This window comes from Klebsiella sp. 4_1_44FAA, from assembly GCF_000238715.1.
GTDB lineage: Bacteria > Pseudomonadota > Gammaproteobacteria > Enterobacterales > Enterobacteriaceae > Klebsiella > Klebsiella pneumoniae.
Window position 1 is genome coordinate 280875 of the sequence record NZ_JH414801.1, and the last position, 43086, is coordinate 323960.

General features: G+C 57.7%; 43 protein-coding genes and 3 pseudogenes. 27 read left to right on the forward strand and 19 right to left on the reverse strand.

Features of this window, described 5'->3' with window-relative positions; translation table 11 throughout:
• Positions 1-206 precede the first annotated feature (206 nt).
• The 3 genes from mtlA (at position 207) to mtlR (ending at position 3959) form a co-directional block, all read left to right on the forward strand.
• Complete coding sequence (gene mtlA, locus HMPREF1024_RS11465; RefSeq protein ID WP_002922397.1) at positions 207-2114, forward strand: PTS mannitol transporter subunit IICBA; 1908 nt, start codon at positions 207-209, stop codon at positions 2112-2114.
• Between the two features lie 100 nt (positions 2115-2214).
• Positions 2215-3363, forward strand: coding sequence for a mannitol-1-phosphate 5-dehydrogenase (gene mtlD, locus HMPREF1024_RS11460; RefSeq protein WP_004145239.1), 1149 nt, complete (start codon positions 2215-2217; stop codon positions 3361-3363).
• Positions 3363-3959 (forward strand): mannitol operon repressor MtlR, encoded by a 597-nt coding sequence (gene mtlR, locus HMPREF1024_RS11455; protein WP_002922401.1) that lies wholly within the window; start codon positions 3363-3365, stop codon positions 3957-3959. Before mtlD ends, mtlR begins: the two co-directional genes overlap by 1 nt.
• Here mtlR and HMPREF1024_RS11450 read toward each other — a convergent pair.
• Positions 3948-4172, reverse strand: coding sequence for a hypothetical protein (locus HMPREF1024_RS11450; protein ID WP_002922402.1), 225 nt, complete (start codon positions 4170-4172; stop codon positions 3948-3950). The genes mtlR and HMPREF1024_RS11450 overlap by 12 nt on opposite strands.
• A 272-nt stretch (positions 4173-4444) precedes the next feature.
• On the opposite strand from HMPREF1024_RS11450, the gene HMPREF1024_RS11445 reads away from it, so the two are divergent.
• The 5 genes from HMPREF1024_RS11445 (at position 4445) to trmL (ending at position 9268) form a co-directional block, all read left to right on the forward strand.
• Positions 4445-4807, forward strand: a complete 363-nt coding sequence (locus HMPREF1024_RS11445) for a YibL family ribosome-associated protein (protein WP_002922410.1) — start codon at positions 4445-4447, stop codon at positions 4805-4807.
• Between the two features lie 285 nt (positions 4808-5092).
• Complete coding sequence (gene lldP / locus HMPREF1024_RS11440) at positions 5093-6748, forward strand: L-lactate permease (protein WP_002922413.1); 1656 nt, start codon at positions 5093-5095, stop codon at positions 6746-6748.
• On the forward strand, positions 6745-7518 hold the full coding sequence (lldR, locus tag HMPREF1024_RS11435) for a transcriptional regulator LldR (RefSeq protein WP_002922415.1): 774 nt from the start codon (positions 6745-6747) through the stop codon (positions 7516-7518). Before lldP ends, lldR begins: the two co-directional genes overlap by 4 nt.
• The gene (lldD, locus tag HMPREF1024_RS11430; protein ID WP_009308776.1) at positions 7518-8702 is read left to right on the forward strand and encodes an FMN-dependent L-lactate dehydrogenase LldD; all 1185 of its coding nucleotides are present in this window, start codon (positions 7518-7520) and stop codon (positions 8700-8702) included. Before lldR ends, lldD begins: the two co-directional genes overlap by 1 nt.
• A gap of 92 nt (positions 8703-8794) precedes the next feature.
• Positions 8795-9268 carry a tRNA (uridine(34)/cytosine(34)/5-carboxymethylaminomethyluridine(34)-2'-O)-methyltransferase TrmL gene (gene trmL, locus HMPREF1024_RS11425; protein ID WP_004181521.1) on the forward strand — a complete coding sequence of 158 codons (474 nt, stop codon included), beginning with the start codon at positions 8795-8797 and terminating at the stop codon, positions 9266-9268.
• 102 nt (positions 9269-9370) lie between these two features.
• Here the strand turns inward: trmL and cysE are convergent, their stop codons facing one another.
• The 5 genes from cysE to HMPREF1024_RS11400 form a co-directional block, all read right to left on the reverse strand.
• Positions 9371-10192: a serine O-acetyltransferase gene (gene cysE / locus HMPREF1024_RS11420; RefSeq protein WP_002922426.1), complete on the reverse strand. Its 822-nt coding sequence runs from the start codon at positions 10190-10192 to the stop codon at positions 9371-9373.
• A 73-nt stretch (positions 10193-10265) separates the two neighbouring features.
• The gene (gpsA, locus tag HMPREF1024_RS11415; protein ID WP_002922427.1) at positions 10266-11285 is read right to left on the reverse strand and encodes an NAD(P)H-dependent glycerol-3-phosphate dehydrogenase; all 1020 of its coding nucleotides are present in this window, start codon (positions 11283-11285) and stop codon (positions 10266-10268) included.
• Entirely contained in the window at positions 11285-11752 is a 468-nt protein-coding gene (gene secB / locus HMPREF1024_RS11410; protein WP_002922428.1) for a protein-export chaperone SecB, read from the reverse strand. The genes gpsA and secB overlap by 1 nt, the downstream gene beginning before the upstream one ends.
• Before the next feature lie 60 nt (positions 11753-11812).
• Complete coding sequence (gene grxC, locus HMPREF1024_RS11405; RefSeq protein ID WP_002922429.1) at positions 11813-12064, reverse strand: glutaredoxin 3; 252 nt, start codon at positions 12062-12064, stop codon at positions 11813-11815.
• A gap of 104 nt (positions 12065-12168) precedes the next feature.
• Positions 12169-12600: a rhodanese-like domain-containing protein gene (locus HMPREF1024_RS11400; RefSeq protein ID WP_002922436.1), complete on the reverse strand. Its 432-nt coding sequence runs from the start codon at positions 12598-12600 to the stop codon at positions 12169-12171.
• Positions 12601-12845: 245 nt separating this feature from the next.
• Here HMPREF1024_RS11400 and gpmM point away from each other — a divergent pair, with 245 nt between their 5' ends.
• The 3 genes from gpmM to HMPREF1024_RS11385 are packed head-to-tail and all read left to right on the forward strand — an operon-like array spanning position 12846 to position 16622.
• Positions 12846-14390, forward strand: a complete 1545-nt coding sequence (gene gpmM / locus HMPREF1024_RS11395; RefSeq protein WP_009308777.1) for a 2,3-bisphosphoglycerate-independent phosphoglycerate mutase — start codon at positions 12846-12848, stop codon at positions 14388-14390.
• 9 nt (positions 14391-14399) lie between these two features.
• On the forward strand, positions 14400-15671 hold the full coding sequence (gene envC, locus HMPREF1024_RS11390; RefSeq protein WP_002922458.1) for a murein hydrolase activator EnvC: 1272 nt from the start codon (positions 14400-14402) through the stop codon (positions 15669-15671).
• A gap of 3 nt (positions 15672-15674) precedes the next feature.
• On the forward strand, positions 15675-16622 hold the full coding sequence (locus HMPREF1024_RS11385) for a divergent polysaccharide deacetylase family protein (protein ID WP_002922459.1): 948 nt from the start codon (positions 15675-15677) through the stop codon (positions 16620-16622).
• Between the two features lie 5 nt (positions 16623-16627).
• On the opposite strand, the gene HMPREF1024_RS11380 is transcribed toward HMPREF1024_RS11385, so the two are convergent.
• From HMPREF1024_RS11380 to kbl, 3 genes are all read right to left on the reverse strand, one after another.
• The gene (locus HMPREF1024_RS11380) at positions 16628-17416 is read right to left on the reverse strand and encodes a glycosyltransferase family 2 protein (RefSeq protein ID WP_002922460.1); all 789 of its coding nucleotides are present in this window, start codon (positions 17414-17416) and stop codon (positions 16628-16630) included.
• Between the two features lie 168 nt (positions 17417-17584).
• Positions 17585-18610, reverse strand: coding sequence for an L-threonine 3-dehydrogenase (gene tdh, locus HMPREF1024_RS11375; protein ID WP_002922461.1), 1026 nt, complete (start codon positions 18608-18610; stop codon positions 17585-17587).
• Positions 18611-18622: 12 nt separating this feature from the next.
• Positions 18623-19816, reverse strand: coding sequence for a glycine C-acetyltransferase (gene kbl, locus HMPREF1024_RS11370; protein WP_002922462.1), 1194 nt, complete (start codon positions 19814-19816; stop codon positions 18623-18625).
• 213 nt (positions 19817-20029) lie between these two features.
• Here kbl and rfaD point away from each other — a divergent pair, with 213 nt between their 5' ends.
• Genes rfaD through HMPREF1024_RS11345 form a run of 5 tightly spaced genes read left to right on the forward strand, consistent with a single transcriptional unit; the run spans position 20030 to position 25060 of the window.
• Positions 20030-20962, forward strand: a complete 933-nt coding sequence (gene rfaD / locus HMPREF1024_RS11365) for an ADP-glyceromanno-heptose 6-epimerase (protein WP_002922463.1) — start codon at positions 20030-20032, stop codon at positions 20960-20962.
• A 9-nt stretch (positions 20963-20971) separates the two neighbouring features.
• Positions 20972-22030 carry an ADP-heptose--LPS heptosyltransferase RfaF gene (rfaF, locus tag HMPREF1024_RS11360; RefSeq protein ID WP_029603043.1) on the forward strand — a complete coding sequence of 353 codons (1059 nt, stop codon included), beginning with the start codon at positions 20972-20974 and terminating at the stop codon, positions 22028-22030.
• A gap of 3 nt (positions 22031-22033) precedes the next feature.
• Positions 22034-23005 carry a lipopolysaccharide heptosyltransferase RfaC gene (gene rfaC, locus HMPREF1024_RS11355; RefSeq protein WP_009308779.1) on the forward strand — a complete coding sequence of 324 codons (972 nt, stop codon included), beginning with the start codon at positions 22034-22036 and terminating at the stop codon, positions 23003-23005.
• Positions 23005-23913: a sugar glycosyltransferase gene (locus HMPREF1024_RS11350; RefSeq protein WP_002922468.1), complete on the forward strand. Its 909-nt coding sequence runs from the start codon at positions 23005-23007 to the stop codon at positions 23911-23913. The genes rfaC and HMPREF1024_RS11350 overlap by 1 nt, the downstream gene beginning before the upstream one ends.
• A complete protein-coding gene (locus tag HMPREF1024_RS11345; protein ID WP_004164973.1) occupies positions 23891-25060 on the forward strand; it encodes an O-antigen ligase family protein in 1170 nt (389 codons plus the stop codon). Before HMPREF1024_RS11350 ends, HMPREF1024_RS11345 begins: the two co-directional genes overlap by 23 nt.
• Positions 25061-25103: 43 nt before the next feature.
• On the opposite strand, the gene HMPREF1024_RS11340 is transcribed toward HMPREF1024_RS11345, so the two are convergent.
• Both HMPREF1024_RS11340 and HMPREF1024_RS11335 read right to left on the reverse strand, forming a co-directional pair.
• Positions 25104-26183 (reverse strand): glycosyltransferase family 9 protein, encoded by a 1080-nt coding sequence (locus tag HMPREF1024_RS11340; RefSeq protein ID WP_009308780.1) that lies wholly within the window; start codon positions 26181-26183, stop codon positions 25104-25106.
• An 18-nt stretch (positions 26184-26201) separates the two neighbouring features.
• Positions 26202-27164: a polysaccharide deacetylase family protein gene (locus tag HMPREF1024_RS11335; protein WP_004186133.1), complete on the reverse strand. Its 963-nt coding sequence runs from the start codon at positions 27162-27164 to the stop codon at positions 26202-26204.
• Between the two features lie 111 nt (positions 27165-27275).
• Here HMPREF1024_RS11335 and rfaQ point away from each other — a divergent pair, with 111 nt between their 5' ends.
• The 7 genes from rfaQ to coaD all read left to right on the forward strand — a co-directional run bounded on the left by rfaQ (position 27276) and on the right by coaD (position 34210).
• Positions 27276-28352: a putative lipopolysaccharide heptosyltransferase III gene (rfaQ, locus tag HMPREF1024_RS11330; protein ID WP_004181527.1), complete on the forward strand. Its 1077-nt coding sequence runs from the start codon at positions 27276-27278 to the stop codon at positions 28350-28352.
• The gene (locus HMPREF1024_RS11325) at positions 28349-29476 is read left to right on the forward strand and encodes a glycosyltransferase family 4 protein (RefSeq protein ID WP_009308781.1); all 1128 of its coding nucleotides are present in this window, start codon (positions 28349-28351) and stop codon (positions 29474-29476) included. Before rfaQ ends, HMPREF1024_RS11325 begins: the two co-directional genes overlap by 4 nt.
• A gap of 2 nt (positions 29477-29478) precedes the next feature.
• Positions 29479-30573, forward strand: coding sequence for a glycosyltransferase (locus HMPREF1024_RS11320; protein WP_004150194.1), 1095 nt, complete (start codon positions 29479-29481; stop codon positions 30571-30573).
• A gap of 29 nt (positions 30574-30602) precedes the next feature.
• Positions 30603-31592: a glycosyltransferase gene (locus HMPREF1024_RS11315; RefSeq protein WP_004173909.1), complete on the forward strand. Its 990-nt coding sequence runs from the start codon at positions 30603-30605 to the stop codon at positions 31590-31592.
• Positions 31593-31683: 91 nt separating this feature from the next.
• Entirely contained in the window at positions 31684-32958 is a 1275-nt protein-coding gene (gene waaA, locus HMPREF1024_RS11310; protein ID WP_004145263.1) for a lipid IV(A) 3-deoxy-D-manno-octulosonic acid transferase, read from the forward strand.
• Positions 32958-33734: a glycosyltransferase family 2 protein gene (locus HMPREF1024_RS11305; protein WP_004145264.1), complete on the forward strand. Its 777-nt coding sequence runs from the start codon at positions 32958-32960 to the stop codon at positions 33732-33734. The genes waaA and HMPREF1024_RS11305 overlap by 1 nt, the downstream gene beginning before the upstream one ends.
• A complete protein-coding gene (gene coaD / locus HMPREF1024_RS11300) occupies positions 33731-34210 on the forward strand; it encodes a pantetheine-phosphate adenylyltransferase (protein ID WP_002922501.1) in 480 nt (159 codons plus the stop codon). The genes HMPREF1024_RS11305 and coaD overlap by 4 nt, the downstream gene beginning before the upstream one ends.
• 188 nt (positions 34211-34398) lie before the next feature.
• Here coaD and mutM read toward each other — a convergent pair whose 3' ends face one another.
• The 4 genes from mutM to radC all read right to left on the reverse strand — a co-directional run bounded on the left by mutM (position 34399) and on the right by radC (position 36650).
• Positions 34399-35208 (reverse strand): bifunctional DNA-formamidopyrimidine glycosylase/DNA-(apurinic or apyrimidinic site) lyase, encoded by an 810-nt coding sequence (gene mutM, locus HMPREF1024_RS11295; RefSeq protein WP_004173907.1) that lies wholly within the window; start codon positions 35206-35208, stop codon positions 34399-34401.
• Between the two features lie 135 nt (positions 35209-35343).
• Positions 35344-35511 (reverse strand): 50S ribosomal protein L33, encoded by a 168-nt coding sequence (gene rpmG, locus HMPREF1024_RS11290; RefSeq protein ID WP_002922510.1) that lies wholly within the window; start codon positions 35509-35511, stop codon positions 35344-35346.
• A 20-nt stretch (positions 35512-35531) separates the two neighbouring features.
• Positions 35532-35768 (reverse strand): 50S ribosomal protein L28, encoded by a 237-nt coding sequence (rpmB, locus tag HMPREF1024_RS11285; RefSeq protein WP_000091955.1) that lies wholly within the window; start codon positions 35766-35768, stop codon positions 35532-35534.
• 216 nt (positions 35769-35984) lie between these two features.
• Complete coding sequence (gene radC, locus HMPREF1024_RS11280; protein WP_002922589.1) at positions 35985-36650, reverse strand: DNA repair protein RadC; 666 nt, start codon at positions 36648-36650, stop codon at positions 35985-35987.
• A 172-nt stretch (positions 36651-36822) separates the two neighbouring features.
• Between radC and coaBC the strand changes: the two are divergent.
• From coaBC to HMPREF1024_RS11265, 4 genes and pseudogenes are all read left to right on the forward strand, one after another.
• Positions 36823-38036: pseudogene (gene coaBC, locus HMPREF1024_RS0126655) on the forward strand (bifunctional phosphopantothenoylcysteine decarboxylase/phosphopantothenate--cysteine ligase CoaBC).
• Positions 38014-38472 (forward strand): dUTP diphosphatase, encoded by a 459-nt coding sequence (gene dut / locus HMPREF1024_RS11275; RefSeq protein WP_009308784.1) that lies wholly within the window; start codon positions 38014-38016, stop codon positions 38470-38472. The pseudogene coaBC and the gene dut overlap by 23 nt, the downstream one beginning before the upstream one ends.
• 124 nt (positions 38473-38596) lie before the next feature.
• Entirely contained in the window at positions 38597-39193 is a 597-nt protein-coding gene (gene slmA, locus HMPREF1024_RS11270) for a nucleoid occlusion factor SlmA (protein ID WP_002922598.1), read from the forward strand.
• Positions 39194-39368: 175 nt separating this feature from the next.
• Positions 39369-40385 carry an SMP-30/gluconolactonase/LRE family protein gene (locus HMPREF1024_RS11265; protein ID WP_009308785.1) on the forward strand — a complete coding sequence of 339 codons (1017 nt, stop codon included), beginning with the start codon at positions 39369-39371 and terminating at the stop codon, positions 40383-40385.
• Between the two features lie 35 nt (positions 40386-40420).
• On the opposite strand, the gene pyrE is transcribed toward HMPREF1024_RS11265, so the two are convergent.
• From pyrE to HMPREF1024_RS28900, 4 genes and pseudogenes are all read right to left on the reverse strand, one after another.
• A complete protein-coding gene (gene pyrE / locus HMPREF1024_RS11260; RefSeq protein ID WP_004173904.1) occupies positions 40421-41062 on the reverse strand; it encodes an orotate phosphoribosyltransferase in 642 nt (213 codons plus the stop codon).
• Positions 41063-41172: 110 nt separating this feature from the next.
• Positions 41173-41889 carry a ribonuclease PH gene (gene rph, locus HMPREF1024_RS11255; protein WP_002922602.1) on the reverse strand — a complete coding sequence of 239 codons (717 nt, stop codon included), beginning with the start codon at positions 41887-41889 and terminating at the stop codon, positions 41173-41175.
• 96 nt (positions 41890-41985) lie between these two features.
• Positions 41986-42693, reverse strand: a pseudogene (locus HMPREF1024_RS11250) (ABC transporter permease); the annotation flags it as partial.
• Between the two features lie 92 nt (positions 42694-42785).
• Positions 42786-43086, reverse strand: a pseudogene (locus HMPREF1024_RS28900) (transposase); the annotation flags it as partial.

Here is a 43086-nt window from a genome sequence, read left to right on the forward strand (position 1 = left end):
ATGTGATCAGCATCACTACAAAAAGCGCTTTGCCCCCTATATTCATGTGATCCGTATCACACAAAAGGGCGCTAGCTGGACAGCTAAACGATTCAGTGCCAGATTTCGCACTATCAATCAGGGCCCGGCTACCTCTGCCGCCACATTAACAACAAACCTCGGGCTTTAAGCCTGCGCGCTACGCAAAACAGAAGAAGGGGTGTTTTATGTCATCCGATATCAAGATCAAAGTGCAAAGCTTTGGTCGTTTCCTCAGCAATATGGTGATGCCGAATATCGGCGCGTTTATCGCGTGGGGTATCATCACCGCGCTTTTCATTCCGACAGGGTGGTTGCCAAACGAAACGCTGGCGAAGCTGGTCGGTCCGATGATCACCTACCTGCTGCCGCTGCTGATCGGTTACACCGGCGGTAAATTAGTCGGCGGCGAACGTGGCGGCGTGGTCGGGGCGATCACCACCATGGGCGTTATCGTCGGCGCGGATATGCCGATGTTCCTCGGCTCCATGATTGCCGGCCCGCTGGGCGGCTACTGCATCAAGAAATTCGATAACTGGGTAGACGGTAAGATCAAATCCGGTTTTGAAATGCTGGTGAATAACTTCTCCGCCGGCATCATCGGGATGATCCTCGCCATTCTGGCCTTCCTCGGCATTGGCCCGGCGGTCGAAGTTCTGTCGAAAATTCTGGCGGCTGGCGTTAACTTTATGGTGGCGCACGACATGCTGCCGCTGGCGTCTATCTTCGTCGAACCGGCAAAAATCCTGTTCCTTAACAACGCCATCAACCACGGTATCTTCTCGCCGCTGGGTATTCAGCAGTCCCACGAGCTGGGTAAATCCATCTTCTTCCTGATTGAAGCTAACCCGGGTCCAGGGATGGGCGTTCTGCTGGCGTACATGTTCTTTGGCCGCGGCAGCGCAAAACAGTCTGCAGGCGGGGCGGCTATCATCCACTTCCTGGGTGGTATCCATGAAATCTACTTCCCGTACGTGCTGATGAACCCGCGCCTGATCCTGGCCGTTATCCTCGGCGGGATGACCGGTGTCTTCACCCTGACTATCCTCAATGGCGGTCTGGTTTCCCCGGCTTCCCCGGGTTCCATTCTGGCGGTACTGGCGATGACGCCGAAAGGCGCCTACTTCGCTAACATCGCCGCGATTATCGCAGCGATGGCGGTCTCCTTCGTGGTCTCTGCGGTTCTGCTCAAGACCAGCAAAGTCAAAGAAGAAGACGATATCGAAGCCGCAACGCGTCGTATGCATGACATGAAAGCGGAATCCAAAGGCGCCAGCCCGCTGGCGGCCGGTAATGTCACCAACGACCTGAGCCATGTGCGTAAAATCATCGTCGCCTGCGACGCCGGGATGGGTTCCAGCGCTATGGGCGCCGGGGTACTGCGCAAGAAAGTGCAGGATGCCGGGTTGAGCAACATCTCGGTCACCAACAGCGCAATCAATAACCTGCCGCCGGATGTTGACCTGGTCATCACCCACCGCGACCTTACCGAGCGGGCGATGCGCCAGGTGCCGCAGGCGCAGCATATTTCGCTGACCAACTTCCTCGACAGCGGTCTGTACACCAGCCTGACCGAGCGCCTGGTCGCGGCCCAGCGCCACATCGACAACGAAGTCAAAGTCACCGATAGCCTGAAAGACAGCTTTGACGATACTAACAACAACCTGTTCCAGCTGGGCGCGGATAACATCTTCCTCGGTCGCAAAGCAGCCACCAAAGAAGAAGCCATTCGCTTCGCCGGTGAGCAGCTGGTGAAAGGCGGCTACGTCGAGCCGGAATATGTGCAGGCGATGCTGGACCGCGAAAAACTGACCTCGACCTATCTCGGCGAGTCCATTGCGGTACCGCACGGCACCATCGAAGCGAAGGACCGCGTGCTGAAAACCGGCGTCGTCTTCTGCCAGTACCCGGAAGGCGTGCGCTTCGGTGAAGAAGAAGATGAAGTCGCGCGTCTGGTCATCGGCATCGCCGCTCGTAATAACGAGCACATTCAGGTTATCACCAGTCTGACTAACGCGCTGGATGACGAAACCGTGATTGAGCGCCTGGCGAAAACCACCAGCGTCGACGAAGTTCTGGCACTGTTAAATAAATAATCAGCGCTATCCAACCCTCTCCTTTGGGAGAGGGTTGGGGTGAGGGGAAAGGCCTCACCCCAGCCCTCTCAGGTGAAAACATTAATTGAAGGTTAATACTATGAAAGCATTACATTTTGGCGCAGGTAATATCGGACGTGGCTTTATCGGTAAATTGCTGGCCGACGCGGGCATCGAACTGACGTTTGCCGATGTCAATCAGACCGTACTTGATGCCCTGAATGCCCGTCATAGCTATCAGGTTCACGTCGTCGGTGAGAATGAGCAGGTGGACACCGTCTCCGGCGTCAATGCCGTCAGCAGCATCGGCGATGAGGTTGTGGACCTGATCGCTGAGGTGGATCTGGTCACCACCGCCGTCGGTCCCGTCGTGCTCGAGCGCATCGCGCCAGCGATCGCCAAAGGGCTGGCGCAGCGCAAAGCGCAGGGCACCGAACGCCCGCTGAACATCATCGCCTGCGAAAATATGGTGCGCGGCACCACGCAGTTAAAAGGCCACGTGTTTAACGCGCTGGCGGAAGAAGATAAAGCGTGGGTGGAAGCGCATATCGGCTTTGTCGACTCTGCCGTTGACCGTATTGTGCCGCCATCGGCTTCCGCCACTCATGACCCGCTGGAAGTCACCGTGGAAACCTTTAGCGAATGGATTGTCGATAAGACTCAGTTCAAGGGCGCGCTGCCGACTATCCCGGGAATGGAATTAACTGATAACCTGATGGCATTTGTCGAACGCAAGCTCTTCACCTTGAACACCGGGCATGCTATAACCGCCTACCTCGGAAAACTGGCGGGCCATCAGACGATTCGCGACGCGATCCTCGACGAGAAAATTCGTGCCGTCGTGCAGGGCGCGATGGAAGAGAGCGGCGCGGTGCTGATCAAACGTTACGCCTTTGACCCGCAGAAGCACGCGGCTTATATCCAGAAAATACTTGGCCGGTTCGAGAACCCGTACCTGAAAGACGATGTTGAGCGCGTTGGCCGTCAGCCGCTGCGCAAACTGAGCGCTGGCGACCGTTTAATTAAGCCGCTGCTGGGTACACTGGAATACGGTCTGCCGCACCGCAACCTGGTGAAAGGGATTGCGGCGGCGATGCATTTCCGTAGCGAAGACGATCCGCAGGCGCAGGAGCTGGCGGCACTGATCGCCGACAAGGGGCCGCAGGCCGCGCTGGCGCAGATTTCCGGCCTGGATGCCGCAAGTGATGTCGTCGCGGAGGCCGTTAACGACTACAACGCGGAAAAATGATGCACAACCTGGCGCGACCAACGTCGCGCCCATTACGACTCCTGTCAGATATGCAGGCAATGATGGAAGAAACACAAGCATTTGAAAACCGTGTGCTTGAGCGTCTGAATGCTGGCAAAACCGTACGAAGCTTCCTGATCGCCACCGTCGAGCTGTTAACGGAAGCGGTCAATATTCTGGTGCTTCAGGTGTTCCGTAAAGACGACTACGCGGTGAAATACGCCGTCGAGCCCTTGCTGGAGGGCAGCGGGCCGCTCGGCGATCTCTCTGTACGCCTGAAGCTGATTTATGGCCTTGGGGTGATAAGTCGTGCCGAATATGAAGACGCCGAGCTGCTGATGGCCCTGCGCGAAGAGCTTAACCACGACGGCAATGAGTACAGCTTTACCGACGACGAAATTATCGGTCCGTTCGGCGAGCTGCACTGCGTCGCCGCCCTGCCGCCAACGCCGCAATTTGATGACAGCGATGCCGAACTGCTGGCAATGCAGAAACTGCGTTACCAGCAGATGGTGCGCTCAACGATGGTGCTGTCCCTGACTGAGCTGATTTCACGAATCAGCTTAAAAAAAGCCTTTCAGAAATCAACGCTCTGATTCCGGTTCCGTCTGGTCGCAGGTCGGCCGGTAAAGCTGACGATAATATTCCAGACGCTGCAGGAACAACGCTTCCTTATCCTGAGGAATGTCTCGCGGTACATGCTGCAGACGCGGAGACTTTTTCAAATACTCCATAAACGCCTGACTGGAAGCCATAAAATCAACCGCTTTGTCGATTAAACGTGGTACGCCGTCGCCGATCTTTGCCATCACGTCCTCCTTTTGGGAATAATCTGATTAAGCATTAGCCAATTCACCGGCGTTGGTTAAGGAAAACGTGCTTATCTGCCGACAGGCTTCACAGAAATGAAATTAGAACGGGTATTAGGCGGAATATTAATAAAATTCAAATTATTAGCGATAAATGATATTGCATTCCGCGGGCGACAAACGGCGAATTTTTGATAAATAGCTATCAACAATAGCGGTCACGGCACATACTATAGGCGAATGAAGCCCCTTTATTAACAGATCAAATCACCATGAAAGAAGTCGAAAAGAATGAAATCAAGCGTCTGAGCGATCGTCTCGACGCCATCCGCCACCAGCAGGCCGAGCTGTCGCTGGTGGAAGCCGCCGATAAATACGCTGAACTGGAAAAAGAAAAAGCCACTCTGGAAACGGAGATTGAACGTCTGCGTTCCGTCCAGAGCCAGAAGCTGAGCAAAGAGGCGCAGAAGCTGATGAGCCTGCCGTTTCGCCGCGCGATTACCAAAAAAGAGCAGGCCGATATGGGCAAGCTGAAGAAAAGCGTTCGCGGCCTGGTGGTTGTCCATCCGATGACCGCCCTGGGCCGGGAAATGGGTCTGAAAGAGATGACCGGTTTCGCCCGCAGCGAATTTTGATCCCCAGCCCTCTCCGTACGGAGAGGGCTATTCTGTCTTCACTCCCCCACATTTTTACCTTCAGCCGGGTCGATTGGTCCAACCAATAATTTCATCCACCCCCTGGCAGTTCACAAATCCGTCAAAACCCATCACAAACACGTTGCTTAATAGCAACATCTGATTAACCATTCGTTGTCATCAACCCTGATACCCTTAATTGGCCGGGCCAATTTTACCTTCGGTGGGATCGGCAATGAGCGCAGACTCAGCCCTCCTCTCCTGGCGGCCCGATGGAGACCCTGCATGAATCTCTGGCAACAAAACTACGATCCCGCCGGTAATATCTGGCTATCCAGTCTTATCGCATCGCTACCGATTCTGTTTTTCTTTTTTGCGCTGATTAAGCTCAAACTGAAAGGCTACATCGCTGCCACCTGGACCGTCGCAATCGCGCTGGTCGTTGCCTTGCTGTTCTATAAAATGCCGGTGGACCGCGCCTTAGCCTCGGTGGTCTACGGCTTCTTCTACGGCCTGTGGCCTATAGCGTGGATTATTATCGCCGCGGTCTTCGTCTATAAAATCTCGGTGAAGACCGGACAGTTCGACATCATCCGCTCATCGATTCTGTCGATTACGCCGGACCAGCGCCTGCAGATGCTGATCGTCGGCTTCTCGTTCGGCGCCTTTCTCGAAGGGGCGGCGGGTTTCGGCGCACCGGTCGCGATTACCGCCGCGCTGCTGGTTGGTCTCGGGTTTAACCCGCTGTATGCGGCTGGCCTGTGCCTGATCGTCAACACCGCGCCGGTGGCCTTCGGCGCGATGGGCATCCCGATTCTGGTCGCCGGCCAGGTGACCGGTATCGATAGCTTCGCCATCGGCCAGATGGTGGGCCGCCAGCTGCCGTTCCTGACCATTATCGTGCTGTTCTGGATCATGGCGATTATGGACGGCTGGCGCGGCATTAAAGAGACCTGGCCGGCGGTGATAGTCGCAGGCGGTTCGTTCGCTATTGCCCAGTACCTCAGCTCGAACTTCCTTGGCCCGGAGCTGCCGGATATCATCTCGTCGCTGGTCTCCCTGGTCTGTCTGACCCTGTTCCTCAAACGCTGGCAGCCGGTACGCATCTTCCGCTTCGGCGATCTCGGCGCCTCGCAGGTGGATATGACGCTGGCCCGCACACGCTACACGGCGGGACAAGTGATCCGCGCCTGGTCGCCGTTCCTGTTCCTGACCGCCACCGTGACCCTGTGGAGCGTGCCGCCATTCAAAGCGCTGTTCGCTCCTGGCGGCGCGATGTATGACTTCGTTATCAATATTTCGGTACCATTCCTCGACAAAATGGTTGCCCGTATGCCGCCGGTGGTTAGCGCCGCAACGCCCTACGCCGCGGTATATAAATTCGACTGGCTGTCGGCAACCGGCACCGCCATTCTGTTCGCCGCCCTGCTGTCCATCGTCTGGCTGCGCATGAAGCCGAAAGATGCGCTGACCACCTTCGCCGGGACGCTGAAGGATCTGGCGCTGCCGATCTACTCTATCGGCATGGTGCTGGCGTTCGCCTTTATCTCTAACTATTCCGGGCTGTCGTCGACGCTGGCCCTGGCGCTGGCCCATACCGGCCACGCGTTTACCTTCTTCTCGCCGTTCCTTGGCTGGCTGGGGGTATTCCTGACCGGTTCGGACACCTCGTCTAACGCCCTGTTCGCCGCGCTGCAGGCAACGGCGGCGCAGCAGATTGGCGTCTCCGATATTCTGCTGGTCGCGGCTAATACCACCGGCGGCGTTACCGGCAAGATGATTTCCCCGCAGTCGATCGCCATCGCCTGCGCCGCGGTAGGCCTGGTGGGCAAAGAGTCGGATCTGTTCCGCTTTACCGTCAAACATAGCCTGATCTTCACCTGCATGGTGGGGCTGATCACCACGCTGCAGGCCTACGTTTTAACCTGGATGATCCCGTGATAGTGATGCCTAAACGCCTGGCCGACGACGTGGCGCGTCGCGTCCGGGCGCTGATTGAAGAACAACAGCTGGAGGCGGGCATGCGACTGCCCGCCGAGCGCCAGCTCGCCGCCCAGCTCGGCGTCTCACGCAATTCCCTGCGCGAAGCGCTGGCGATGCTGGTCAATGAAGGGGTGCTGTTGAGCCGTCGCGGCGGCGGCACCTTCGTCCGCTTTCAGCATGAGCCGTGGTCAGAGCAAAACATCGTCCAGCCGCTGAAGACGCTGCTGGCCGATGACCCGGACTACAGCTTCGATATCCTCGAAGCCCGCCACGCCATCGAAGCCAGCACCGCGTGGCACGCGGCGATGCGCGCCACCGACGCCGATAAAGAAAAAATTCGTCTGTGCTTTGAAGCGACCCAGAGTGAAGACCCGGATATCGCCTCGCAGGCGGATGTCCGCTTTCACCTGGCGATCGCCGAAGCCTCGCATAACGTGGTGCTCCTGCAAACCATGCGCGGCTTTTTCGACCTGCTGCACTCCTCCGTTAAGCAGAGCCGCCAGCGCATGTATCAGGTGCCGCCGGTGTTTGCCCGCCTGACCGAACAGCACCAGGCCGTCATGGAGGCGATTGTCGCCGGCGACGCCGAGGCGGCGCGCCAGGCGATGATGGGCCACTTAGGCTTTGTCCACGCCACCATCAAACGTTTTGATGAAGACCAGGCCCGCCAGGCGCGAATTACCCGCCTGCCCGGTGACCACAATGAAAATTCCAGGGAGAACTCGTGATGATTATTTCCGCCGCCAGCGACTATCGCGCCGCCGCACAGCGTATCCTGCCGCCGTTTCTGTTCCACTATATTGACGGCGGCGCCTACGCCGAACATACCCTGCGCCGCAACGTCGAGGACCTTTCCGATGTAGCCTTGCGCCAGCGTATTTTGCGCAATATGTCGGACCTGAGTCTGGAAACGACGTTATTCAACGAGAAGCTGGCGATGCCGACGGCGTTGGCGCCGGTCGGGCTGTGCGGGATGTACGCCCGCCGCGGCGAAGTGCAGGCCGCCGGCGCGGCGGACGACAAAGGCATTCCGTTCACCCTCTCTACCGTTTCCGTCTGCCCGATCGAAGAGGTCGCCCCGACCATCAAGCGCCCGATGTGGTTCCAGCTGTATGTCCTGCGCGACCGCGGCTTTATGCGCAATGCGCTGGAGCGCGCCAAAGCCGCCGGCTGCTCGACGCTGGTCTTTACCGTCGATATGCCGACTCCCGGCGCCCGCTACCGCGACGCCCATTCCGGCATGAGCGGCCCGAACGCCGCCCTGCGCCGCTACTGGCAGGCCGTCACCCATCCGCAGTGGGCGTGGGACGTCGGCCTTAACGGTCGCCCGCACGATCTGGGCAATATCTCCGCCTATCTCGGCAAACCGACCGGGCTTGAGGATTACATTGGCTGGCTGGCGAATAACTTCGATCCGTCGATTTCATGGAAAGACCTGGAGTGGATCCGCGATTTCTGGGACGGTCCGATGGTGATCAAAGGGATCCTCGATCCGGAGGACGCCCGCGACGCGGTGCGCTTCGGCGCTGACGGCATTGTCGTCTCCAACCACGGCGGCCGCCAGCTCGATGGCGTGCTCTCCTCGGCCCGCGCCCTGCCGGCAATTGCCGACGCGGTGAAAGGCGACATCACTATTCTCGCCGACAGCGGCATCCGCAACGGGCTCGACGTGGTGCGGATGATCGCTCTGGGCGCCGACAGCGTGCTACTGGGCCGCGCTTACCTGTACGCCCTGGCGACCCACGGAAAGCAGGGCGTGGCGAATCTGCTGAACCTCATCGAGAAAGAGATGAAAGTGGCGATGACCCTCACCGGGGCGAAAAGTATCCGTGAAATCAGCCATGATTCGCTGGTGCAGAACGCCGAAGCGCTGCAGACCTTCGATGCGCTGAAGCAGAATAACGCCGCGTAATTCTCCACGTTTTCCCTTACGCCGCCCCTCTCCCTCAGGGTGAGGGTTCGCCAAATATCTGCTATTCTGCCCCCCGCAATTAAGGGGGCAGTATGCTGAACATCGTGTTATTCGAACCAGAGATCCCGCCGAACACCGGGAATATTATCCGCCTGTGCGCCAACACGGGCTTCAGTCTGCATATCATTGAGCCGATGGGCTTCACCTGGGACGATAAACGCCTGAGACGCGCCGGACTGGACTATCACGAGTTCACTGCCGTGCAGCGCTATGCGGATTACGCGGCGTTTGTCGCCAGCGCGCAGCCGCAGCGTCTGTTCGCCCTCACCACCAAAGGCACGCCTGCGCACAGCGCAGTGAGCTATCAGGACGGCGATTTCTTGATGTTTGGCCCGGAAACCCGCGGTCTGCCGGCCAGCATCCTCGATGCCCTGCCGCCGGAGCAGAAAATCCGTATTCCGATGATGCCGGACAGCCGCAGTATGAACCTGTCAAACGCGGTGTCGGTGGTGGTGTATGAAGCCTGGCGCCAGCTGGGGTATCCTGGCGCGGTCTTGCGCAGCTAACCTGAGCGGTTCCCGGATTGCAGCGCAAGGAGCCTTATCCGGGCGACAGGCTGGCGGGATGAGATCGTAGGCCCGGTAAGCGCAGCGCCACCGGGCAAGACGTTAAATCCCGTCGCCGTACTCGAAAGTGTGGTGAATACCGTTGAAATGCTGATCCATATCCATCGCCGGCTTATCGCTCTCCGGCTTGCCGACGATACGCGCAGGAACACCTGCGGCGGTGGTATGCGGCGGCACCGGCTGCAGCACCACTGAGCCTGCGCCGATTTTTGCCCCACGCCCGACTTCAATATTGCCGAGGATCTTCGCCCCGGCGCCAATCATTACGCCTTCGCGAATTTTCGGATGACGGTCGCCGCTGGTTTTACCGGTCCCGCCGAGGGTGACCGACTGCAGAATAGAGACGTCATCTTCAATCACCGCCGTTTCGCCGACCACAATGCCGGTGGCATGGTCGAGCATGATCCCGCGGCCGATTTTCGCCGCCGGGTGGATATCCACCTGGAAAGAGACGGAGACTTGATTTTGCAGGAAAATCGCCAGCGCGCGTCGCCCCTGAGTCCACAGCCAGTGGCCGATACGATAGGCCTGCAGGGCATGGAAACCCTTCAGATAGAGCAACGGCGTGGAGTATTTATCCACCGCCGGGTCGCGCGTGCGCACCGCCTGAATATCGCAGGCGGCGGAGGCGATCATTTCCGGATCGGCGGCGTAGGCCTCTTCCACCACTTCGCGAATGGCGATCGCCGGCATAATCGGGGAAGCCAGCTTGTTGGCCAGCATATAGCTCAGCGCGCTGCCGAGATTTTCATGCTTGAGTAGCGTTGCGTGGTAAAAACTGGCGAGCATCGGCTCACAGTCAGCCAAAGCCCGGGCTTCGGCTTTAATATTATTCCAGACGATATCCAGTTCTTCACACGGCATTGCATACTCCAGGCGATATAGTAATGACCTGCCAGTTCTGCGCTGGCAGGGTCATTCAGGTGACAAAGGAAAGCTAATTGCTGCTGCGCTCGTCCTTGCGGGCGCGACCCAATAAGGTCAATGCTGCCTCGCGCGCAATTTTTCCGCAATACAATACCTGATAAATTTCCTCGGTTATTGGCATTTCGACACCTAAACGCTGTGCCAGAACGCGAACTTCCTTGGTATTGCGGTAGCCTTCAACCACCTGGCCAATCTTGTCCTGGGCGCTCTGCACGTCCATACCCTGGCCGAGCATCATGCCGAAGCGACGGTTACGGGACTGGTTGTCGGTGCAGGTGAGCACCAGGTCACCGAGGCCGGCCATGCCCATAAAGGTTTCCGGATCGGCGCCCAGCGCCGCGCCGAGGCGGGACATTTCCACCAGCCCACGGGTAATCAGCGCCGTACGCGCATTGGCGCCGAAGCCGATGCCGTCCGACATACCTGCCCCGATGGCAATGACGTTTTTCACCGCGCCGCCGAGCTGCACGCCGATAAAGTCCGGGTTGATGTAGACGCGGAAGCTTTTGCCGCAGTGCAGTAGGCGCTGAAGGTCCTCCGCAAACTGCGGATCCGTGGCCGCCAGCGAAATCGCCGTCGGCAGGCCGGCGGCCAGCTCTTTGGCGAAGGTTGGCCCCGAGATCACCGCCAGCGGAATATCATCGCCCAGCGCTTCACGCGCCACGTCCTGCAGCAGACGGCCGGTTTCGGCCTCAAGGCCTTTGGTGGCCCACACCAGCCGCGCGTCGGAACGCATCAGCGGTTTAATCTGGCGTAACACCTGACCGAATACATGGCTCGGCACCACGACAAGGATGTCGCGGCTGGCGGCCAGCGCGGTGGCCAGGTCGCTCTCAAGATGCAGCGTATCCGGGAAAGGCACATCGGGAAGGAACGCGGCGTTGCAGCGATCGTGTTGCAGCGTCGCGATATGTTTCGGGTCATGGCCCCACAGCACAACGTGGTGGCCATTTCTTGCCAGGGTGATGGCAAGAGCGGTGCCGTAAGAGCCGGCACCGATCACAGTCATTGCAGCATTAAGTGCGTTCATCAGGCATCCTGATGTTGTTCAGCACCTTCGCCAGCCTGCTGCTGCAGATAGTTCATGAACAGCGCGTCGAAGTTCACTGGCGCAAGGTTAAGTTGCGGGAAGGTACCGCGGGAAACCAGGCTGGTGATGCACTCGCGCGCGTACGGGAACAGAATGTTCGGGCAGTATGCGCCGAGGCAGTGCGCCATCTGGGTGCCTTCGATGCCGTCGATGGAGAAAATACCGCCTTGCTGTACTTCACAGAGGAACGCGGTTTCTTCGCCCAGCGCAGCGGTCACGGTCACACGCAGCACCACTTCATAAACGCCTTCAGCCAGCTGGGTGGAGGCGGTATCCAGATCAAGTTTAACTTCCGGCTGCCAGTCTTTCTGGAAAACTTGCGGCGCGTTCGGCGCTTCAAAAGAGATATCTTTGGTATAGATACGCTGGATCTGGAAGGTCATTTCGGTGCTGTTTTGTTCTGACATAGTAAAACCCTTTCGTGTTGTCCTTAAATACGCGCTTCCGCCAGGGAAAGCGCGCAAAAATTAGCGCAAGAGGGGATCAAGTCCACCACGTGAATCAAGCGCATACAAGTCGTCACAGCCGCCAATGTGCTGCGCATCAATAAAAATCTGCGGAACCGTCGTCCGTCCGCTGCGCTGGATCATCTCCTCACGCTTCGCGGCATCGCCATCGATCGGCAACTCATGGAACGTTACGCCTTTGCTGTTCAGCAGCGCTTTCGCGCGGATGCAGAACGGGCAGGTCGCTTTGGTGTAGATCTCAATATTGGCCATGACTTCACTCCTGTTGTTACCCTGAGGGTTTTACGCCGCAGCCTGTGTTCCCTTCACGTCAGGCGTGAAGGAGAAAACGCGGCGGCATCACCACGCGAGGTAAGTTATTTGCCGCGTACCAGAGGGAGGTTTTCGCCGCTCCAGCCAGCAATGCCCTCTTTCAGTACAAAGACTTTTTCAAACCCGGCTTTGTTCAGCGCGCTGGCGGGCTCTTGCGCCTGCATGCCGGAACCGTCTACCACAATAATGGGTTGCGATTTGTGTTTTTCCAACTCGCCGACGTTATTGGCTTTGATATCGCTGGGCAGCAGGTTAATAGCGCCGGCAATATGGCCTTTACGGAAATCGTCACGCTGACGCAGGTCGACCACCACCGCATCTTCTTTATTGATAAGACGCGTCGCTTCACCACGGGTGATGACTTTAACTTTCGACATCAGCCCCTTGAAGGTGGTGAACACTACCGCACCCAGCAGCGCGATCCACGCGATGCTTAGGACCGGGTGACGGCCGATGAATTGCATAATTTCTTGCATGGGGGGTTACAACTCCCGACTAAGTGAGAAAAAAACCAGGAAAGGAGTATACCTGTGCCTTGCGGCAATTACAGCCAGTGAGCGCGATGTAATGTATTTTCTGCGGGCGGTGGCGAAAAAAAGCCGCTCTCGCTGACCCGGCGCGGCCCGGCCGCTCCCTTTCTTTGATCTTTCACGGGGATTTAAACGATTCAGCTGTAGTAAAATTACGCAAAATTTCTGTCTTTGAGCATGAGGTTGTCGCAATGTCGGTTTCTAAAAAACCTATGGTACTGGTGATTCTGGATGGCTACGGCTATCGCGAAGACCAACAGGATAACGCCATTTATAGCGCTAAAACGCCGGTAATGGACGCGCTGTGGGCCAAACGTCCACATACCCTGATCGATGCATCCGGTCTCGAAGTCGGCCTGCCGGACCGTCAGATGGGGAACTCCGAAGTAGGCCACGTCAACCTGGGCGCCGGTCGTATCGTCTATCAGGACCTGACCCGTCTCGATGTGGAAATTAAAGAACGCACCTTCTACGCCAACCCGGTACTGACCGCCGCGGTCGATAAAGCGGTTGCCGCCGGCAAAGCAGTACATATCATGGGCCTGATGTCGCCAGGCGGCGTCCACAGCCACGAAGATCACATCATGGCGATGGTGGAGCTGGCGGCAGAGCGCGGCGCTGAGAAGATCTACCTGCACGCCTTCCTCGATGGCCGTGATACGCCGCCGCGCAGTGCGGAAAAAACGCTGGCGACATTCGAAGCCAAATTTGCCGCGCTGGGCAAAGGTCGCATCGCATCGCTCATCGGCCGCTATTACGCCATGGACCGCGACAACCGCTGGGATCGCGTAGAACAAGCTTATGATCTGCTGACCCTGGCCAAAGGCGAATTCCAGGCCGATACCGCCGTCGCGGGTCTGCAGGCCGCCTACGCCCGTGACGAAAACGACGAATTCGTGAAAGCCACCGTTATCCGCGCCGCCGGCCAGGTCGATGCCGCGATGGAAGACGGCGACGCGCTGATCTTCATGAACTTCCGTGCCGACCGCGCGCGTGAAATCACCCGCGCCTTCGTCAACGCCGACTTCGACGGCTTTGCGCGTAAGAAAGTGGTTAATCTCGATTTCGTGATGCTCACCGAATACGCCGCCGACATCAAAGTCGCCTGCGCCTATCCGCCCGCCTCGCTGGCCAATACCTTCGGCGAGTGGATGGCGAAGCACGATAAAACCCAGCTGCGCATCTCCGAAACTGAAAAATACGCTCACGTCACCTTCTTCTTCAACGGCGGCGTAGAAGAGCCGTTTAAAGGCGAAGAGCGGATCCTGATTAACTCGCCGAAAGTGGCGACCTACGATCTGCAGCCGGAAATGAGCTCCGCCGAGCTGACCGAGAAACTGGTCGCCGCCATCAAAGGCGGAAAATACGACACCATCATCTGTAACTACCCGAACGGCGATATGGTTGGCCATACCGGGGTGATGGAAGCAGCCGTAAAAGCGGTTGAAGCGCTGGATCGCTGCATCGACCAGGTGGCTCAGGCGGTGGAATCCGTTGGCGGCCAGCTGCTGATCACCGCCGACCACGGCAACGCCGAGCAGATGCGCGACCCGGCCACCGGCCAGGCGCACACCGCCCATACCAATCTGCCGGTTCCGCTGATCTACGTCGGTAATAAAGCGGTCAAAGCGGTCAACGGCGGCAAACTTTCCGACATCGCCCCGACCATGCTGTCGCTGATGGGAATGGAAATCCCGCAAGAGATGACTGGCAAGCCGCTGTTCATCGTGGAATAATCCTTCCCCATGAGGGGAAAGGCGATGTATTCAACTACATGGATCGCAGCGGCAGTTCGATCCGTCCTTTACGCCAGCGCGCTCAGCGCTGGCGTATTGCTGTGCGCGTCATCTGCGCATGCCGACGATCGCGATCAGCTAAAGTCCATCCAGGCCGACATCGCCGCCAGGCAGCGGGCGATTAAGCAACAGCAGCAGCAGCGCGCAAGCCTGCTCGCCCAGCTCAAAGCGCAGGAAGAGGCGATCGCCGCCGCGGCCCGCAAACTGCGCGAAACCCAGGATAGCCTGAACCAGCTCAATAAGCAGATTGACGAGATGAACGCCGCTCTCGCGAAGCTGGAGCGCCAGCGCGCGTCTCAGGAGCGGAACCTCGCCGCGCAGCTCGATGCCGCTTTCCGCCAGGGGCCGCATACCGGCATCCAGATGGTGCTCAGCGGTGAAGAGGGCCAGCGCAATCAGCGGATGCAGGTCTATTTCAGCTATTTCAACCAGGCCCGCCAGGAGACTATCGCGGAGTTGAAGAAAACGCGCGAAGAGATGGCGGTGCAAAAGTCGATGCTCGAAGAAAAACAGAGCCAGCAGCAAACGCTGGTCTACGAGCAAAAGGCCCAGCAGGCGAAGCTGGAGCAGGCGCGTAACGAACGGAAAAAGACCCTTTCCGGCCTGGAGTCTTCCATTCAGCAGGGTCAGCAACAATTAAGTGAATTACGGGCTAACGAATCGCGCCTACGCGGTCGTATCGCCCAGGCGGAAGCTGCCGCCAAAGCCCGCGCCGATCGGGAAGCACGCGACGCACAGGCGGTGCGCGACCGCCAGCAGGAAGCATCGCGCAAAGGCACCACCTATAAACCAACGGAAAGTGAGCGTTCGCTGATGTCACGCACCGGCGGGCTGGGCTCGCCGCGCGGTCAGGCGTTCTGGCCGGTTCGCGGTCCGCTCCTTCATCGATATGGCGAACAGCTGCAAGGTGAACTACGTTGGAAAGGGATGGTTATCGCCGCGTCTGAAGGCACCGAAGTCAGAGCCATTGCCGATGGTCGGGTCATTCTGGCCGACTGGCTGCAGGGCTATGGTCTGGTGGTGGTGGTCGAACATGGCAAAGGCGACATGAGCCTGTATGGCTATAACCAAAGCGCGCTGGTCAGCGTTGGTACTCAGGTGCGTGCCGGCCAGCCTATCGCGCTCGTAGGCAGCAGCGGCGGTCAGGGCCGTCCGTCGCTCTATTTCGAAATTCGCCGCCAGGGTCAGGCGGTCAATCCACAGCCGTGGTTGGGAAGATAAGTTTTGCTTCAATTTCGCGCAATTGCTCTTGCCGTAGCCGGTTCGCTGGCTCTGGCGGCGCCAGCGTTCGCTGGCAAACTCTCCATCGTTATTGACGATTTTGGCTACCGCCCGCAGACCGAGAATCAGGTGCTGGCGCTGCCGGCAACTATCTCCGTCGCCGTGCTGCCGAACGCGCCGCACGCCCGGGAAATGGCCACTAAAGCGCATAATCAGGGCCATGAAGTGCTCATCCACCTGCCAATGGCGCCGCTCAGCAAACAGCCGCTGGAAAAAGACACCCTGCGTCCCGAAATGAGCAGCGAGGAGATCGAGCGCATTATTCGCGAGGCTTACGGCAAAGTCCCTTACGCCGTCGGGCTGAATAACCATATGGGCAGCGCGATGACCTCCAACCTGTTTGGCATGCAGAAGGTGATGCAGGCCCTGGAGCGCTACAATCTCTATTTTCTCGACAGCGTCACCATCGGCAACACCCAGGCCATGCGCGCCGCGCAGGGTACCGGCGTGAAGGTGATTAAGCGCAAGGTGTTTCTCGACGATACGCAGAATGAAGCCGATATCCGCAACCAGTTCAATCGCGCCATCGCCCTGGCGCGGCGCAACGGTTCGGCGATAGCCATTGGACATCCGCATCCGACGACGGTGCGGGTGCTGCAGCAGATGGTCTATAACCTGCCGCCGGATATCACGCTGGTGCGCCCGAGCAGCCTGCTGAACGAGCCGCAGGTCGACAACTCGACGCCAAACTACGCCCAGCCGCCTGCGCAACAAACGCAGCAGAAGCCGCGTAATCCGTTCCATGGCGTGAAGTCTTGCAAACCGAAGCGCCCGCTGGAGCCTGTGAACGCCAGCCGCTTCTTCACTATCCTCAGCGATAGCATCAGCCAGAGCGCGCTGATCCAGTACTATCGCCTCAAATGGCAGGGCTGGGACAATCCCGGCAACTAGACCACTCAGGGGTCCGTTCGCTTTTGCGCGACGGGCGCCTGGTTATCTTCGTGGGCGTACCACGCCTTAAAATATTTCAGAAAGCTGTAAAACGTCGCGTACAGGCCGGTCACCACGCCGACCTTGCCATAGCGCCACGCCCCGCTAAACAGATACCACTTAAAGAAAGCGCCAATGGCGCTGACGATCCCCCGCGTCAGCGAAGGTTTGATCTGCTGGTACTTCACCAGCCGGGTGGTATAGCTGTTCAGCTTATTAAACACTTCATGCAGCGAATAAAAGGTATCGTGGCGAACGAAGCCCGGCAGCCTGACGGAGCTCGCGTGTCCGACCACCTGGTCATCCACCGGCCGATCGTTAAACCGCGCCTGCTGGCGGTTAAAGAGGCGCACCGGATAATCCGGTGAGGAAATGGGGTAGATAGTCCGTACCTGTTTGCCTAGCACAAACCAGTAGCGCGGCAGACGCCAGGCGCAGGTCGGGTCAGGCTCCTCCCCCGCTTTTAGCGCCTGAATGGCCGTCACCACGTCATTATCAAGAATTTCGTCGCTGTCCATGCACAGCACCCAGTCATGGCTGGCCAGCCCGATGGCATAGTTCATCTGCGCGCCGTGGGCTTTATAGGCATGGTGATGGACGGTGAGACCAAACTGCTGACAAATAGCGACGGTTTCGTCGGTACTGCCGGAGTCGACGACGATACATTCATCGGCCACCTTCAGCAGAGGCGGCAGCACCTCCATCAGCAGGCGCGCAGAGTTACAGGTCAGTAAGCATACGGAGAGTTTAAGCATGATAGTTACAAAGTTAAACTGCGACTAAACACACTGTATAAGCGAATAACCGTAAAATCGATGTAGAAATTGTGCGCTTAATATTAAGCAGGCTAAAAATGTTATCCAAATCTAAATTAAGGCGCCCGCAGGCGCCTTTTTTGCTGATTTTTACGCCAGCATGGGGGATTAGTCCCAGCTCAAAACCACTTTACCGGACTGGCCGGAGCGCATCGCGTCAAAACCTTTCTGGAAGTCATCAATGCCGAAGCGGTGGGTGATGATCGGTGAGAGATCCAGACCAGACTGGATCAGCGCCGCCATCTTGTACCAGGTTTCGAACATTTCGCGACCATAGATACCTTTGATAAACAGCCCTTTGAAGATGACCTTGGTCCAGTCGATGGACATATCCGACGGCGGGATACCCAGCATCGCGATACGGCCGCCGTGGTTCATGGTATCCAGCATGCTGCGAAACGCCGGCGGCGCGCCGGACATCTCCAGACCCACATCGAAACCTTCGGTCATCCCCAGCTCGGCCATCACGTCATTAAGGTTCTCTTTGGCCACGTTCACCGCGCGGGTAACGCCCATTTTGCGCGCCAGCTCAAGACGGTACTCGTTGACGTCGGTGATCACCACGTTACGCGCGCCGACGTGTTTCGCTACCGCCGCCGCCATCACGCCAATCGGACCGGCGCCGGAAACCAGCACGTCTTCCCCGACCAGATCGAAGGAGAGCGCGGTGTGCACCGCGTTGCCGAACGGGTCGAAGATAGACGCCAGGTCATCAGAGATATTGTCGGGGATTTTAAAGGCGTTAAAGGCCGGGATCACCAGATACTCAGCAAAGCAGCCCGGGCGGTTGACGCCCACGCCGATGGTGTTGCGGCACAGATGGGTGCGGCCCGCGCGGCAGTTACGGCAGTGGCCGCAGGTGATATGCCCCTCGCCGGAGACGCGGTCGCCAATCTTAAAGCCGCGCACTTCCTGACCAATCCCCACCACTTCGCCGACATATTCGTGACCGACCACCATCGGCACCGGAATGGTCTTCTGCGACCACTCATCCCAGTTGTAGATGTGCACGTCGGTCCCGCAAATGGCGGTCTTGCGGATTTTAATCAGCAGATCGTTATGGCCGACTTCCGGTTCCGGTACGTCGGTCATCCAGATGCCTTCTTCCGCTTTCAGTTTGGATAACGCTTTCATCTCATACCCTTATTAGGCGATGACGCCCAGTTGTTTGCCGATGCGGGTAAAGGCTTCCACCGCACGCTCAATTTGTTCAGGGGTATGCGCCGCCGACATCTGGGTGCGAATACGCGCCTGGCCTTTCGGTACCACCGGATAGAAGAAGCCGGTGACATAGATCCCTTCTTTCTGCAGCTCGCGGGCAAAGTTCTGCGCCACCACCGCCTCGCCCAGCATCACCGGAATGATGGCGTGGTCGGCGCCGGCCAGCGTGAAGCCTGCCGCGGTCATTTTTTCGCGGAACAGACGCGCGTTAGCCCACAGGCGATCGCGCAGGTCTGCCCCCTCTTCAACCATCTCCAGCACTTTGATGGAGGCGGCCACGATGGCCGGCGCCAGAGAGTTGGAGAACAGATACGGACGGGAGCGCTGGCGCAGCCACTCAACCACCTCTTTGCGCGCGGCGGTGTAGCCGCCGGAGGCGCCGCCCAGCGCTTTACCCAGCGTGCCGGTGATGATATCGACGCGCCCCATCACATCGCAGTATTCGTGGGAGCCGCGGCCGTTTTCGCCGACGAAGCCGACGGCGTGGGAGTCATCGACCATCACCAGCGCATCGTATTTATCCGCCAGGTCGCAAACGCCTTGCAGGTTGGCGATCACGCCATCCATCGAGAACACGCCGTCGGTGGCGATCAGCACGTGACGCGCGCCGGCCTCGCGAGCTTCTTTCAGACGCGCCTCCAGCTCTTGCATATCGTTGTTGGCATAGCGGAAGCGCTTCGCTTTACACAGACGCACGCCGTCGATGATCGAGGCATGGTTCAGGGCGTCGGAGATAATGGCGTCTTCCGGGCCGAGCAGCGTTTCAAACAGGCCGCCGTTGGCGTCGAAGCAGGAAGAGTAGAGGATCGCGTCTTCCATACCGAGGAAATCGGCCAGCTTCTTCTCCAGCTGCTTATGCGTATCCTGGGTGCCGCAGATGAAGCGTACCGAGGCCATCCCGAAACCGTGGCTGTCCATGCCGGATTTCGCCGCGGCAATCAGTTCCGGGTGGTTCGCCAGACCCAGATAGTTATTGGCGCAGAAGTTAATCACGTGGCTGTCGCCGACGGTAATGTCCGCCTGCTGCGCCGAGGTGATGATGCGCTCTTCTTTGAACAACCCTTCGGCCCGAGCGGTCTCCAGATTGCTAGTTAACTGTTTGTAGAAATCACCACGCATTGCAACTCTCCAGATTCGGCAAAATTTGGCACATATTACCCAAAGCTATACGCTGATACGAGATGATGCAGGCCTGAATGAATTATTTGCAGCATAAATCACGTCAGCCCAGCACCTTATTCTGCGAATGGCTGTAGGCTTGCTCATGTGGTGATATGATAAGAGCATTCATGTCCGGATTGTCTCCGGGCTCTCAACTTCAAAGGTACAGTTATGATCATCGTTACCGGCGGCGCAGGCTTTATCGGCAGCAACATCGTTAAAGCGCTGAATGACAAAGGCATCACCGACATTCTGGTTGTCGACAATCTGAAAGACGGCACCAAGTTTGTAAACCTGGTTGACCTGAACATCGCTGACTACATGGATAAAGAAGACTTTCTGATCCAGATTATGGCGGGTGAAGAGTTCGGTGAAATCGAAGCAATCTTCCACGAAGGCGCGTGCTCTTCCACTACCGAGTGGGATGGTAAGTACATGATGGACAACAACTATCAGTACTCCAAAGAGCTGCTGCACTACTGCCTGGAGCGCGAAATCCCGTTCCTGTACGCCTCCTCCGCGGCCACCTATGGCGGACGCACCAGCGACTTCATCGAGTCCCGCGAGTACGAACAGCCGCTGAACGTTTACGGCTACTCCAAATTCCTGTTCGACGAATACGTCCGCCAGATCCTGCCGGAAGCCAATTCGCAGATCGTCGGCTTCCGCTACTTCAACGTCTACGGGCCGCGCGAAGGCCACAAAGGCAGCATGGCGAGCGTCGCTTTCCACCTCAATACCCAGCTGAATAATGGCGAAAGCCCGAAACTGTTCGAAGGCAGCGACGGCTTCAAGCGCGACTTCGTCTACGTGGGCGACGTGGCTGACGTCAACCTGTGGTTCTGGGAAAACGGCGTTTCCGGCATCTTTAACCTCGGCACCGGCCGTGCGGAATCCTTCCAGGCGGTTGCCGATGCGACCCTGGCGTACCACAAAAAAGGCAGCATCGAGTACATCCCGTTCCCGGACAAACTGAAAGGCCGCTACCAGGCGTTCACTCAGGCGGATCTGACTAACCTGCGCAAAGCGGGCTATGACAAACCGTTCAAAACCGTTGCCGAAGGCGTAACGGAATATATGGCCTGGCTAAACCGCGACGCGTAAGAAACAAGCATGAAAATATTGGTGGTAGGCCCGTCTTGGGTGGGCGACATGATGATGTCGCAAAGTCTTTATCGTACGCTCAGGGCGCGCTATCCCCAGGCGATTATCGACGTGATGGCGCCAGCCTGGTGCCGTCCGTTGCTTTCGCGCATGCCGGAAGTGAACGAAGCGATCCCGATGCCGCTGGGTCACGGCGCGCTGGCTATCGGCGAACGCCGCAAGCTCGGCCACAGCCTGCGCGAACGTCGCTACGATCGCGCTTACGTGCTGCCGAACTCGTTTAAATCGGCATTAGTCCCTTTCTTTGCCAATATCCCGCTGCGCACCGGCTGGCGCGGCGAGATGCGCTACGGCCTGCTCAACGACGCCCGGGTGCTGGACAAAGACGCCTGGCCGCTGATGGTGGAACGCTACGTGGCGCTGGCCTACGACAACGGCGTGATGCGCTGCGCCAAAGATCTGCCGCAGCCGCTGCTGTGGCCGCAGCTGCAGGTCAACGAAGGGGAAAAGTCGCAGGCCTGCAGCGCCTTTAACCTGTCCAACGATCGGCCGATCGTCGGCTTCTGCCCCGGCGCGGAGTTCGGCCCGGCCAAACGCTGGCCGCACTATCATTATGCTGCGCTGGCGAAAAAGCTTATCGACGATGGCTATCAGATTGCGTTATTCGGCTCGGCGAAAGATAACGAGGCCGGCAAAGAGATCATCGCCTCCCTCAGCAGCGAGCAGCAGGCCTGGTGCCGTAATCTGGCGGGTGAAACCCAGCTGGAGCAGGCGGTCATTCTGATCGCCGCCTGTAAAGCTGTAGTGACTAACGATTCGGGGCTGATGCACGTCGCCGCGGCGCTGGACCGCCCGCTGGTGGCGCTGTATGGCCCGAGCAGTCCGGACTTTACCCCGCCGCTGTCGCATAAAGCGCGGGTTATCCGTCTGATTACCGGCTACCACAAGGTGCGCAAAGGCGATGCCGCCGAAGGCTATCATCAGAGCCTGATCGACATCACCCCAGAACGCGTCCTGCAAGAGCTAAACGAACTGTTAGCGGAAAAAACCGAGCACGAGGAAGCGTAACGGATGCGGGTATTGATCGTTAAAACCTCCTCCATGGGCGACGTGCTGCACACGCTGCCCGCGCTAACCGACGCCGCGCAGGCTATCCCCGGCATCCGCTTCGACTGGGTGGTTGAAGAGGGTTTCGCGCAGATCCCCTCCTGGCATGAAAGCGTCGAGCGGGTGATCCCGGTGGCGATCCGCCGCTGGCGCAAAGCCTGGTTCTCCGCGCCGATCAAAGCCGAGCGTCAAGCCTTTCGCGAGGCCGTTCAGGCGGTAAAGTATGACGCCATCATCGATGCCCAGGGGCTGGTAAAAAGCGCCGCGCTGGTTACTCGCCTGGCGCACGGCGTCAAGCACGGTATGGACTGGCAAACGGCCCGCGAGCCGCTGGCGAGCCTGTTTTACAACCGCCGCCACCATATCGCGAAACAGCAGCACGCGGTGGAGCGTACCCGTGAGCTGTTCGCCAAAAGCCTTGGCTACGCGAAACCCCAGGCCCAGGGGGATTACGCCATTGCGCGCCATTTCCTGCAGCACGAGGCTAGCGCTGCCGCGCCCTATCTGGTGTTTCTGCACGCTACCACCCGCGACGATAAGCACTGGCCGGAAACCCGCTGGCAGGAGCTTCTCGACCTGCTGGCCGACAGCGGCGTCCACATTAAGCTGCCGTGGGGCGCCCCGCACGAAGAGGCGCGGGCGAAGCGGCTGGCGGAAGGCCGGGAGTATGTTGAAGTGCTGCCGCGCATGAGCCTTGAGCAGGTGGCGCAGGTTCTGGCCGGCGCCCGGGCCGTCGTCTCGGTCGATACCGGGCTGAGCCATCTGACCGCCGCGCTGGATAAACCGAACTTTACGCTCTACGGCCCGACCGACCCGGGGCTGATTGGCGGATACGGTAAAAACCAGCATATCGTGCGGCCGGAAAACAGCGCCAGCACCGGCGATATTGCGGCCAGCCGGATTCATCTTCTCCTGCAAAATCAGGGGCTGCTCTGATGGGATCCCTGTTTAAGCAGATCTACCGCTATACGCGCCCTCGCGCGTATCGCCACAATGAAAATCTGTGGCCTTTTACCCGTATTACGCGCGCGCCAAGCGGCGAAATCAGCGCGTTACGCTATAAAGGGAAAACGGTGCCGCTGGTCAGCCTGAGCGCGCTGAAAAACAGTATGCAGGGCGAAGTCCTGCTGACCGCCACCGGCCCCTCAACCCGCAATATCGATTTTTCCCTGTTGTCGAAAACGATCCCGGTGATGGGCGTCAATGGCGCCTGGCATCTTGCCGACCGGCTGCACTTTTCGCTCTATACCATCGTCGACATGGAATTTTTCGATAAGAAGCCGGACATTATCCGCGCCATTGTCAGCCAGCCGGATATTTTGCTGTTCACCACCATGCACGGGATCGCCAAAATCGTCGATCGCTATGGGGACGCGCTGCGCTGCCGTTTGGCGTTGATTGAGGACGGTTGCTATAAGATTTACCAGCCGAAAGTCGCCAGCGAAGCGATAAAGCGCACTTACCAGCAGAATGCGGCGATGTGCTTTCATCCTCAGCGCCCGGATATCTGTTTTAGCACCGATATTCGCCAGGGCATCTTTGATGCCGGCACGGTGGTCTACTGGGCGCTGCAAATTCTCGCCTGGCTGGGCTTCAATACTATCCTGGTGAGCGGCCTGGATATGACCAACTTTAACCAGCCGCGATTCTACGAAACACAACAAGAAAAATTGCCTTCTTACCTGGCAACAAAAGTGGATACCCTCGTCATGCCCTCCTTTGCGCATGCCGCGCAGGTACTGCAGCAACGCCAGATTCGGGTGATTAATTTTTCCCCAGAAAGCGCTGTGCCGGATACTATCTTCGAAAAGGTTGCGTTTAATGAGTACTTTAAAAGTGAGTAACTTCGCCAGACAGGGTTACTCGATTGTCTTTCCTTTGTTTTTATTTTTCAGCGCGATTTTTTGCATGTCCACCCGGACCAATAATCTGCTGCATTTATCGATCCTGCTGCTATTGCTGTCGCTGGTACGCCAGGAAAACCGCCAGGCGCTGGCCGGGGTGTTACGCGAGCAGTGGCAGACCTGGACGCTGCTGGCGGCTTTCTTTATCTATTACGCCCTCAGTAATGTGTGGGGCCATACGCCGCAGCATATTGACTCGCCGATCACCCACGGCGTGTATCTGACCGGGTATCTGTTGCTGATGACGATGCTGCTCAGGGACGGACGAACCCGCCGACTGGCGATGCTGGCGGTGGTCGGTGGGATCACCGTGCTCTCCCTGTGGACGCTGATTATCGACCATACGCTGGTTCTCACCGAACGAGCGGTCTCCCCCGAGAACCCCGGACCAACGAACGTTATCGACCTTGCCGGTTACTGCGGCATCGGCATTTTAATTTGCGGCATGCTACTGAAAGAAAAAGCCAGCCACTGGCTCTATCTGCCGGTGGTCATCATGCTGGTGATGCTGCTGCTCACCCAAAGCCGCGGGCCGATCATCGCCCTGGTGCTGGCGGTCGGCTGTACGCTGCACCTGCACGTCTTCACCCGCCGCAACCTGCTGATCGCCGCGGCGCTGGCCGTGCTGGTAGCGCTGCTTTTGGTCATGACGCCGGTGGGCGACATGCTGCTCGCCCGTTTCGAGGAGCTGGGCACCCAAAGCGGGCTGCGCCTGAGCATCTGGCACCATACGCTGTCGGAGATGGCCAGCCAGCCGTGGCTGGGGCGCGGTTTCAGCTATGAACTGGATTTCATCAACTACAGCGGCGAGCACATCACCACCACCCACAGTGTGTATATGGGCGCCCTGCTGAAAGGCGGCATCGTGGGGTTACTGCTGCTGTTGGCGATCATTGCCTGCGGGCTATGGCAGGCGTGGCGCAAGCGCCATACCGACAGCCGCTACAGTCTGGCGATCCTGTTTTACGCGCTGGTGTTTATGGCCTCGCAGGGGATGTTTATCATCAGCAATCCCCGGGAAACCTGGGTGCTGTTCTGGCTGCCGCTGGGCATTGCGCTCAGCAAAGGGTTGGCGGAAAAACGCTAACAAAAAGGGCCGTCAGCGGCCCTTTTTATATTAACTTTTTAAATCAACTGCGGGCGGCGACCAGCCGGTCGGCCTGCTCTTTAATCACGGGCCACACCGACTCAATCGCCACATCGGCGACATTCGCTTCTTCACAGACTATCTGCTTCGCCTTGTCATAGCCCGGCGCCCAGATGTGATAGCCGGGCAGCCCGGTATTCTTGAGTTTGCGTTTGTTATAGACCGCCACCATCGGCTTATCGAAAGCCCGGGCAATATGCACGATCGAGGTGTCCGGCGTAATGACTAAATCACAGCTGCGGATCACTTCTACGGCGGAGTTGATGGTGCTGTCGGCGATGTACAGCGCCATATCCAGCCCCAGCTGGCGGATTTTTTCACTGCGCCCCACCATCACGATACAGACCCGGTAAGGCAGAGCATGTAGCCGCTCGACCAGGGTCGCCACCTGGTGACGACAGAAGTCTTTATCCTCGGAGGCGGTAAAAGGGTTAATGGCGATACGCAGTTCGACCTCTCCGGCCTGAGAAAGCAAGCGGGCCACTTTCTCCCGCTCATGGCGGCAGCCGGGGAGATGATAGTGATACGGGCGGTCGTCAACGATGCCAAACAGCTTCACCACCTGCTTATAGCGCAGGGAAATATGGCTGTTGCCGTCAAAAAAAGCGATTGAGTGATCGTAAATTTTATAGGGCTCTTTATTAAAACCAATCACGCTGGTCGCCCGTAAATCGGCGAGTAATTTAAAGCGTTCATAGCTGGTCACGTCATCAAAATCGATAACCGCATCAAAACCCGCCGCCCGCAACGTATTTAAGGACATGCGGGGCCGATATAAATATACTTGCTGAATGAATTCTGAGCCTGCTAATATTTCGCTGCATATTGGTCCGGTTAACACCGAAACCTGATATCCCCGTTCGGCCAGTATTCTGGCGCAGCCGGTCGTGACCACCATATCACCGACTTTATCATCCAGACGCAATAGCAGCACGCGGCGCACAGCCGCTGGGTCGAAGGCTTTACGCGCCGGCTTATTTCTGTATCGATAGTTAATTAAATTAAATTTAATGCCGCGGAAAAAGGCATTCTTTTTCCGCGTTAATTGTTTAAGGATACGCATACGGTACCTTGAGCTGTGTTAGCGCTGTGTAATTTTCCGCTGGTAATATTCTGCCAACGTCATGCCCTTCACCTGCGGCGCCAGCCAGCTAAAAAAGGCTTCGAGGTCAGCGTATAAACGCTCAATATCCCGTTCATTCTTGAACGTGGGGCTGCCGCCGGGCATATACTCTGAAGAGTGGAGCATATATTCCACGTAGTCATTGCCCTGCGTCAACGTTTGTTCGACGACTTTTTTCATCGTCTCCACATTGCCGCCCATCGGTCGCAGCCAGTGTACGGAGGGGGATCGCACTTTGCCGCGCAGGCGGTCGTAGCCCTGCTTCACGCTGTTCATCCACGCTGAGTGCTTGTACTGGATGCTCATCGGCACTTCCAGCAGCGGCGAGTGACCCTCGCGGCTGATGTCATTTTCATCGAGGAAATAGGCATGCTGCGGAAAGCGGCGATAATCGGTCCCGCCATCGCCCTGCGGCGCCCCCTTGGCGGTCTTCCAGTTCACCCGCGGGGTCACCGAGCAATCCACCTGATACCCGTACTCCACCAGCAGACGCGCATAGCGCTCGTCAAAGGCCCAGCGCCCGGCGCGATGGCTAACCATTTTGGTCTGGAAGGTATCCTCCAGCAGACGCGTCATATAGTCGACCTTCTCACGCATCATAGCGTCGCTGTATTCAATAAGATAAGGCTTATGGCGCCAGTCATCTGCGGTCAGCGGCTCGGTCGGCGGGCTGTTCCACGCATGCAGATGCATGCCGACTTCCGCGGTGCCGCGGGCAATCACGTCTCTGGCGAATTCGATATAAAAGGGGTCGATGGCCATTTCATAGTTGGTCAAATAGACCGGTTTAAAGCCATACTTTTCGCAAAGCTGCTGAAAACGCGGAAGATAACGCGCATTCTCGGTGGTGATGCTGTCATGTTTTTGCCAGAGGTTATCGCCCTCTGTATCAATCGTGATGAGAAATGCGGGATTGTGCACGAAAACGTCCTCAGGCCATACGTATCGGGTCATGGTAGAGCAATACAACGCTTCTCTCAATCTGTCTGATCCCCTAGAATCGGAACCCTTATCCTGGATGAAGAACAGAGTATGACGCCTGAAACCCTCTCCCGCGGCCCGTTGAACCCGGCGCGGATCCTGGTCATTAAGCTGCGCCATCATGGCGACATGCTGCTGATCACGCCGCTTATTCACGCGCTGAAACAGCAGTACCCCGCCGCCAGCGTGGATGTCCTGTTGTATGAAGAGACCCGGGATATGCTCGCAGCCAACCCCGATATCCACCATATTTATGGTCTCGATCGCCGCTGGAAAAAGCAGGGAAAAAGGTATCAGCTGAAGATGCAATGGCAGCTCATTCAGACGCTGCGCCAGCAGCGGTACGATATGGTGCTTAACCTGGCCGACCAGTGGCCGAGCGCGGTTATCAGCAAACTGACCGGCGCCGCGACGCGGATTGGTTTTGATTTTCCGAAGCGCCGCCACCCGGTCTGGCGCTATTGCCACACCGCGCTGGCCTCCACCCAACAGCACAACCAGCTGCATACGGTACAGCAGAATCTCTCTATTCTCGCTCCGCTCGGTCTCCAGTTGAACGATGCGCCGGCGCGGATGGGCTACAGCGAAGCAGACTGGGCCGCCAGCCGCGCCCTGCTGCCGGAGGACTTCCGGGAACACTACATCGTCATCCAGCCGACGTCGCGCTGGTTCTTTAAATGCTGGCGTGAAGATCGGATGAGCGCCCTGATCAACGCGCTGTCCGCCGAAGGATACGCGGTGGTGCTCACCTCCGGCCCCGATGCTAGAGAGAAGAAGATGGTGGATACCATCATCGCCGGCTGCCCGCAGGCGCGACTACACTCTTTAGCCGGCCAGTTAACGCTGCGCCAGCTGGCGGCGGTGATCGATCATGCCCGGTTGTTTATCGGCGTCGACTCGGTGCCGATGCATATGGCTGCAGCCCTTGGCACTCCGCTGGTCGCCCTGTTCGGTCCCTCGAAGCTGACCTTCTGGCGTCCGTGGCAGGCGAAAGGCGAGGTGATCTGGGCCGGCGACTTCGGTCCGCTGCCCGATCCGGACGCTATCAACACCAACACCGACGAACGTTATCTTGATTTAATTCCTACCGACGCCGTGATCGCGGCGGCGAAAAAGGTACTGGCATGAGTAAATTCAGGCTGGCTCTGGTGCGGCAGAAGTACCGCCCGGACGGCGGCGCAGAACGGTTTGTCTCCCGCGCGCTGGAAGCCCTCGACAGCAGTCATCTGCAACTGAACGTCATCACCCGCGAATGGCAGGGGCCGGTGAAACCGGACTGGCAGATCCATATCTGTAACCCACGTAAATGGGGGCGCATCAGCCGCGAGCGCGGCTTTGCCAACGCCGCGCGCGCGCTCTGGCAGCGCGAGTCCTTCGACCTGGTGCAGAGCCATGAACGTATTCCCGGCTGCGATCTCTACCGCGCTGGCGATGGCGTTCATCGCCGCTGGCTGCAGCAGCGCTCGCGCATTTTACCGGCCTGGAAAAGCCGCCTGCTGTTCGCCGACCGTTACCACCGCTACGTCATGCAGGCGGAGCGCGAGATGTATGAAGACTCACACCTGCGCGGGGTGATCTGCAACGCCGAGATGATCAAGCGCGAGATTATCGAAGACTTTGGCCTGCCGGCGGAGAAGATCCACGTTATTTACAACGCCATTGACAACCAGCGCTTCCTGCCGCCAGACGAAGAGACCTTTGCCGCCTTACGCGCCAAATGGCAGCTGCCGCTGCAGGCGACCTGCCTGATCTACGTCGGCTCCGGCTTTGAACGTAAAGGGCTGGCGGCGGCGATCCGCGCCATCGCCCCCACCGATCGCTACCTGCTGGTGGTCGGCAAAGATAAGGATCAGCCTCGCTATCAGGCGCTGGCGAAGAGCCTGAACTGTGAAGCGCGGGTGCGCTTCTTCGGCATGCAGTCGGAGACATTGCCCTTCTATCAAATGGCCGATGGTCTGCTGCTGCCGACCCTCTACGATCCGTTCCCCAACGTCATCCTCGAGGCAATGGCCTGCGGTCTGCCGGTGATCACCACTACCGGCTGCGGCGGGGCGGAGTTTATCGTCGACGGCCACAATGGTTACGTCTGCGACGCTCTGGATATCCCGGCGCTACAGCAGGCGGTAATGGCCCTGCCCGCGCGCGCGCTGGGCTCCGCGGAAGGCGGTCACGCCCGCGAGCGCATTATGGCCTGCACCAGCGAGCGACTCTCAACCCAGCTGCTTTCTCTTTATCAGGATCTGGTGAAATAACGATGCGCATCTTATTTGTGATTGACGGTTTACCCGGCGGCGGCGCGGAAAAAGTGGTCCTGACCCTGGCGGCACAGTTCCTGCGCGACGGCGATCGGGTGTCGCTCATTTCGCTGCGCGATGTCTGCGAGTACCCATTGCCCGAGGGGCTCGACTACCAGGTAGTTGCCGATCGCTGCCGTAAACCGTGGCGCAAGCTGACCGAGCTGTCCCGCCGCGCCCGCCAGCTGGATGCCGCAGTCGTGCGGGCCGAACAGCAGGGGCAATTTGACCTTGTGCTCTCCAACCTGCACAAAACCGACCGCATCGTCGCCCGCAGCCGGGCGCTGCGCGAGCGTAACGTCTGGTTCTGTCTGCACGGCGTATTCTCTGCCTCCTATCTCGGGCACCGCACCGGCTTTGACCGCTGGATGAAGCAGCAGAAAATTAAGCGAATTTATCAGGGTCGCAACGTGGTGACGGTTTCCGACGCGGTGGGGCGAGATCTGGTGGAAGAGTTTGCCTTGCGTCCGGCACAGCTGAAAACCATCTACAATCCCTTCGATATCACTGCCCTGCGCGCCGAGGCGGAAGCCGATAGCGAGCGCCCGGACGGTGACTACCTGATTCACGTCGGTCGCTTCCATCCGGGCAAACGCCATGACCGCCTGCTTGAAGCCTATGCGCAGAGCGGCATCGACGCACCGCTGGTGCTGCTAGGCCAGGGAAAACCGGAGCAAGAGCAGCGCCTGCGCCAGCTGGCAAAAACGCTGCACATTGACGATCGGGTGTGGTTCAAAGGTTTTCAGAAAAACCCCTTACCGTGGATCAAAGGCGCACGGATGCTGGTTTTGAGCTCCGATAGCGAAGGATTCGGCAATGTGGTGGTGGAGGCGCTGCTGTTACATACCCCTGTCGCCAGCACCCGCTGCCCCGGCGGCGTCACCGAGATCCTCACCGGCGAACTTGCCCGCGGTCTGGCGGATCTGACCAGTCCGGCGCTGGCTCAGACGATGCAAAGCATTTACCATAACCCGCCGGCCATCGACGATGCCGCGCTGGAAAAATTCAGCGTCATATCCATTTGTCAGCAGTACCGTCAGCTGCAGCGCACCTGACGCCGTTAGTTAACCAGGATCGAAGATTTATGAGTCAAACGCCTTTATTGAGCATCGTGGCTGCCGTCTACAACGGTGAGAAATTTCTAGCGCAATTCTTTGAGTGCATTGAACAGCAGCAGCTGGACAGCTATGAACTGATCCTGGTGAACGATGGTTCGACAGACAACAGCCTGGCGGTGATCGCCGAATGGCAGGAGCGGCTGCAGAACGTCCAGGTGCTGGAGCAGGAAAACCAGGGCGTCTCGGTCGCGCGCAATACCGGCCTCGCCGCCGCCAGCGGCAAATATCTCGCGTTTCCGGATATCGACGACAAACTCTATCCGGGCATGTATCGCACGCTGCTGGAGATGGCCGAGAAAGAACATCTCGATATCGCTACCTGCAACGGCACCTATGTGTACGAAAAGCGCCGCGAGAGCCACCCGATCTTCCCACTGGATCGCCTGCCCTCGACGGATGTGCTGCCGGGCCATGTCTGGCTTAAGCAGGCCCTGGACTCGCGGAAGTTTCTGCACGTCACCTGGCTTAATATTTATCGTCACGACTTTATCCGCCAGCATCACTTCCATTTCGAGCCTGGCCTGCGCCATCAGGATATCCCATGGACCACAGAAGCCCTGCTGGCCGCGGAGCGCGTGCAGTACACCAGTCAGCAGTTCTATGATTACTACATTCACTCTGAGTCGGTGTCGCATAAGCCGGACAACGACGATACGCTGATGCGTTCGGCGCGCCACTATATGAAGATTCTGGAGATGCTGGAGGCGATTAACCAGCGCTACCCGGATAAAGTACGCCATATCGCCGCCTGTCGCTGGCAGATCGCCAAAGAAGGCCTGGGAATCATCCATACCTTCGATAGCATGAAAGATGAGTCCAAAAAGCATGTTATTATTAACGAATTCTTCGACCGCGGTATCTGGCGGTTAATCTGGAAAAACGCCTGTACTTTCCGTTTACGCTGGCGCCTGGGACGCCGTTATCTGCGTATTAAGCGTTATCGCCACGCGGGATAGACCAAAAACCCGCTGTTTCCGCCAAAGAGATAGCTTTACGCGGGCTAAATGCTTAGAATTTGCCCGCCAAAACAGAGAACGGATAAATAGTTTGGAATTGCTTTATACCACCCTACTTTACCTTATTCAGCCGCTGGTGTGGCTGCGGCTGCTGCTGCGCAGTCGTAAGGCTCCTGCCTATCGCAAACGCTGGGCGGAACGCTATGGCTTCTGTCAGAACAAGGTAGAGCCGGATGGCATTCTGCTGCACTCCGTTTCCGTCGGCGAGACCTTAGCCGCCATTCCGCTGGTCCGCGCCCTGCGCCACCGCTACCCTTCTCTGCCGATCACTGTCACCACCATGACGCCGACCGGCTCCGAGCGCGCCATGTCGGCGTTTGGCAAAGATGTTCATCACGTCTATCTGCCCTACGATCTGCCCGGTGCCATGAACCGCTTCCTGAACACCGTTCAGCCGAAGCTGGTGATCGTTATGGAGACCGAGCTGTGGCCGAATATGGTGGCCGCGCTGCATAAGCGTAAGATCCCGCTGGTGATCGCCAACGCGCGCCTGTCCGAACGTTCCGCCAAAGGCTATGCCAAACTGGGCGGCTTTATGCGCCGCCTGTTGAGCCGCATTACGCTTATCGCCGCGCAGAATGAAGAAGATGGTAACCGCTTCCTCTCCCTGGGGCTGAAGCGCAACCAGCTGGCGGTCACCGGCAGCCTGAAATTCGATATCTCCGTCACGCCAGAGCTGGCGGCCCGGGCGGTGACGCTGCGTCGGCAATGGGCACCACACCGCAAGGTCTGGATTGCCACCAGCACCCACGACGGTGAAGAACAAATCATCCTCCAGGCGCATAAAAAACTGCTGGAGACTTTCCCGAACCTGCTGCTGATCCTTGTTCCCCGCCATCCGGAGCGCTTCCCTGACGCCCGTGAGATGGTACAAAAGGCTGGGATGAGCTTTACTCTGCGCAGCACCGGCGAGATCCCCTCCTCCAGTACCCAGGTAGTCATTGGCGATACCATGGGCGAGCTGATGCTGCTCTACGGCATTGCCGACCTCGCCTTCGTCGGCGGCAGCCTGGTGGAGCGCGGCGGCCATAACCCGCTAGAGCCGGCGGCGCACGCCATTCCGGTGCTGATGGGTCCGCATACCTTCAACTTCAAAGATATCTGCGCCAAGCTGCAGCAGGACGATGGCCTGATCACCGTTACCGATGCCGATTCGCTGGTCAGGGAGGTGTCCACGCTCCTGACCGATGAAGATTACCGTCTGTGGTATGGCCGTCACGCGGTGGAAGTGCTGCACCAGAACCAGGGCGCGCTGTCGCGTCTGCTACAGTTACTGCAACCTTACCTGCCGCAGCGGAGTCATTAATGTCGAACCGGCTTTCCGTGGTGATGATCGCTAAAAACGCTGCCGACCTGCTGCCGGATTGTCTGGGCTCCGTTAGCTGGGCGGATGAAATTATCGTCCTCGACTCCGGTAGCACCGACAACACCGTTGAGCTGGCCCGCCGCCTCGGCGCCCAGGTCTATACCCATACCGACTGGCGAGGCTATGGCATTCAGCGCCAGCGCGCGCAGGATTACGCCACCGGCGACTGGGTGTTGATGATCGATACCGATGAGCGCGTCACGCCAGAACTCAGGCAGGCTATTCTTAAGGTACTGGACGCCCCCCAGCGCGGCGCCATCTACAGCATCGCCCGCCGTAACTATTTTCTCGGACGCTTTATGCGCCACAGCGGTTGGTATCCCGATCGCGTCCTGCGCCTGTACGAACGCGCCCGTTACCGCTATAACGATAATCTGGTCCATGAATCGCTGGATAGCCTGGGCGCCGAGGTTATTCCGCTGACCGGCGATCTCCTGCACCTGACCTGCCGCGACTTCGCTGGCTTCCAGCAAAAACAGCTGGCGTATGCCGCCGCGTGGGCGCTTGAGCGTCACCAGAAGGGCAAGAAGACCTCGATGGCAGGGATTTTCAGCCATACGCTGGGCGCGTTCCTCAAGACGTTGCTATTGCGCGGTGGGGTGCTGGACGGTAAACAGGGATGGTTACTGGCGATGGTCAACGCGCAGTATACGTTTACGAAATATACCGAGCTGTGGGCGCTGAGCCACGGCTACTCGGAGAAAGAGTCATCATGAGCACAAAAGCGATCTATCCGGGTACCTTCGACCCCATCACCAACGGTCATATCGATATTGTCACCCGCGCGGCAAGTATGTTCGATAAAGTGGTGCTGGCTATCGCCGCCAGCCCGAGTAAAAAGCCGATGTTCAGCCTTGATGAGCGCATTGCGCTGGCAGAGCAGGCGACGGCCCACCTGGTGAACGTGGAGGTTATCGGCTTCAGTGATTTAATGGCCAATTTCGCGCGCGCGCAGCAGGCCAATATCCTGATCCGCGGCCTGCGGGCGGTGGCGGATTTCGAGTATGAGATGCAGTTGGCTCATATGAACCGCCACCTGATGCCCACCCTTGAGAGCGTGTTTCTGATGCCGTGCAAAGAGTGGTCGTTTATCTCTTCCTCACTGGTGAAGGAAGTGGCGCGCCACCAGGGCGACGTTTCTCACTTTCTGCCAGCTAATGTGCATCAGGCGCTGTTGAATAAGCTGAAGTAACGCATCTGCCGGGACATGAGCCACGTCGGCTGGCGCAGCACTACGCCGCTGGGCCATTCACACCGGCTCTGTCCCGGTCTTTGTGCCAGATGGCGCTACGCTGACCTGGACTACAAACGCCCCCGGCCCACCAGATGCGCACCCGCAGGCCCGCTGACCTGGCCGACAAACATTCCTGTTCCTGAGATCTACTTCTGGCACTGACGGCAATAAAAGGTCGCCCGCTGGGCATGTTTGGTCCCGACGACCGGCGTGCCGCAGATCCGGCAGGGTTCGCCCTTGCGGCCATAGACCTGTAGCTCCTGGGCGAAGTAGCCCGGCTTGCCATCGCTTTGCAGGAAATCCTTTAACGTGGTGCCGCCCTGCTCTATCGAACGCAGCAGGACCAGCTTAATCACCTTCACCAGCTGCTCACACTCTTCCCGCGACAGCGAGGACGCCAGCCGGTCAGGATGGATCCCGGCGGAGAACAGCGATTCACTGGCGTAGATATTCCCCACGCCCACCACCAGCTTGTTATCCATCAGCCAGGGTTTGATCGCGGTTTTCTTCTTCGCGCATTTTTGCTGGAGATAGTCGGCGTTGAACGCGTCGCTGAGCGGCTCCGGGCCAAGATGGGCCAGTACCGGATGGCCTTCCAGCGTTCTGGTCCACAACCAGGCGCCAAAGCGGCGTGGATCGGTGTAGCGCAACACCTTGCCGTTACTCATGACCAGGTCAACGTGATCGTGTTTTTCAGCAGGCAGCTCTTCGCTCAGGATGCGCAGGCTCCCCGACATCCCAAGATGGACGATGATCCAGCCGTCCGGCAGCTCCAGAAGCAGGTATTTGGCGCGGCGACGCACGCTGAGAACCGGAACGTCGCTCAGGCGATAGATCTCTTCGGAAACCGGCCAGCGCAGCCGTCCGTTGCGCACGACGGCGTGCAGAATGGTTGCGCCAACCAGGTGCGGCTCGATGCCGCGACGGCTGGTTTCAACCTCTGGTAATTCAGGCATGATTTTCCTCCGTTTACCCGACGTATTGTGCTTCACGGACAGGTGACTGAAAAGGGAGTATGTGAAAGCAATATGGGGGAGTTTTAAAAACAAAAAACCCCGCCGAAGCGGGGTTTTTATACAAGGAGGATAAAATTATTTGATTTTAGCTTCTTTGTAGATAACGTGCTGACGTACAACCGGATCGTACTTTTTCAGTTCCATTTTTTCCGGTTTAGTACGTTTGTTCTTCGTGGTGGTGTAGAAGTGACCAGTACCAGCGGAAGAAACCAGCTTGATTTTCTCACGAATACCTTTAGCCATGATTTATTTCCTCTAAGTACTTAGTACTTTTCGCCACGGGCACGCAGTTCAGCCAGAACTGTATCGATGCCTTTCTTATCGATTACACGCATACCTTTAGCAGATACGCGCAGGGTGACAAAACGCTTCTCGCTCTCAACCCAGAAACGGTGAGAGTGCAGGTTCGGCAGGAAACGGCGTTTAGTCGCGTTCAGTGCGTGGGAACGGTTGTTACCGGTCACCGGACGCTTGCCAGTAACTTGGCAGACTCGGGACATGTCTATTCTCCAAAAATCAAATTAGCTCGAGCTTCGTATGGGGTATTGGCGCCTCGTCAGGCTTTACAGCCTGGTCATCGCAGTTCAATGTGAACTCTCGACTGCCAGGCCCAAATGCCAAACCCGAGATTCTCAAAGGTGGCGTAGTATACGCTGACTCGGCGATGTGCTCAAGTCCCGAACAGACAAAGATCCCGAAGGATCGCCAGCTCGGGGCTAAATCCAGCCACGTTCGGCAAAAGATACATACGCACCGCGGCCGATAACCAGATGATCAAGCACGCGTATCTCCATGAATCTACAACATTTTATCACCCTTTCGGTAATCAGTCTGTCGGCCTGACTTGGCTCCGGGCTACCGGAGGGATGATTATGCGCAAGGATCACGGCGGCGGCGTTCACTTTGATGGCTTCGCGTACAATTTCTCGCGGATGCACCTCAACGTGGCTAAGAGTACCAGAAAAAAGACGACTATGTTTCAACACCCGGTTCTGATTATCTAAAAAGATCACCATAAAGATCTCGCGCTCCTCTTCCGTCAGCTGGCTTTGTAAAAACTCGCGCGTCATCGAGGGGGTGACCAGCGCGGCCTCCTCGACCAGCTGCGAGCTAAAATAGCGTCGCGCCAGCTCGGCAATGCCCTTCAGTTGCGCATATTTCGCCAGCCCCAGTCCGTCCACAGCAATCAGTTGCGCTTTATCAGCGGAAAGCAGAGCGTAGAGTGAGCCAAAACGCTGCAGTAACGCCTGGGCATAGCTGAGCACATCCTGACGACGCGTGCCGACGCGCAGAAAAAGCGCCAGCAGCTCAACATCCGTTAGCGTTTCGATGCCGTACTGCAGCATCTTCTCCCGTGGCATCAGATTTTCCATTCCGTCCATGCGCCCTCCTGGGTGAATCAGCCTATCCTGGCACAGCCTGACGGCGCTGCCGACCCGCCGATTTTCACCCTGCGTAGCCGCTCGCAAAGTGAATGCCCGGCAGAGGCACGACGGCGGCAGGATTGTGATAAGATGCGCGGATTCTGGTCTACGGCAACAGGAAGACATCATGATGACTCTGGCGGGTAAAAAAATCGTCCTGGGCGTCAGCGGCGGCATCGCGGCGTATAAAACCCCGGAACTGGTGCGCCGGCTGCGTGAACGCGGCGCGGAAGTGCGTGTCGCGATGACGGAGGCGGCAAAAGCGTTCATCACCCCACTCAGCCTGCAGGCGGTATCCGGCTATCCGGTTTCCGACAGCCTGCTCGATCCGGCGGCGGAAGCGGCAATGGGCCATATTGAGCTCGGTAAATGGGCCGACCTGGTGATCCTCGCCCCAGCGACCGCCGATTTAATCGCTCGCGTGGCGGCCGGCATGGCCAACGATCTGGTGTCGACGATCTGTCTTGCCACCCCATCCCCGGTTGCCGTGGTGCCCGCCATGAACCAGCAGATGTATCGCGCGCAGGCCACCCAGCATAATCTGCAGACGCTCGCTACCCGCGGGCTGCTGCTATGGGGACCAGACAGCGGTAGCCAGGCCTGCGGCGACGTCGGCCCGGGGAGAATGCTCGATCCGTTAACTATCGTAGACATGGCCGCGCAGCATTTCGCCTCCCCTGTCAAAGATTTGCAACATCTCAACCTCATGATTACCGCGGGCCCGACCCGTGAGCCATTGGATCCGGTGCGTTATATCACCAACCACAGCTCTGGCAAGATGGGCTTCGCGATTGCCGCCGCCGCAGCGCAGCGGGGCGCGAACGTGACCTTGATCAGCGGGCCGGTATCGCTACCGACCCCGCCGTTTGTGCAGCGCATTGATGTCACTACCGCGCTGGAGATGGAAGCGGCCGTCCAGGCTGGCGCCCAGCAGCAGCACATTTTTATTGGCTGCGCCGCGGTAGCGGATTACCGCGCCGCCGTCATCGCCGAAGATAAAATAAAAAACAAGGTGATGAATTAACAATAAAAATGGTTAAAAACCCGGATATCGTGGCCGGGGTCGCGGCGCTAAAATCACATCGCCCCTACGTCGTTGGGTTTGCCGCCGAAACGAATAATGTGGAAGAATATGCGCGGCAAAAACGTGCCCGCAAGAACCTCGACCTGATTTGCGCCAACGATGTTTCCCAGCCTAATCAGGGCTTTAACAGCGACAGCAACGCACTACACCTTTTCTGGCAGGATGGGGAAAAGCGCTTACCACTTGAGCGCAAGGAACTCCTGGGCCAATTATTACTCGACGAGATCGTGACCCGTTATGATGAAAAAAATCGACGTTAAGATTCTGGACCCGCGTGTCGGCCAGCAATTTCCGCTGCCGACCTATGCCACCTCCGGCTCCGCCGGACTTGACCTGCGAGCCTGTCTCGACGAGGCCGTAGAGCTGGCGCCGGGCGCAACCACGCTGTTGCCGACCGGCCTTGCGATTCATATCGCCGATCCCTCTCTGGCGGCGGTGATCCTGCCGCGCTCCGGCCTGGGTCATAAGCATGGCGTAGTCCTGGGCAACCTGGTGGGCCTTATCGACTCCGATTACCAGGGGCAGCTGATGGTGTCCGTCTGGAACCGCGGTCAGCAGAGCTTTATTATCGAGCCGGGCGAACGTATCGCACAGATGGTCTTTGTGCCGGTCGTTCAGGCGGAATTTAACCTGGTGGAATCCTTCGATGCCACCGACCGCGGCGAAGGCGGCTTCGGTCACTCAGGGCGTAAATAAGCCCAGCAACACGGAATCTGCATCCCAACGCGCATAACGCAATAACATTACCGCAAGCCCTGGTTTGCGGTCGCGTTGTGGATGCCTGCCTGACAAGTGCTTATTTTCAGGGGTATTTTAAAACATGGCAGAAAAGCAAACTGCGAAACGGAATCGTCGCGAAGAAATACTTCAATCTCTGGCGCTGATGCTGGAATCCAGCGATGGTAGTCAGCGTATTACCACCGCGAAACTGGCGGCTTCCGTCGGCGTCTCTGAAGCCGCGCTGTATCGCCATTTTCCCAGCAAAACCCGCATGTTTGACAGCCTGATCGAGTTCATTGAAGACAGTCTGATTACGCGCATCAATTTGATTTTGAAAGATGAAAAGGACACCACCGCGCGCCTGCGCCTGATCGTTCTGTTGATTCTTGGCTTTGGCGAGCGTAATCCTGGGCTGACGCGTATCCTCACCGGGCACGCGCTGATGTTCGAACAGGACCGGCTTCAGGGTCGCATCAACCAGCTTTTTGAGCGCATCGAAGCGCAGCTACGCCAGGTGATGCGCGAGAAAAAAATGCGCGAAGGCGAAGGCTACACCCTCGACGAAACCCTGCTGGCCAGCCAGCTGCTGGCTTTCTGCGAGGGCATGCTGTCGCGCTTTGTGCGCAGCGAGTTCAAATATCGTCCGACGGATGATTTCGACGCCCGCTGGCCGCTGGTCGCCGCACAGCTGCAGTAAATCCTCACATGCAGCCGCCAGGCTGCATGATTCTCCTCGCAATCTGCGTAAGTTTGTCGCAAATCCCAGGGCCATTGGTTGAATTGCCCAATGCGCGTTTCCGCTTTCCTTTCCTACTATCCAGCTTGCTGAACATTTCACCCTCCCCCAACACCACCCGACAAGGAGAGATTTGATGGCGACGTCACGGCGGGATTTACTGAAGATAGGCGGGTTGGCAACCGCATCGCTACTGGTCAGTCAAAAAAGCTTCGCAGCATGGGCCCCCTCTGAACGCTATCCGGACCCACGCATCGTGGCCGTCGATGATAGCTTTCGTCGCTATATGCTTGCCAGCGCAAAGGTCGAACGCATCGCCAGCGGCTTCCGCTGGGCGGAAGGCCCGGTCTGGTTCGGCGACATGCGAATGCTGCTGTGGAGCGACATTCCGAATAACGCCATCATGCGCTGGGATGAAGTCAGCGGAGAAACCAGCATCTTTCGCTACCCGGCCAATTATAGCAATGGTCACGCCCGCGACAGACAGGGGCGCTTAATCAGTTGCGAGCACGACACCCGCCGCATTACGCGTACCGAATACGATGGGTCTGTTACCGTACTGGCCGATAGCTACCAGGGTCATCGCCTCAATTCTCCAAACGATATCGTTGTGAAGTCAGACGGCACCATCTGGTTTACCGATCCGCCATTTGGCATCAGTGGTTTTTACGAAGGCCACAAAGCAGCATCAGAATTGCCGCAAAACGTCTATTGTCTGGAGCCGGAAAGCCGCAAACTGAGCGTGGTACTGGGCGACGTAAAAGGGCCAAATGGTTTGTGTTTCTCGCCGGACGAAAAGACCTTATACGTGGTGGAAAGCCGGGCGACACCGAACCGCTTAATTCTGGCGTGGGATGTGGAAGGCAATACGCTGAAAAATAAACGGGTATATCTCGACTGTGGGAACGGTACCGCCGATGGGATCGCCTGCGACGCAGACGGCAATCTGTGGTGCGGATGGGGAAGCGGAAACGAAGAACTCGACGGCGTGCGGATCTTCAACCCACAGGGTAAGCATATCGGCACCATTAAACTGCCAGAGCGCTGCGCGAACTTGTGCTTTGGCGGCGAACAGCGCAATCGTCTGTTTATGGCGTCCAGCACGTCAATCTATTCGCTGTACGTCAATGCGCAGGGCGCTAAGCTGATATAGCGGAAATCCGGCAGCCGAGGCTGCCGGGCGCATCATCAGACGCCGTAGGCTTCACGATAGGCGCGAACTGACGCCAGGTGTTCCGCCATCTCCGGCTTTTCTTCCAGGTAAGCGATCAGCTCTTTCAGAGTGATGATTGAGATAACCTGGCAGCCGTAATCCCGCTCCACTTCCTGAATGGCGGAGATCTCGCCGCGGCCGCGTTCCTGACGATCCAGGGAGATCAGAACGCCCGCCAGCTGCGCGCCCTGGGCCTGGATAATCTCCATGGATTCGCGAATCGCCGTACCGGCGGTGATCACGTCATCCACCAGCATTACCCGGCCCTGCAGCGGGCTACCGACCAGATTGCCGCCTTCGCCATGGGTTTTTGCCTCTTTGCGGTTAAAGCAGTAAGGCAGATCGCGGTCATGATGCTCGGCTAACGCCACCGCGGTGGTGGTGGCGATTGGGATTCCTTTGTAGGCCGGGCCAAACAGCAGGTCAAACTCAATTCCGGAATCCACCAGCGCCTCGGCATAAAAACGGCCCAGCAGAGCCAGATCGCGCCCGGTGTTAAACAGGCCGGCGTTGAAGAAATAGGGGCTCTTGCGCCCGGATTTCAGCGTGAATTCGCCAAACTTAAGAACCTGCTTGCTAAGCGCAAACTCAATAAACTGGCGCTGATACGGCTTCATGGATTCGCTCCTTTGGTACTTTTCATCATTGTCAGACTGCGCGCTCCCCTTCGCAGGTGTGATGAAGGATAAAGCGCAAAAAAAAGGCGACTTCTCAGTCGCCTTAATCATTAATTTTCTAACGCCGCCTTCTGCGTCGTGATAATGGACTCGATCCCCCCTCGGGCTAACGCCAGGAGAGTGAGGAGTTCTTCATGGGTAAACGGCTCACCTTCCGCAGTGCCCTGCACCTCAATAATACGGCCATCTTCGGTCATCACCACGTTCATGTCGGTCTCCGCGGCGGAGTCTTCGATGTACTCCAGATCGCAGATGGCTTCGCCATTTACGATACCGACGGAGACCGCGGCCACCATCCCTTTCATCGGATTGGTTTTCAGCTTGCCGGCGGCGACCAGCTTATTCAGCGCATCGGCCAGCGCCACGCAGGCACCGGTAATGGAGGCAGTGCGGGTGCCGCCGTCGGCCTGCAGTACATCGCAGTCGAGAGTAATCGTGAATTCGCCCAGCGCTTTCAGGTCAACCGCTGCGCGCAGCGCGCGGGCAATCAGGCGCTGAATTTCCATCGTCCGGCCGCCCTGCTTGCCTTTTGCCGCTTCACGCGCGTTACGCGTGTGCGTAGAACGCGGCAGCATGCCGTATTCAGCGGTGATCCAGCCCTGGCCCTGGCCTTTCAGGAAACGCGGAACGCCTTCGTCAATAGAGGCAGTGCACAGCACTTTGGTATCACCGAATTCGACCAGCACGGAGCCTTCAGCGTGTTTTGTGTAATTACGGGTCAGGGTGACGGGACGCACCTGATTAGCGCTACGGCCTGCTGGACGCATGATAGAAATCTCCGGCTTGAAACGAATGTGAGGGCGCATTATACGAATTTCATGGCAAAAAGCCTATGCCCACTCCAGCCGGACGCGCCGATAATGTCAGTCCAGCGTTTTACGATAAGATTTCAACCCCACGCCAATGACAATCACCGCCAGGCCTATCAGCGGCAAGAGGTCAGGCAACAATGCCGTTGCTGAATAGCCTTTCAGCATAATGCCCTTAACCAGGCGGATGAAGTAGGTCAGCGGTAAACAGGAGCCAATGGCTTTCGCCCAGTCAGGCATACTAATAAAGGGGCTAATAAAGCCGGACAGCATAATGGAAGGGATAAAGTAAAAAGAGGACATTTGCAGCGCCTGCAGCTGGTTTTGTGCTAAGCCAGAAATACCGATACCAATTGACAGACAAAGAAAGACATAAATTAACAGCACAAAAAATAGTAGGAAGACGCTACCGTGAAGGGGGATATCGAACAACAAAACGGCGGCAATCAGGATTAACGTCGCCTGAAACAGACCAATGATAACAAAAGGCGTTATTTTCCCAATAATGACCTCAAGCCCGGACAACGGAGAGACCAGTAAATTTTCTAACGCCCCGTTTTCTCGCTCGCGGGTAATTGACAGGGCGGTCATCAGGATTAACGTTGTACTGAGTATAGACCCCATAATACCGGGGATAGTATTAAACTGGGTTATCCCCTCAGGGTTAAACATGCGATGAATGATAAGCTCGAAATCATCCTCTTTTTGGGAAGGTGCGAATAAGCAGGTCATTTCTTCCCAAGCTGACTCGCTGATTAAAATTTCGCGGATCTGGGCCGATTTTTTTCCCGCAAACAATCGAATCAGCCTATTTAGGCTATTTTTTCCACCATTTCTGGCGTTATTTCCGGTTTTTACTGAGATCTCTCCCACTGACGTATCATTTGGTCCACCCGAAACAGGTTGGCCAGGGTGAATAACATCGCCAGTTGGTTATCGTTTTTCAGCAGCCCCTTGTATCTGGCTTTCACGAAGCCGAACTGCCGCTTGATGATGCGAAACGGGTGCTCCACCCTGGCACGGATGCTGGCTTTCATGTATTCGATGTTGATGGCCGTTTTGTTCTTGCGCGGATGCTGCTTCAGGTTTTACCTGCCGGACGCTCGGCGATCAGCCAGTCCACATCCACCTCGGCCAGCTCCTCGCGCTGTGGCG

Coding starts and splice junctions, on each gene's coding strand:
- HMPREF1024_RS11345 (WP_004164973.1), top strand. CDS start 23,891: ATGAGTACTTTAAAAGTGAGTAACTTCGCCAGACAGGGTTACTCGATT.
- HMPREF1024_RS11450 (WP_002922402.1), bottom strand. CDS start 4,172: ATGGCAAAGATCGGCGACGGCGTACCACGTTTAATCGACAAAGCGGTT.
- gpmM (WP_009308777.1), top strand. CDS start 12,846: ATGTCGGTTTCTAAAAAACCTATGGTACTGGTGATTCTGGATGGCTAC.
- mutM (WP_004173907.1), bottom strand. CDS start 35,208: ATGCCTGAATTACCAGAGGTTGAAACCAGCCGTCGCGGCATCGAGCCG.
- rfaC (WP_009308779.1), top strand. CDS start 22,034: ATGCGGGTATTGATCGTTAAAACCTCCTCCATGGGCGACGTGCTGCAC.
- grxC (WP_002922429.1), bottom strand. CDS start 12,064: ATGGCCAATATTGAGATCTACACCAAAGCGACCTGCCCGTTCTGCATC.
- HMPREF1024_RS11305 (WP_004145264.1), top strand. CDS start 32,958: ATGTCGAACCGGCTTTCCGTGGTGATGATCGCTAAAAACGCTGCCGAC.
- mtlA (WP_002922397.1), top strand. CDS start 207: ATGTCATCCGATATCAAGATCAAAGTGCAAAGCTTTGGTCGTTTCCTC.
- mtlR (WP_002922401.1), top strand. CDS start 3,363: ATGCACAACCTGGCGCGACCAACGTCGCGCCCATTACGACTCCTGTCA.
- rph (WP_002922602.1), bottom strand. CDS start 41,889: ATGCGTCCAGCAGGCCGTAGCGCTAATCAGGTGCGTCCCGTCACCCTG.
- HMPREF1024_RS11340 (WP_009308780.1), bottom strand. CDS start 26,183: ATGCGTATCCTTAAACAATTAACGCGGAAAAAGAATGCCTTTTTCCGC.
- rfaF (WP_029603043.1), top strand. CDS start 20,972: ATGAAAATATTGGTGGTAGGCCCGTCTTGGGTGGGCGACATGATGATG.
- HMPREF1024_RS11325 (WP_009308781.1), top strand. CDS start 28,349: ATGAGTAAATTCAGGCTGGCTCTGGTGCGGCAGAAGTACCGCCCGGAC.
- rpmG (WP_002922510.1), bottom strand. CDS start 35,511: ATGGCTAAAGGTATTCGTGAGAAAATCAAGCTGGTTTCTTCCGCTGGT.
- trmL (WP_004181521.1), top strand. CDS start 8,795: ATGCTGAACATCGTGTTATTCGAACCAGAGATCCCGCCGAACACCGGG.
- rfaD (WP_002922463.1), top strand. CDS start 20,030: ATGATCATCGTTACCGGCGGCGCAGGCTTTATCGGCAGCAACATCGTT.
- lldP (WP_002922413.1), top strand. CDS start 5,093: ATGAATCTCTGGCAACAAAACTACGATCCCGCCGGTAATATCTGGCTA.
- rfaQ (WP_004181527.1), top strand. CDS start 27,276: ATGACGCCTGAAACCCTCTCCCGCGGCCCGTTGAACCCGGCGCGGATC.
- HMPREF1024_RS11380 (WP_002922460.1), bottom strand. CDS start 17,416: ATGCTTAAACTCTCCGTATGCTTACTGACCTGTAACTCTGCGCGCCTG.
- coaD (WP_002922501.1), top strand. CDS start 33,731: ATGAGCACAAAAGCGATCTATCCGGGTACCTTCGACCCCATCACCAAC.
- HMPREF1024_RS11400 (WP_002922436.1), bottom strand. CDS start 12,600: ATGCAAGAAATTATGCAATTCATCGGCCGTCACCCGGTCCTAAGCATC.
- kbl (WP_002922462.1), bottom strand. CDS start 19,816: ATGCGTGGTGATTTCTACAAACAGTTAACTAGCAATCTGGAGACCGCT.
- envC (WP_002922458.1), top strand. CDS start 14,400: ATGAGGGGAAAGGCGATGTATTCAACTACATGGATCGCAGCGGCAGTT.
- slmA (WP_002922598.1), top strand. CDS start 38,597: ATGGCAGAAAAGCAAACTGCGAAACGGAATCGTCGCGAAGAAATACTT.
- HMPREF1024_RS11445 (WP_002922410.1), top strand. CDS start 4,445: ATGAAAGAAGTCGAAAAGAATGAAATCAAGCGTCTGAGCGATCGTCTC.
- lldD (WP_009308776.1), top strand. CDS start 7,518: ATGATTATTTCCGCCGCCAGCGACTATCGCGCCGCCGCACAGCGTATC.
- HMPREF1024_RS11320 (WP_004150194.1), top strand. CDS start 29,479: ATGCGCATCTTATTTGTGATTGACGGTTTACCCGGCGGCGGCGCGGAA.
- radC (WP_002922589.1), bottom strand. CDS start 36,650: ATGGACGGAATGGAAAATCTGATGCCACGGGAGAAGATGCTGCAGTAC.
- pyrE (WP_004173904.1), bottom strand. CDS start 41,062: ATGAAGCCGTATCAGCGCCAGTTTATTGAGTTTGCGCTTAGCAAGCAG.
- rpmB (WP_000091955.1), bottom strand. CDS start 35,768: ATGTCCCGAGTCTGCCAAGTTACTGGCAAGCGTCCGGTGACCGGTAAC.
- secB (WP_002922428.1), bottom strand. CDS start 11,752: ATGTCAGAACAAAACAGCACCGAAATGACCTTCCAGATCCAGCGTATC.
- mtlD (WP_004145239.1), top strand. CDS start 2,215: ATGAAAGCATTACATTTTGGCGCAGGTAATATCGGACGTGGCTTTATC.
- tdh (WP_002922461.1), bottom strand. CDS start 18,610: ATGAAAGCGTTATCCAAACTGAAAGCGGAAGAAGGCATCTGGATGACC.
- cysE (WP_002922426.1), bottom strand. CDS start 10,192: ATGCCGTGTGAAGAACTGGATATCGTCTGGAATAATATTAAAGCCGAA.
- HMPREF1024_RS11315 (WP_004173909.1), top strand. CDS start 30,603: ATGAGTCAAACGCCTTTATTGAGCATCGTGGCTGCCGTCTACAACGGT.
- gpsA (WP_002922427.1), bottom strand. CDS start 11,285: ATGAACGCACTTAATGCTGCAATGACTGTGATCGGTGCCGGCTCTTAC.
- HMPREF1024_RS11350 (WP_002922468.1), top strand. CDS start 23,005: ATGGGATCCCTGTTTAAGCAGATCTACCGCTATACGCGCCCTCGCGCG.
- HMPREF1024_RS11265 (WP_009308785.1), top strand. CDS start 39,369: ATGGCGACGTCACGGCGGGATTTACTGAAGATAGGCGGGTTGGCAACC.
- dut (WP_009308784.1), top strand. CDS start 38,014: ATGATGAAAAAAATCGACGTTAAGATTCTGGACCCGCGTGTCGGCCAG.